Origin of the sequence: Acinetobacter sp. Q85-2, from assembly GCF_013420555.1 — a bacterium.
GTDB classification, from domain to species: domain Bacteria; phylum Pseudomonadota; class Gammaproteobacteria; order Pseudomonadales; family Moraxellaceae; genus Acinetobacter; species Acinetobacter indicus.
The window spans coordinates 1-54,910 of sequence record NZ_VOXW01000006.1 but is presented as its reverse complement, the minus strand read 5'-3'; the positions used below and the strand labels follow the sequence as shown (position 1 = coordinate 54,910).

Sequence of the window (54,910 nt, the reverse complement as noted above, 5' to 3'; positions counted from 1 at the left end):
GACGAGGTTCTGCGCTGCAAATTACGCGGATAACCCCATTACGACGGATAACTTTACAGCTACCACAAATTTTCTTTACAGAAGCTTGTACTTTCATGATGAAACCTCTAAGTGCGCTTATCCCTTAGGATGAGCAGTCGTTTTTCTCATTAACGTTTGATTATCGTACTGGTGCGAGGTGAGATGTGCTTGAAGCTGAGCCATAAAGTCCATCACGACTACCACAACGATCAATAATGAGGTACCACCCAAATAGAATGGAATACCAAACGAGCTCTGCAATACCATCGGCATCAAGCAGACCACTGTGATATAAATCGAACCAATAAAGGTCAAACGATTGAGAATATGATCTAAGTAACGAGCAGTTTGCTCACCTGGGCGAATACCAGGCACATAAGCTCCGCTGCGTTTCAAGTTCTCTGACACTTCTTTCGGACTAAAAACTAGCGCGGTATAGAAATAACAGAAAAAGATAATTAACGCACCAAAGAGCACCAAATACAATGGCTGTCCAGGCGACAATACGAGTGCCAGATCTTGCAAGCTACGCTTGATAATCCCTGCATCAGGATCCGCACTTCCTACCCATTGACCCAGACTGGCCGGGAACAACAGCAGAGAGCTGGCAAAAATTGCCGGAATCACACCTGCCATATTAATTTTTAATGGCAAATGGGTTTGCTGTGCAGTAAATACACGACGACCTTGCTGTTTTTGAGCATAGTTTACCGGAATACGACGTTGCGCTTTCTCGATAAACACAATGGCTGCCAGTACCGCCAGTGACAACAGACCAAAAATCACCAGACCAATCAGGCTGGTTTGACCATTATCGACTGAAGATAGCGATTGCAAAATCAGATTTGGCAATCCGGCAACGATACCGGCGAAGATGATCATGGAAATACCATTGCCCACCCCACGTTCGGTAATCTGTTCACCCAACCACATCAGGAACATTGTACCCGCCACCAGCGAGGTGACTGCCGGAACGTAAAACGCAAGACCTGACGTTAAGGTAATCCCTTGACTGATCAGACCTGCACACATCCCGATTGCCTGTACTAAGGCAAGGAACAAGGTACCTTGGCGCGTATATTGATTAATCTTACGCTTGCCCTGCTCGCCTTCTTTCTTTAAAGCTTCCAGCGAAGGAACCACGGTTGACATCAGCTGCACGATAATCGACGCAGAGATGTAGGGCATGATCCCGAGAGCAAGAATCGACATTCGCTCTAATGCACCACCCGAAAACATGTTAAACAAACCCAGGATAGTACCTGAGTTTGCATTAAAAAGATTTTCAAGTGCAGCATTATTAATGCCTGGTACTGGAATATGCGCTCCTAGTCGAAATACCAATAACGCACCAATGAGAAACATCATTCGGCGAATAATTTCACGATATTTCACGTGAAATGGTTGGCCTTTCATCATATGTACATGACCTGAAGAACTAGGAGACATAGACACTGGAGATTACTCCTCGACTTTACCGCCAGCAGCTTCAACAGCAGCTTTAGCGCCTTTAGTCAATGCAACACCTTGAACAGTGAAAGCACGAGTAATTTCACCAGAAAGTACGATACGCGCACGGATCATGTCTTTACGCACAACGTTCGCCGCTTTTAAAGTTTCTAGGCTAACGATGTCGCCTTCAACTTTAGCAAGCTCAGATAAACGTACTTCAGCAGTTTTTAAAGCGATTTGGCTAGTGAAACCGAATTTAGGTAAACGACGATATAACGCAGTTTGACCACCTTCGAAACCTGGACGTACGCCACCGCTCTTACGTGATTTTTGACCTTTGACACCACGGCCACCAGTCTTACCTACGCCAGAACCGATACCACGGCCCAGACGACGGTTTTCACGTTTAGCACCTTCTGCAGGTGCAAGTTCATTTAAACGCAGAGTCATGGCTTATTCCTCTACACTAACCATATAGTAGACTTGGTTGATCATACCACGGTTAGAAGGCGTATCTTGCACTTCTACAGTATGACCAATACGACGCAGACCTAAACCTTTCAGGCAAAGCTTGTGATTTTTCAAGCGGTGCGATGCAGATTTAGTCTGGGTAACTTTAATCGTTTTCATGATTGATTACCCTTGAATTTGTTCTACAGTCAGACCACGTTTCGCAGCGACTTTCTCAGGAGAAGTCATATCACGCAGACCGTTGAAAGTCGCGTTTACTACGTTCGCAGCATTTGTAGAGCCATAACATTTTGTTAATACGTTACGCACGCCAACAGCCTCTAGAACTGCACGCATAGCGCCACCAGCAATTACACCAGTACCTTCAGAAGCAGGTTGCATGTAAACGCGGCTTGCACCGTGACGAGCATGAATAGGATGCTGAACAGTACCGTCAACAAGGTCAACAGTAATCATGTTGCGACGAGCAGCTTCAAGTGCTTTAGAAATAGCAGCTGGAACTTCACGCGCTTTACCACGACCAAAACCTACGCGACCATTACCGTCACCCACAACAGTTAATGCTGTGAAAGAGAAGATACGACCACCCTTAACAACTTTGGCAACACGATCAACGGCTACCAGCTTTTCAACAAGACCTTCGTTTTGTTCAACTTTAGCCATGATTAGAACTCCAAGCCGTTTTCACGAGCAGCATCAGCCAAGGCTTTGATACGACCATGATATTTAAAACCAGAACGGTCAAATGCAACTTTAGTTACACCAGCTGCTTTCGCACGTTCTGCGATTAAAGCACCAACTTTCTTGGCAGCTTCAACGTTACCAGTTGTACCAGCACGTAAAGTAGCATCTAAAGTAGAAGCTTGCGCTAAAACTTTGCCACCATCTGCTGAGATAACTTGAGCATAGATGTGACGCGGAGTGCGGTTTACACACAAACGAGTCGCACCCAATGCACGGATGTGCAAGCGTGTGCTTTTCGCACGACGCAAACGGGATTGTTTCTTTTCGTTCATAAGAACCTCGCGCCTTATTTCTTCTTAGCTTCTTTACGAAGTACAACTTCGTCAGAATAACGAACACCTTTACCTTTATATGGCTCTGGTGGACGGTAACCACGGATCTCAGCTGCTACCTGACCTAATAATTGCTTGTTAGCAGATTTCAGGATGATTTCAGTTGCAGTAGGAGTTTCTGCAGTTACACCTTCAGGAAGGCTGTAATCGATTGGATGAGAGAAACCAAGGTTAAGGTTAACAACAGTACCTTTAACCGCAGCTTTATAACCAACACCGATCAGTTGTAACTTACGTTCGAAACCTTCGTTCACACCTTTTACAAGGTTGTTTAATACAGCGCGAGCAGTACCAGCTTGCATCCAAGCGTCTTTCGACTCTTTTACTGGAGCAACTTGAAGAGTACCATCTTCCTGTTTTAGCTCGACCAGCGCATGCAGGTTGAAAGACAATGTACCTTTGCTGCCTTTCACTTCGACCTGCCGGCCGTTCTGAGTAACTGTTACACCGTTAGGTACAGTTACTGGGGCTTTAGCCACACGAGACATGAGGAATCACCTATTAAGAAACAAAAGCAATAACTTCACCACCAACGCCCGCAGCACGTGCAGCGCGATCAGTCATGATGCCTTTGCTTGTAGAAACAATTGCAATACCTAAACCTTGCTTAACGCTTGGAAGTGCATCTTTACCGCGATACTGACGTAGACCAGGACGGCTTACGCGTTTCACAGTTTCGATAACTGGTTTGCCTTCGAAATACTTTAATGTCAAAGTAAGAGTTGCTTTGCCTTCAACGTCAGCAACTTCTACATTGGCAATGTAACCTTCTTGTTGAAGTACGTTTGCAATCGCAACTTTCAACTTAGAGTTAGGCATAGAAACAGTTTGTTTCTTCGCCATTTGTGCGTTACGAACACGAGTTAACATGTCGGCAACGGTATCTTGCATACTCATTCTAGTCGCTCCTTACCAGCTTGCCTTAACAACGCCAGGTACATCACCTTGCATTACTGTGTCACGTAATTTGTTACGGCTTAAACCGAACTTACGGAAGTAACCATGAGGACGACCAGTTAAACCACAACGGTTACGAAGACGCACTGGAGACGCATTACGTGGTAATGCTTGTAACTTCATCATCGCTTCGAAACGCTCTTCGTCGCTTGCATTTACGTTTGCAATAACAGCTTTTAATTCAGCACGTTTTGCAGCGTATTTAGCAACAGTAGCTTCGCGTTTCAATTCGCGATTAATCATACTTTTCTTAGCCATATCGACCTCTTATTTGAACGGGAAGCCGAATGCACGCATAAGCGCACGGCCTTCGTCATCGGTGCGAGCAGTCGTAGTGATGGTAATATCCATACCACGAATACGATCAATCTTATCGAAATCGATTTCAGGGAAAACGATTTGTTCTTTAAGACCCATAGAGTAGTTACCACGACCATCAAATGATTTCGCAGAGAAACCACGGAAGTCACGGATACGAGGGATCGCGATAGAGATCAAACGGTCTAAGAATTCGTACATGCGTTCGCCGCGTAAAGTAACTTTACAACCAATCGGCCAACCATCACGGATTTTAAAACCTGCGATAGATTTACGAGCTAACGTAAGAACTGGTTTTTGACCAGCGATAGCTTGCATATCAGAAAGAGCACCATCAAGGAGTTTCTTGTCAGCTGCAGCTGCACCAACACCCATGTTGATAGTGATTTTAGTGATGCGAGGGATCTCCATCACATTCTTAATACCCAATTGTTCTTGTAATTGAGCTTTAAGTTCGTCGTTGTAACGTGTTTTAAGTCTGGCCATTGCCTATTTCAACCTATTACTTCGCTACCGCCACTGATTCACCATTTGATTTGTAAACGCGAGTTTTCACGCCGTCAATCGTTTGGTAACCAACACGGTCAGCCTTTTGGGTTGTAGCATTAAAAATTGCCACGTTTGAAATATGAAGCGAAGCTTCCTGAGTTACGATGCCGCCTTCAGCGCCAGTAACACGGTTCGGCTTTTGATGCTTCTTAACCAGGTTAAGGCCTTCAACCTTAACGCGGTCATTAGAAACTGACAAAACAGTACCCTGTTTGCCTTTTTCTTTACCTGCGATCACGATTACTTGATCGCCTTTTTTAATCTTAGCCATGATTGCCTCTTATAGAACTTCAGGAGCCAATGAAATAATTTTCATGAACTGTTCAGTACGAAGTTCACGAGTCACTGGTCCGAAAATACGAGTAGCAATCGGCGCTTTGTTGTTGTTCAAAATAACGGCTGCGTTATCGTCGAAACGAATCACAGAACCATCTGGACGACGGATACCGAATTTTGTACGTACAACTACAGCATTCATCACGTCACCTTTTTTAACACGTGCGCGTGGAATTGCTTCTTTTACAGTAACTTTAATAATGTCGCCAACAGAAGCATAACGACGATGTGAACCACCAAGTACTTTAATACATTGTACGCGGCGAGCACCACTGTTGTCTGCTACGTCGAGCATCGTTTCGGTTTGAATCATTGCCCTACTCCAAAACCGAGCATCACCGGTCACAATTTCGAAAGGCTCAAAGAGTACTCGAAATTGACCGATGATGCAACAAGAACGTTAATTACTCAGCAGCTGCTTCAACAACTTCAACTAGAGTCCAAGACTTAGTTTTAGACATTGGGCGGCTTTCTTTAATGGTTACAACATCACCAGCTTTCGCTGTGTTGTTCTCATCATGAGCATGTAATTTTGTTGAACGGCGGATTAATTTGCCATACAACGGGTGTTGAACTTGGCGTTCAATAAGCACAACAATAGACTTGTCCATTTTGTCGCTTACAACTTTGCCAGTTAACGTGCGGACTGTTTTATCACTCATTGTCCGTTCCCCTGTTTTTCGGTAAGGAGGGTCTTAATACGAGCAATAGTTTTACGAGCGACTTGCACTTCGTGCGATTTGCCCAATTGACCAGTTGCTTTCGCCATACGAAGACGGAATTGGTTAAGCTGTTGCTCATCAAGCAAAGCTTTCAACTCTTCTACCGACTTTTCACGTAGATCTTTAGTTTTCATTACATTACCGTCCGAGTCACGATAGTGGTTTTAAACGGAAGTTTAGCAGCAGCAAGCTTGAATGCTTCAGTTGCTAATTCATCGTTCACACCTTCCATTTCGTACAGGATCTTACCTGGTTTGATTTCGCAAACCCAGTATTCCACGTTACCTTTACCGTTACCCATACGAACTTCTAATGGTTTTTCAGTAATTGGTTTGTCCGGGAATACACGGATAAAGATCTTACCACCACGTTTAACACGACGGCTGATTGTACGACGCGCAGCTTCGATCTGACGCGCAGTCATACGACCACGTTCAGTCGCTTTAAGTGCGATAGAACCGAAAGATACAGTGCTACCACGGTGCGCTAGACCAGTGTTACGGCCTTTTTGAACCTTACGGAACTTAGTACGTTTAGGTTGCAACATGGATTATTCTCCTTTTTCAGCAGAACGATCATTGCGACGACCACGACGCTCTTGACCTTCACCACGACCGCGACCGCGTTTAGCTGGACGTTCTTCAGCTGGAGCTGGGTTCATGACTTGTTTCATGCCGCCCAAGATCTCACCACGGAAGATCCAAACTTTAACACCAATCGTACCGTAAGTCGTTTCAGCACGCATAGTCGCGTAGTCGATGTCCGCACGAAGTGTATGTAGAGGTACACGACCTTCACGATACCATTCTGTACGAGCGATCTCAGCACCGCCTAAACGGCCAGAAACTTCAACTTTGATACCTTTAGCACCAGCACGCATAGTGTTTTGAACCGCACGCTTCATAGCACGACGGAACATTACACGCTTTTCTAATTGAGAAGCGATTGCTTCAGCAACCAGACGTGCGTCTAAGTCTGGACGATCGATTTCGTTGATGCTTACTTGCGCTGGAACACCCATAATGTTGGTAAGTTCGCGCTGTAATTTCTCAATGTCTTCGCCTTTTTTACCGATAACGATACCAGGACGAGCAGTGCTAATAGTTACTTTAGCAGCGCCTGTCGGACGTTCGATAAGAATATTGCTTACCATTGCGTTCTTAAGTTTTTTAGTTAAAAACTCACGAACTTGAAGGTCTTTAAGCAAGTATTCAGCGTATTGTTTCGGATTCGCATACCAGTTAGCGTTATGACGTTTCACAACACCTAGGCGGATACCGATTGGATGAACCTTCTGACCCATATCAAACCCCTACCTTAACGGTGATGTGACAAGTACGCTTAGTAATACGATCTGCACGGCCTTTAGCACGTGGCATAATACGTTTCAGGCTCATGCCTTCATCAACGTAGATCGTAGAAACTTTAAGGTCGTCTACATCTAAACTGTTATTGTGTTCAGCATTTGCAATTGCAGATTCCAACGCTTTTTTAACCAGTACAGCAGCTTTTTTGTTGCTGAAGTTCAGGATGTTAAGCGCATGCGCAACAGATTTGCCGCGAATAAGGTCTGCAACCAAACGTGCCTTTTGTGCCGAGATAGCGGCACCGCGTAATTTAGCAGTTACTTCCATCATAGCACCTATTAACGTTTAGACTTCTTGTCAACACCGTGACCACGATAGGTACGAGTTGGCGCGAATTCACCTAGTTTATGGCCAACCATGTGTTCAGTAACGATTACTGGAACGTGGTTACGACCATTGTGTACAGAAATTGTTAGACCAACAAAATCCGGAAGAATCATCGAACGACGCGACCAAGTTTTGATCGGCTTACGAGAGTTGCTCGCAACAGCCGCTTCAACCTTAGCGAACAAGTGCGCATCGACGAATGGGCCTTTTTTCAATGAACGAGGCATTAGTCAGATTCCTTTACTTGTTACTTAACGCGACGGTCGCGAATAATCATCTTAGTCGTACGCTTGTTGGTACGTGTCTTGTACCCTTTAGCTTTTTGACCCCATGGGCTTACAGGTTGAATACCTTTGTTACGCCCTTCACCACCACCGTGTGGGTGGTCAACCGGGTTCATCGCCATACCACGTACGGTAGGACGAACGCCACGCCAGCGTGAAGCACCTGCTTTACCAAGTGAACGCAAGTTGCTTTCTGAGTTAGAAACTTCACCCAATACAGCACGACATTCAACGTGTACTTTACGCATTTCACCAGAACGTAAACGAACGATAGCGTAAGAACCGTCACGACCCAACAACTGAACTGAAGTACCAGCTGAACGAGCTAACTGCGCGCCTTTACCGATTTTAAGTTCGATGTTATGAAGTGTAGAACCGATAGGCATGTTGCGAAGTGGCAAGCAGTTACCTGGACGAATTGGAGCATCGTTACCAGACTGTACTTTATCACCAGCACGTAAGCCTTTAGGCGCAATAATATAACGACGCTCACCGTCAGCATACTTCAGCAGTGCGATGTGTGCAGTACGGTTAGGATCGTATTCAATACGCTCAACTACAGCAGGAATGCCGTCTTTGTTACGTTTGAAGTCAACGATACGGTAGTGCTGTTTGTGGCCACCACCAACGTGACGAGTCGTAATGTGACCGTTGTTGTTACGACCACCAGTACGTTTTTTAGCTTCTACCAACGGAGCATATGGCGCGCCTTTGTGAAGGTGATCATGAACCACTTTCTCTACAAAGCGACGTCCTGGAGACGTTGGCTTACATTTTTGAATAGGCATAATTTTCGTCCTTATTCCGCTGCGGTTTCAGCGGTATCGCCCAAGTCAGCCATTTCAACATCTTGGCCAGCTTTCAGGGTGACGTATGCTTTTTTAACATCAGAACGACGTCCGATAGTTTTACCAAAGCGTTTAGTCTTACCTTTAGTGATAGTCGTGTTAACTTTAACAACTTCTACACCAAATAATTGTTCCACTGCTTTTTTGATTTCAAGCTTGTTTGCATTTAATGCAACCTTGAACACTTGAACACCAGCAGTTTCACCTAAAACTTGTGCTTTTTCTGAGAATACAGGTCCTTGTAGGACTTGATATAAACGTTCGTTGTTCATCCGAGTTCTACCTCAATTTTCTTAGCAGCAGCAACAGACATTACAACTTTATCGAACGCGATCAAGCTAACAGGATCGATTGCAGTAGCGTCAACCACATCAACGTGTGGAAGGTTGCGAGCTGCAAGGTATAGATTCTCATCTACAGCTTCAGTAACGATCAATGCGCGAGTTGCATTCAAGTCGTTCAGTTTTGCAAGCAATGCTTTAGTTTTAGGCGCTTCAACAGCAAACTCTTCAACTAATACAAGACGATCTTGGCGAACAAGTTCAGCTAAGATACATTGCATTGCACCGCGGTACATCTTACGGTTCACTTTTTGAGACCAGTCTTGTGGACGAGCAGCAAAAGTTTTACCACCGCCAACCCAGATTGGGCTACGAATAGAACCAGCACGAGCGCGGCCAGTACCTTTTTGACGGAATGGTTTTTTACCACCGCCAGAAACGTCTGCACGTGACTTCTGAGCTTTAGAACCTTGACGACCACCAGCTAAGTAAGCTGTAACAACTTGGTGTACAAGCGCTTCGTTAAATTCACGGCCGAAAGCTACTTCAGACAATTCAACAGCAGAGCCGGAAACAGTTTTTAAATTCACGTTATTTCCCCTCAGGCCTTGATCGTAGGACGAACAGTTACGTCGCCACCAGTAGCACCAGGAACCGCGCCTTTAACAACTAGAACTGAACGCTCTGTGTCGATTGCAACGATTTCAAGACCCTGTGTAGTTACGCGTTCAGCACCTAAATGGCCAGCCATTTTTTTGCCTTTGAATACGCGACCAGGAGTCTGGTTTTGACCTGTAGAACCTAGAACACGGTGAGAAACAGAGTTACCGTGAGTAGCGTCTTGAGTACGGAAGTTCCAACGCTTAACACCACCTTGGAAACCTTTACCTTTAGATGTGCCAGTTACGTCAACGATTTGACCAACTGTGAACAAATCTACAGTAAGCGTACCACCAACTTCACGACCTTCAAGCTCAGCTTCTGTAACGCGGAATTCTTGAACCAGACGACCAGCAGCAACACCCGCTTTCGCAAAGTGACCTTTCTGAGCGTTAGTTACGCGAGATTCGCGACGTTCACCAGTAGTGATTTGAATCGCTTGATAACCATCAGTTTCAAGCGTTTTGATTTGTGTGATGCGGTTAGGATCAACCTCAATCACTGTAACAGGTACAGAAACACCAGCATCTGTAAAGATACGGGTCATACCGCACTTGCGACCGACTAAACCAATAGCCATGTGCATAAACCTCTAAAAAAGCGGCTTAATTAACTTAGAGCGTTAATTAACCGAAAGCCTTAACCCAATGCGATCTGAACATCAACACCAGCTGCAAGATCTAATTTCATCAATGCATCTACAGTTTTATCTGTAGGTTGAACGATATCGATCAAACGTTTGTAAGTGCGGATCTCATATTGGTCACGCGCATCTTTGTAAACGTGCGGTGATGTAAGAACGTTGAAGCGTTCGATGCGAGTAGGCATCGGGATTGGACCACACACTTGTGCGCCAGTACGCTTAGCGGTTTCTACGATCTCTTGAGCAGATTGATCAATTAAACGGTGATCAAAAGACTTAAGACGGATACGAATTCTCTGGTTAGACATACCAGTTAACTCCAAGCCAAAATATATAAAGAATCACTCTTGACGCATCTCACCCCACTAATAAAGGCAAGTGTCAAGAGCAGTGAAATATCACTAAGGTCGTGATCGATGCCACGACTGTAACGATAGTTAACCACTTTCTTCGCGGTTAACCCCCTTAATATCAAAGGGTCGCCCATTATAACGATTGTTTAATGCATAAGCAAATCCTTTTGTGGCTTTTTACATCATTTTTCAAATATTTCGACAAATCAATTGTTTAATAATTATACAGACCGCCGCTGCGCTGCAGTTTGCTGTAACACATAATCTATCGCCTGATTTAATATCTGATTTCCTTGAATAAATTTATTTTTATTGGCGCGCTGCAGCTGCTCTACCGATTGCACATAAGGTCCCTGAAACAGGGCCAGCTCTTCTTCATCTTCCAGGAATAATTGCAGGCTTTCTGGCGTGGTTTCCGGGTGAAACTGAAAGCCCAGTACATTTTTGCCAATCTGATACATCTGATTGCGACAGGCATCATTTTCGGCCAGATGCACAGCCCCTTTGGGAATCTCGAAGCTTTCACTGTGCCACTGCATGACATTAAACTGCTCCGGCAACTGAAAATAGTCTGGTGGCACATGACTAACCTTGCGTACCTCGTGCCAGCCCAGCTCCTGTACAGGATTGCGACTGACGGCCGCGCCCAGCGCATTGGCGATCAGTTGCCCACCCAGACACAGACCAATGGCCGGTTTTCCCATGGCCAAATAACGCCTGAGCCAGCGTTTTTCCATTTTTAACCAGGGGAAATTGGCTTCATCATTAACGCTCATGGTGCCGCCCATGACAATTAACAAATCGACCTCCTCGATCTGCGGCAGCGCTTCAATATCCAGTGCTGAATCAACCGGCAAGGCAAAAAATTCTGTGGCACTGATCTCTGCATTTAACCGTTTTAAATGCGTATAACAACTTCCAAATCCTTCACCAGCAATATGCTGAAAATAATGTACTTTTAAATGCGACGCCATGCGCTGAAACCTGTTGTTGTAGCTATGCTTTTAGGTTTTGCAAAAATGAAGCCAACTTTAGCGCCGAGTGTTCAAAGTCAAATAAATACAGCCAGATATGGCACAACTGATCCTTTTCTCTTAAGCTAAATTCAATTGATTGTCCTGATTTGAGCGAAGTCGTGAAAAAAAATCCGCAAACCGAACTGATTCATGCACCACGAAAAGCCCCTCAACTGATTTCTACGGTTCAACCTCCCCTCTATCGTGCATCGACGATTATTTTTAACAACACCGATGCACTGTTTAATCGCCACTGGACCGATGCCTATGACTATAGTTATGGCACGCATGGCACGCCGACGACCTTTACGTTAGGTGATCACATCGCGCAGATCGAAGGCGGTCTGTATCACCTGCTGGCGCCGAGCGGCCTCTCTGCGATTAATCTGGTCAATTCCTGCTTGTTAAGTCAGGGCGATGAAGTCTGGGTTCCGGACAATATTTATGGTCCGAATATGGAGCATCTGCGTAATCTGCAGCAGCGTTATGGCATTGCCGTCAAGGTCTATAACCCGTTGGAGGTAGAAAGCTTTAACCCAAGTGATAAAGCCAAACTGTTATGGCTGGAAGCGGCTGGTTCGGTGACACTGGAGTTTCCGGACTTAAGCGGTCTGGTGAAAAAAGCCCAAGCTCATAGCATTCTGACTGCGCTGGACAATACCTGGGGCGCAGGACTGGCCTTTAATGCCTTTGATTTTGGCGAGGACCACTTAAGCGTAGATCTGACCGTACATGCGCTGACCAAATATCCAAGCGGGGGTGGCGATATTTTAATGGGCTCGGTGGTGACGCGTGACCAGAAGCTCCATCATCAATTATTCCGGATGCATGCCATTCAGGGGATTTGTGTCAGCGGAGATGATACGGCGCAAATCCAGCGCAGTCTGGCCTCCATGCAGCTGCGTTACCAGCAACAGTCACAATCAGCACTGACCTTGCTGAACTGGCTAAAACAGCAAAAAGAGCTGGTTCAGGTCCTGCATCCGGCTGATCCGGACAGTGCCGGTCATGCATATTGGAAGGACATCTGCAAAGACGGTCACAGCGCCGGACTGGTTAGTGTGATTTTTGATGCGCAATACAATTTAAACGATATTCGGGCATTCTGTGATGCATTAACCCTGTTCAAGCTGGGCTTTAGCTGGGGCGGGCCGGTCAGTCTGGTCATGCTGTATAACCTTAAAGAGATGCGTGTGCTTGAGCATAAACACCTAAAACAAGGTTTGCTGGTGCGTTTCTGTATAGGACTGGAACATCCAGATGATTTAATTCAAGATATAGCGCAAGCACTACAACATTTAAAGCAGCATAAAAACGAATAACAACCAGGATCAGTACAGTATGGGTACACCAATTACCATTGCCAAAAAAACCCGTGATACCACACAAGCGATAGTCTTACATTCCCAGTTTGCCAACCGGCATGGCCTGATTGCCGGTGCAACCGGTACCGGTAAAACCGTGACTTTAAAAGTCCTGGCAGAAAGTTTTTCCCGCATTGGTGTCCCAGTCTTTCTGGCCGATGCCAAAGGCGATGTTTCCAGTCTGGCGCAGGCTGGTTCCAGCAATCCCAAATTTGATGAACGGATTAAAAGCCTGGGTATTGACAGTATTCCCTTTGCTGCCGCGCCGGTGGTGTTCTGGGATTTATTTGGTGAACAGGGCCATCCAATTCGCACCACCATTTCTGAAATTGGCCCATTATTATTGGCGCAAATGCTGAACTTGAATGACACGCAAGAAGGTGTACTGTCGGCAGTGTTTCGGATTGCCGATGATCAGGGCCTCCTGCTGATTGACTTTAAAGACCTGAAAGCCATGCTCAGCTATGTCAGCGAACATGCGGCAGAGTTAAAGGCCGACTATGGCAATTTATCTCCAGCCAGTCTGGGCGCGATTCAGCGCAATTTACTGGCACTGGCCGATCAGGGCGGTGATCTGTTTTTTGGCGAGCCCAGCCTGAATATTCTGGATTTCATGCAGACCGATGCCCAGGGACACGGCAACATCAACCTGCTGGCTGCAGACAAGTTGATGCACACCCCGAAACTGTATGCGACCTTTTTATTGTGGATGCTATCAGAGCTGTTTGAACAGTTGCCGGAAGTTGGTGATATGGACAAACCCAAGCTGGTGTTCTTCTTTGATGAAGCGCATTTACTGTTTGACAATGCCAGCCCGGCCCTGCAGGAGAAAATTGAGCAGGTAGTCCGCCTGATTCGCTCCAAAGGCGTCGGAATTTATTTTGTCACCCAGAATCCGCTGGATTTGCCTGAAAGTGTACTGGGACAGCTCGGCAACCGGGTGCAACACGCCTTGCGCGCCTTTACCCCGAAAGATCAGAAAGCGGTCAAAACCGCTGCCGAGACCTTCCGTGCCAATCCGGAGTTTCAGGTAGAACAGGCCATTACCGAACTGGCGGTCGGTGAAGCCCTAATTAGCTGTCTGGATGAACAAGGCACGCCGCAGATTGTAGAGCGCGGCTGGGTGATGCCGCCCTACTCCTCGTTTAGCCCGATTAGCCCTGAACAGCGCAAGGCACTGATGAGCCAGAGTATTGTCGCCGGTGTATATGAGCAGAGTCTGGACCGGGACAGTGCCTATGAAATGCTGCAACAGAAAGTAGCGGAACGTCAGCAACAGGCTGAACAGGCCGCGCTCGAACAGCAACGCGCCAAGGAACAGGAAGCCCTAGCCAAGCAGCAAGCTAAAGAGCAGGCTGCTTTAGCCAAACAGCAAGCGCGTGAGCAGGAACGTCTGGCCCGCGAACAGCAAAAAGAAGCTGAACGCACTGCACGGCAGCGTGAAAAGCTGACTCAGGACATTGTCGGTACCTTTGCCAAGAGCGCGGCCCGCACCTTAGGCGGCAGCACCGGACAGAAAATTGTCCGCGGATTATTAGGCTCCCTGTTTGGCCGAAAATAATCAAAAAACCGATAGGAACAGCTTTCATTATGGGATATTTTTATATCCCATAATTTTTTTATGGTTTTTTAAAAACAGTGCTTGCACTGGCGTTTTATAAAATGTATTTTAAATACATCTTATAAATAACCAGCCATGAGAGATCAGCCATGACTCCACAGCAAATTGACCTTGTAAAAGCAACTGTTCCTGTTCTACGTGAAAATGGTGTGGCCCTGACCAGCTATTTCTATAACCGCATGTTGGGGAATAATCCGGACCTTAAAGAAACCTTTAACCTGGGTCATCAACGCAGTGGTGCGCAGGCGCAGGCACTGGCAGGTGCGGTACTGGCCTATGCAGAAAATATTGAAGATCCATCGGTACTGGCGCCAGTAATTGAACTGGTCGCACACAAGCATGTCAGTCTGAACATTCAGGCACCGGACTATAATATTGTCGGTGAAAACCTGCTGCACTCCATCAGCGAAGTGCTGAATATTTCCATGGATGATCCACTGATTGATGCCTGGGCCGCCGCGTATGGCCAGCTTGCAGAAGTATTCATTAATACCGAACGTGCCATTTACGAGCAGCATCAGCAAACTCAAGGCAGCTGGTTAGGCTGGCGTAATTTCAAAATCGCCAAGAAAGTGGTGGAAAGCGACGAAATTACCTCGTTCTACTTTGAACCGGTCGATGGTGGTGCCTTACCAAAATATGAAGCCGGCCAATACATTTCGGTACGTGTCTTTGTCCCTGAACTGGACCTGAAACAGCCGCGTCAATACACACTGTCAACCAGCCCGCAGCAAGACTACTTACGTATTTCGGTAAAACGCGAACCGGGTAATGGTGCCGACAAGATTGCAGGCTGGGTATCTAATGCGCTGCATCAGCTGCCAGAAGGTGCAGAACTTGAAATTTCAGCACCAACCGGAAACTTCTACCTGATCGACAGCAACAAACGTAATGTGTTCATTAGTGGCGGTGTTGGCTTAACCCCAATGATTGCGATGCTGAACCAGCTGGTGACTTTAGATGTGCCACAACCGGTGACCTTCATTCATGCTTGCCGCAGCAAACAGGTACATGCCATGAAACAGCATATTCAGGACATCAAGGCGAAGTATCCACGTATTCATACCTTTACAGCCTATGAATTCCCGAATACCGAAGATGTGTTAGGTCAGGATTATGATGTGGCCGGTCGTCTGGACCTGAGCACCATGGATGCTGCCTTATTACCGGAAAATGCCGATTACTACCTGTGTGGCCCAATGCCATTCATGGCCGAGCAGCAAAAAGCCTTACTGGCACGTGGTATTAAAGCCGAACAGATTCACAGTGAAGCGTTTGGTACGGGTGGTGTACGTCACTAAAACCCCACACGTGTAAAACATAGGAGGGCTAGTCTGCTTATGGTAGACTAGCCTTCTTGTATTTCAACTTTGAAAAATATTTGTGCGATCATGCAATTAAATAAATTCACCGACTATGCATTACGTATTCTGCTGTATATCTCCCCACCGCGAGATCTGCCGTATACGATTGCGGAAATTGCGCAGGATTTGCATGTTTCCCAAAACCATCTGGTTAAAATTGTGCATTTCATGGGCAAACAGGAATGGCTGATTACCACCCGTGGTAAAGGGGGCGGCCTGCGTTTAAATCCGGATGCACGGGACCTGAAGCTGGGCCAGATCGTGCGTATCTTGCAACGTGAAACCCAGATTGTGGAATGTAATACCCCGCCGTGCGTGCTGCGTAGCCGCTGTGGTTTAAAAGGCATTTTAGATCAGGCACTGGAACAGTTTTATCAGAGTCTGGACCAGTACACCCTGTCCGACGTGTTAGATACTCCTGCACCGGCACAGTGGAGCACACAATCGCCAATTCAGCTGATCAATCTCCAAGTCAGCTAACTTTTGCACACGGCTACAGCAAAGTTCGCGTGTCTGCGCGAGTTGATCTATAATACCGCTTTGTAAAAGCAGTGATGAAGTTAAGTTATGCACCATAGCAGAGGAAAATCGAAAAACACTAAGGCCGCTAATGCGCCGAAGCAAAAGATTAGCTATGAGAAAAAGGCCGATCCTGCGATTACCGAATATGCCGTTCGTGCCCTGAACTGGCTACGTAAAGCCGAATTCCTGATGAGTGCGCCAAAGCTGAATCTCTGTGTAGAAGATAGCGGCTATGAGGTGGCCTTTGCCGGACGTTCCAATGCTGGCAAATCCAGTGCGATTAATGCCCTCACCAACCAGAAACAGCTGGCACGTGCCTCGAAAAAACCGGGCCGTACCCAGATGATCAACTTCTTTAGTCTGGGCAATCCAGAGCAGCGTCTGGTCGATTTACCGGGTTATGGTTATGCCGCAGTACCTGAATCAATGAAAATTGTCTGGCAAAAAGAGCTGGAAAACTACCTGATTCATCGCAAGAGCTTACAGGGTCTGGTGTTGCTGATGGATATTCGCCATCCGCTGCAGCATTTTGATGTGATGATGCTGGAATGGGCTTATTCTCGTCATCTGTTTGTGCATGTTTTGCTGACCAAATCCGACAAGCTGAATCGTGGCCCGGCCAATAAAGTCCTGCTGGAAGTAAAACAGCAGCTGAAAAAGATGAAGCTGGATTTCTCGATTCAACTGTTCTCCTCACTCAATCGTCAGGGTCTGGAAGAACTGGCCAGTGTAATGGCCGGTCGTCTGAACTTTACCCTGGAACAATCGCAGCAGTTTGATCTGGCCAGCATTCCGGAAGCCACGGCAGATGAACTGGAAGCAGAAGAGCTACCAGATCCTGAAGCTGTTGAACAGCTGACTGAAACGGCCGCCAAAGAGCCATAAGCTTTGCAACAACTCAAAACTGTCTGACAATAATTTACATCTATTGATATTGGAATGTCCCCTATTGCTAGTTTCAATGGGGGATATTTTTTTCATACTCATGCTGAGCATAATTTGAACCGCATCACATTTTAGAGGTGCAATACAGCATGAAAAAACTCCTCGCACGTTTTCGCCGTGCTGCCCGTGGCTCATCCATTGGCTACTTTATTCAACCGCGTAAAGTCCGCTTTGAATGGCAGGACACCCCCATCGACTGGATTCCGCAGCAGCCTTTTGCCAGTTATTTTATTAACGAAATTAACATGATTCTGCCGGCCGGCGAGTTCTGGTTTTGCCGGCTGTACAACAAGGTTTTGCCGCAGATTCAGGATGAAAAACTAAAACAGGATGTGCAGGCCTTTATCCGCCAGGAAGCCATGCACGCCCAGGCGCATAACTCGGCCAACAAGGATTATTTAAGCGAACGCCAGATTGATATTCAGCGCAATATCAGCCTGATGAACGGACTGTTTAACCAGTTACTGGCCGATCGGCCTTTAGGTCTGCAATTGCCGCAATGGAGCGAACGGCACTGGGATCTGTTCCGTTTAGGCATTGTTGCCACGGTAGAACACATGACCTGCGTGCTGGGTAAATATGCGCTGTATAACCGCGAATGGCAGCGTCAGGGTGCCGACCCGGCCATGCTGGATCTGGTCAAATGGCACGGCGCAGAAGAAATCGAGCATCGCACCGTGGCCTTTGACCTGTATCGGCATTTGGGTGGCAGTTATCTGGCCCGTTATTATCTGAGCCTGCTGGTGATTGCTGGAGTAATTGGTCTCTGGGTCGATGGTGCGGCGCATATTATGCGTCAGGACCCGCGTTATGCATCAATCCGGCCAGCCCTGTATAAACCGTGGATCTGGCGGGAATGGTACCGCACTGCACAGGCCAATAACGGCTTATTGCCCTCACCATTCTGGCTGGTATCACAACAGTTAGGTTATTTAATGCCGTGGTATGACCCGCTGCATGAAGCCAAAACCGAAGATGCGCTGGCCTATCTGCAAGCCTCCCCGGCGGCACAGCGCGCCCAGCTTAAAGTCGCGTAAAGCGTCCACTTGGTGCAGAATTGCAGAGATACAATTGCCCGACACAGGCAGCACTGTGTCAAGCCAGATTTCCGCTAAGATAAAAATCAGACTTGAATGAAAAGGCAGGAACAATGCGCGCATCTTTGAGTGTGATCACGCTGGCTGTGCAGGATTTAGACGCAGCTTTGCGCTTTTATCAGCAAGGTTTGGGCTGGCAGAGTGAAGGGATCGTCGGGCAGGAATTTGAACAAGGCGCGGTGGCGTTTATCACGCTGGATTCAGGCCTGACACTGGCACTGTGGCCGCAGACTGCCTTGGCGCAGGATAGCGGCCTGCCCCTGAGCCGTTTTTGCCCGACCCAAATCAGTCTGGGGCATAATGTGCATAGTCCGCTGGACGTAGATCAGGTGATGCAGCAGGCCGAGCGTGCCGGTGCCACCATTGTCAAACCGGCACAGGCCACCTTTTATGGCGGTTATGCCGGTTATTTTCAGGACCCCGATGGCCATCTTTGGGAAGTGGTCTGGAATCCGTGCTGGGAAGATACTCAGGATTGAGTTGCGATCTCATCGTCGCGGGTATAACGGTCAACCACCACACTAATCATCATATCACCCTGGACATTGACTACGGTACGTACGGTATCCAGCAAACGGTCAATCGGCAGTAAAATGGCAATTGCTTCTGCCGGCAGACCGACCGATTGCAGCACCATAATCATGGTGACCATGCCGGCACTTGGAATTCCCGGCGCGCCCAAGGAGGCAATCATGGCGGTGGCACAGACCACCAACTGCTGGCCCAAGGTCAAATCCAGTCCCATTAAATTGGCAATAAACAGCGCCGCAGCGGCTTCATATAAGGCCGTGCCATCCATATTCAGCTGTGTCCCGAGCGGAATTACAAAGCCAGCTGTTTGCGGACGCACCTTCAGATTTTCCTGGGCGCATTTCATCGAAAGTGGCATGGTGGCCGAACTGGAACTGGTGGCAAATGCAGTAATTAAAGCAGCGCGGGTTCCTTTAAAGAAGGTCACCGGATTCATTTTTCCAAATAGCCATAGCAGTAGCGGCAGTACCACCAGACCATGAAAAATCGTGGTGCCGGTTACCACTACGGCAAACTCAGCCAGACGGCTGAGCACGGTCACATCTTCGGTAGCAATCAGCTTGGCCAATAGCGCAAAAATCCCCAGCGGTGCCAGTTTCATCACCCAGCCGATCATCAGCATCATGATGTCAAAAAACTGATGACTAAGCCGGCGCACAGTCCGGAACTGCTCACCGCCTTTGACCAGCGCCACCCCGACAAATAAGGCAAACACCACCACCGCCAGCACATTGCCCTCGGCAAAGGCCTTAAACGGATTAATCAGGGTGTTTTGAATAAAATTGGTGAAGAAAGACGACGGCGTTAAGGTATCTGGCGTCTGATGCTGGCTCATCGCGTCCTGGAATAAACGCACATCTACACCTTTGCCGACTTCAAACAGATGCGCACAGGCCAGACCTAAAATGAGTGCCAATGTGGTGGTGGTCACACAGCACAGCAAGGTAATTTTCCAGACCCGGCTCAGCTGGCCAGAAGCCTGCAGGTTGGATACCCCGACTACAATCGAACTGAAAATCAGGGGAATCAGCAGCATTTTCAGCAGGCCGATAAAAATACTGCTGGCAATACTCAGGCCATATAAGCTGCCGTCATAAAATGCGCTGCCCGGCAACAGGTTCAACAAAAACCCGAATAGAACCCCTAAAATTGCGGCCACCAGAATTTGTGTATTTAAGCTCATGGGTGCATATATTGTGATGTCATCTTGCTTGGCACTATGCCATGCGAGCTGCACTGAATCGAGCATTATTTTGTCAAAAGCAAATCCAGCTCAGGAAAAAAGCCCGGTGCCAGAAAAACTGGCATAAGATGTGCTTTATCAGTGCATTACCTTGTTTTTAAGACTAAAAGAGTAACCTCATGAAAAAACTCGCCCTTATTCTTGCACTAATTTGTAGCACCTCTCAGGTTTTTGCCCATTCTTCGGGCAACAGCAAGGCACAAGGCTGCCATAAACATGCACCAAGTGATCTGCCGCATTGCCATTGAAGGTGGGATAAAAAAGCCGAATCAGTTGATTCGGCTTTTTTATTGATATTGGTTTACTGAGTTTCAATTTCGCGTAGGCGAATTAAACCTTCCTGGGTGGTGCTACAGACCAGCTCACCGTTTTGCCACATACGGCCAAAGTTCAGGCCACGCGAACTGTTGCTGATGGTGGCTTCCATGTCATACAGCATCCAGTCATCGACCCGGAATGGCTTATGGAAATACATGGCATGGTCAATACTGGCACATTGCAGACTTGGCGACAGATAACTCAAGCCATGCGGACGTAGCGCGGTGGTCATCAGGGTAAAGTCTGAGTAAAAGGCAGCAATGGCCTGATGCAGGGCAATTTCATCCTGCTCCGCTGCAATCGGACTATGCGTACGGATATAGTGCGCATAAGACGGCGCTTCCGGCTGCGGCTGAAACGGATTGCTTGGATTCACCGGGCGGATTTCCACATGACGGTCACGGGTAAAGCTGGCGCGAACGTTTTCTGGAATAAACTCGACAATGCTCTGTACCAGTTCTGCTTCATTTTTTAACTGTTCCGGTGCCGGATATTCAGGCTCGGAAATCTGGTAATTCAGCCCTTCTTCTGGCGCAGCAAAAGACACCATACACATAAAGATGGTCCGGCCATGCTGGATGGCTCGCACCTGACGACTAACAAAGCTCTTGCCTTCACGAATCCGGTCCACTTCATAAATAATCGGTGCGTTGACATCGCCGCCAAACAGGAAGTAGGCATGTAAGGAATGCGCCGGACGGTCGGTGGTATACGAGGCTGCACGCAGTGCCTGGCCCAGCACCTGTCCACCGAACACGCGCTTACCGACCAGATTGCGGCTGATGCCTCGGTAGATATTTTCTTCAAGTTTTTCCAGGCTAAGCAGTTCAACCAGTTCCTGAGTCAGTGCATTCATGCGGGGAAACCTATGTCGGGATATTTAAAAATCAAAACAAGCAAAATAGAAACAGCTCAATCTTGCCTATTTTGCCATATTTGTCGACTAAAACACTAAAGTTTAACTGACTGCCCTGTCACGGCTCCCGTATAATGCGCTGCACTAAAAATACGATTTTTAACGATAAAATTGAGCACTAAAGATAGAATTTGTCAGAAAATGTCAGGCTATTTTTCGCTACAATTAGATTCATTATTTTTTCCTCAGATAATCTGCGGTACTGGTCATTGATTTAGGAGTTGGTATGTCCAAGAGTGGTTTTGGTCAAATTTATCGTCAGCTTTCAAGCAAATTGCTTGATCTGGTGGTAACCCCGCATGTACTGGGCGAGGTTCCTGCCGAAGCAGCAGCGACAGACCATTCAGAACAGCCGACCCAGAAAATTGTCTGCTATGTGCTACAGAACCATTCCCGCAGCAATGCCCTGGTCCTTGATGGTGAAACACGCCGCTTAAAGCTGCCGCCAGCATTAGACCCGATGCAGATTGGCCAGCACAAGGAAAAAGCTTCGATTCTGTTTTTACAGCACTATGATGAAAACAATCTGCTGAATCCGCCGCCGCACGCCTTTCCGCCGCGTTTACTACGCCTGATTGAACTGCTGGAACAGCACCCGGAACTGGATATTGAGCTGATTCCGGTAACCGTTCTCTGGGGCCGCGCACCAGATAAAGAAGATTCCTGGCTCAAACTGCTCCTGACCGATACCTGGGCTACGCCGGGTACCGTCAAGCAGCTGGTCAATATTGGCCTGCATGGTCGCCAGTCCTATCTGGAGTTTCATGAGGCACAGTCTTTAAGAGCGATGGTGCAGACCGCCAAGATTCAGGCCCCGAACCTGTCGCCAGCGACCTGTATTATTAATACCTTAAATAATTATTTAGACAGCCAGCGCGAAGTGGTATTAGGTCCCGATTTATCGGACCGCCGTAACGTCATGCATAGCCTGATTAAAGCGCCGGATGTACAAGAAGCCATTCGCCGCGAAAGCATCCGCAGTAAAATCAGCATGATTGAAGCCGAGCGCCGTGCCATTGGCTATTTAAATGAAATCGTGTCGGACTATTCCTATGCCGCCATCCGCTTTGCTGAAACGGCGCTAACCCGTTTATGGACCCAGCTCTATGATGGCGTCGAGGTGCATAATTTCAGCACCGTGCGTGAACTGGCCAAAGACTACGAAATTATTTATACCCCGTGCCATCGCAGTCATATCGACTATTTATTGCTGTCTTATGTGATTTATAAACGCGGCATGATGGTGCCGTATATTGCGGCTGGCGATAACCTGAACATGCCCTTTGTCGGTCAGTTATTACGCGGTGGCGGGGCCTTCTTTATTCGCCGGACTTTCCGTGGCAATGGCCTGTACACCACCGTATTTAAGGAATATCTGTACAGCATTCTGTCGCGTAACACGCCGCTGGAATACTTTATTGAAGGTGGCCGTTCGCGTACCGGCCGCTTGTTGCCGCCAAAAACCGGCATGCTGGCCATGACCGTACATGGACATTTACGTGGCCGCGCCAAACCAATTGCCTTTGTGCCAACCTATATTGGCTATGAACGCCTGATGGAAGGTTCGACCTATGTCGGTGAAATGCAGGGTAAACCGAAAGAAGCCGAATCCATTGTCGGTATTCTGAAAACCTTGAGAAAAATCGAGCGTATTTTTGGCAAAGTGCATGTGAATTTTGGCGAGCCAGTCTTTTTAGATGACATGCTAAAACAGCATGACGCCGAACAGATCAGTATCGAAAAAAATGACGATCCGATTCCGCAAGAAGTCTCCGATGCGGTAAACAGCTCGGCCTATGCGATTCTGGAAAACATTAACCGCGCTGTGGTGATTAATCCGGTATCACTGTTATCGCTGATTTTGCTGGCCACGCCAAAACACACCCTGGATGAAGCGATCTGTATCAAGCAGCTGGATACCTATCGTGACCTGCTTACTGCCCTGCCTTACGATGAGCGCACCCACATTACCCCGCTTTCAGGCAAGGAAATTATTGCCTACGGTCTGAAGCTGAAACTGATTAAACGTGTACAACACGTTCTGGGCGATATTATTGCCATTGAAGACAATCAGGCGGTGTTGCTAACCTATTTCCGTAACAATATTCTGCATGCCTTTGTCCTGCCATCTCTGGTGGCGGCACTGGTTGAGCACAATGGTTCAATCAAGCGTGGCGATTTAATTAATGTAATTCGCACGCTGTATCCGTTCCTGAAAGCCGAGCTGTTCCTGAAATGGAATGAAGCAGAACTGAAACAGCAGATCTGTGCCTATGCTGATGGGCTAATTCAGGCCAAGCTGATTAGTGAAGATGCTGAAGGGAATCTGCTTTCTCCGGCACCGAACAGTGAAGATCATAACCAGTTGGTAGTATTGGCTGCGCCGGTAATGCAAAGTCTGGAACGCTACTACATGACCCTGGCGCTGATTACCCAGCGTGGTTCGGGCAATATTTCCGCCCGTCAGGTTGAAGAACTGAGCCATCTGGTGGGTCAGCGTTTATCGGTGCTGTATGAGTTCAACTCACCGGAATTCTTCGATAAGGCCCTGTTCCAGAGCTTTATTAAAGTGCTGACCCAGCAAGGCTATATCAGCACCAACAGCGACAATGCCATTGTCTTTGATGAGAACTTTAGCAATGTGGCGCAGTATGCCAATCTGGTGCTGGATGATGTAACCCTGCAAATGCTGCAACACATCACCACCTTTAGCGATGAAGAACTGAAAGATGCACTAGATGCACTAGCCGCACAGCAAGCCAAACGTCGCTTAAAACGTAAAAAGAAATAAAAAACCGTCCATAACCCGTATCTTTGCCTTCGTGCAAAGGTTCGGGAAATATCAGCCATCCTCAATAAAATGAAAAACTCTTAGTTCACATCCGCTTGCTGTAACAGGGCCAGATAATCCTGAAAACAGTCGTCATGCTGTAACTTAAAACCACTGTCCTGCATCCGTTTCGGTAAAATCCGCTTGCCGGTTTCGTGCGGACTGGTCAGGGTTAATAACGGCCGATGTAGCTGCTGCTGAAACCATTGCACCACTTCATGCAGCAGTTGCGGCTGACCATTACTGACAATATAACTCTCCTGCAGATGTTCCACGTGAATCATCTGTGCCAGAAAACGCGCCAGATCATCAATATGAATCCGGTTAGACCAGTGCCGGTTTGGATATTCAGTGAACGTGTGCGCCAGCTTAACCATCCTTGCGATTGAGCTGCCATAAATACCGCTGGGCCGGATAATGGTGCAACGCTCCGGATAAGCGCTTAAATAGGCCTGCTCCATCTTGAGCAGAATGTCTGCCTGCGTATCTGGCGGCTGAAGCGGTGTGGTATCCTCAATCCATTCCCCGGCATTTTGTCCATACACCCGGGTCGATGACACCACCACCATGCGCCGCACCGGATGCGCTGCCAGCGCCGTTACAATTGGTTGCACCGAATCCAGATAGGTCTGCTGATAGGCCTCCGGCGTACTCTGCCCCGGACTGAGCAGCACATAGACCCAGTCAATGGGCGCCAGCTGGCTTAAATCCAGCTGCTGCACATCCTGAATCAGATGCGTTGCATGCACATCACTTTTCCGGCTGCGGCTAATTGTGGTAATTTGGTGGCCGGCTTGAAATAGTTGTTTAGCCACACGTGCAGATGTTTTACCATAACCGATAAATAAAATATGCATAACCCACTTGCTCATTACCATTGTTGAGGGGACATGGCCGCAGTCCATCAATTACAAGGCGTTGGCGCTGCTGCTGCCGCGTTACTGGAAAAACTGAATATTTTCACCACAGATGACCTACTGTTTCATCTGCCGCGTGATTATGAAGATCGTAGCACGATCATTCCGATGAACCAATTGAACGTCGGCCGCAGCTATTTACTGGAAGGCATTGTCAAAGGGGTCGATTTCCCACCCGGCAAACGCAAGTCGATGGCAATTCTGCTGGATGATGACAGCGCCAAAGTCACCTTACGTTTTTATCATATTTATAAAGGCCTAACCGACCGTGCCAAAGTCGGCAACCGCCTGCGCGTGTTTGGTGAAGTCCGGGTCGGCGCACGTGGTCTGGAAATGTATCATCCGGAAATCCAGCTGATCAGCGAGCATACTCCGCTGCCGAAAACCCAACTCACGGCGATTTACCCAAGCACCGAAGGGCTGACCCAGCCCAAACTGCGCGACTATGTCAAACAGGCGCTGAAACAGCACAGTGATGATCTGCCGGAACTGTTGCCGGAAAAATTTACCAACGGCTATGCACTGAAACAGGCGCTGGAATATATCCATGAGCCGCCAACCAGTGCCAATATGCTGCAGCTTGGTCAGGGTTCGCATCCAGCCCAGCAGCGGCTGATTTTTGAAGAACTGGTGGCACATCAGGTCAGTTTATTGACCCGCCGCGCTTATATCCAGCAGATTGAAGCGCCAGCTTTTGCGCCCAGCCAACGTCTGGCCAAGCAGTTACTGGCCGGTTTACCGTTTAGCATGACCGGCGCACAAAAACGGGTGTCCAAGGAAATTATCCAGGACCTGAAACAAAACAAGCCGATGCTGCGACTGGTACAAGGCGATGTCGGCGCCGGCAAAACGCTGGTGGCGGCGGTGGCGGCCTGTCATGCACTGGAAGAAGGCTGGCAGGTGGCGCTGATGGCACCGACTGAGATTCTGGCTGAACAACATTATTTAAACTTTAAACGCTGGTTTGAACCTTTGGGACTGACCGTATCCTGGCTCTCTGGCAAACAGAAAGGCAAGGCCCGCGCCAGCGCCGAACAGATTATTCAGGATGGCAGCGCCCAGCTGGTGGTCGGCACCCATGCGCTGTTTCAGGACAATGTCGAATTTGCCAAGCTGGGACTGGTGATTATTGATGAGCAGCACCGCTTTGGGGTCGATCAGCGGCTGGCCTTAAGAAACAAGGGTCTGAATCACATGACTCCGCATCAGCTGGTGATGACCGCCACCCCAATTCCACGTACGCTGGCGATGTCCGCCTATGGCGATCTGGACACTTCCATTATTGATGAGCTGCCGCCGGGCCGTACCCCGATTCAGACCGTGACCATTCCACTGGACCGGCGTGAACAGGTACTACAGCGTATTGCCAGCAACTGTGCCGAAGGCAAACAGGCCTATTGGGTCTGCACCCTGGTCGAACAGTCAGAAACGTTGGATGCGCAAGCTGCCGAAGCGACTTTTGCTGAAATCAAGGAACGCTTTCCGGAACTGAATATTGGTCTGGTGCATGGCAAAATGAAGGCTGATGACAAACAGGCGGTGATGCAGCAGTTTAAAGACAACCAGCTACAATTGCTGATTGCCACCACCGTGATTGAAGTCGGCGTCGATGTCCCGAATGCTTCAATTATGGTGATTGAAAATGCCGAGCGTTTAGGGCTGTCGCAATTGCATCAGCTGCGTGGCCGGGTCGGTCGGGGCGCCAAAGCCAGTTTCTGTGCCCTGCTGTATAAGCATCCGCTGTCGCAAAACGGCCAGGAACGGCTGCGGATTTTAAGAGAAAGCAATGATGGCTTTGTGATTGCCGAAAAAGATCTGGAACTGCGCGGCCCCGGGGAGTTGCTGGGCACCAAACAAACCGGAGATATGGGCTTTCGGGTGGCCAAGCTGGAACGCGATGATCATCTGCTGAATCAGGCACATTATGTGGCCCAGCAGATGCTGAAAGATTATCCCGAGCAGGCCGAGGCCCTGCTCAAACGCTGGCTGCCGGAAGCACCACGTTATGCCTATGTTTAAGCTGCTGGCGCATAGCCGTACGCTATTACAAAAATTACTGTCCTGCCAGCTCTGTGGCAGTGCGGCCCAGCAGCAGTACCGGGTTTGTGCAGACTGTTTGCAACAACTGCCTTGGTTAAAGGCCAGTGTCTGCCGGCAGGAAACCGAGATTCAGGTGGCCTGTCATTATCGTTATCCAGTCGACCGGATGATTCAGCAATTCAAATATGAGCAGCAATTGCATTATCAGCCTTTACTGGCGGGCAGCCTGTGTGAATTGGCCTATCCACGGGTACAGGCCATTGTCCCGATGCCGGTGGCAACCGAGCGACTGGCAGAGCGTGGTTATCATCATACCCTGCTGCTGGCTCAGGTGCTGGCACGCCATTTACAGCTACCAATCTGGCAACCGGTTGTACGGCGCCATCAACACAGTCAAAAAGGCTTAAGCCGGCTGGAACGACTGGAAAATCTGGACCAGCAATTCCAGCTACGGCCCGATACCGGCCGGCCCTATCGCCGGGTGTTAATTGTCGATGATGTGGTCACCACCGGCAGCTCAATTCGTGCGCTAAAACAGCAGCTGGAGCAACTTGGCTGTCACAAGGTCTATGCGGTGTGTATTGCCAGTGCCGACGGATAAATCATTTCAAAAACAGCCGGCCTTAAGCCGACTGTAACAGATGCTGTTTCACCCAGGGAATCACCACTTCTGTGGTTAACGGTGCCAGACGTGTCGTCTTATCCTCCAGTTCAATCCATTTCATTTCCGCAATTTCTGCCTGAACCTGCGGGTCCTGATCGAGCTGCACATAATAGACATAACTGACCAGACGATGATCCGGCTCATTGGCTGTAGCGGTTTCAAAACGGCCAACAAACTGTTTAATCTGAGCCTGACAGCCAATTTCCTCCGCAATTTCCCGGCAGATGGTCTGCTCCGGTGGCTCATTGCTTTCCAGCTTGCCACCAACCTGCATAAAGCATTCAGTGTGCTGTTTACGTACCAGCAGCAATTGCTGCTGCTCATTCAGAATAATGGCCGCAGCTACGGTAATGGTGTTCATATTTATTTCACCAAGGCTTGACGGTCAGCCATGCCCCATTTCGGTTCAGGCGCCTGAAAACGTTCAAACTGGCTTAAAATCTCATCCATAGAATCGGACACAATTAATGCCTCGGTAAAACGTGCATGGGTAAAGCCCTTGTCAGTGGTCATGCGAATAAAGCGCAGCAGATCATCATAAAAACCTTCAACATTTAAAAAGGCATTCGGTTTTAAATGAATTCCCAGCTGGGCCCAGGTCCACTGCTCAAAAATTTCTTCCAGCGTACCGGCACCGCCCGGCATGGCAATAAAGGCATCAGACAGTTCCGACATTTTGGTTTTACGCTCATGCATATTCTTCACCACATGCAGCTCGGTTAAACCGGGATGGGCCAGCTCGCGATCAACCAGTGGCTCCGGAATCACGCCAATTACGGCACCACCGGCCTGCAAGGCACTGTCTGCCACCACGCCCATTAATCCAGAGCGACCACCACCATAGACCAGGGTTTTGCCCTGTTTTGCAATCGTTTGCCCGACCAGCTGCGCCGTGTCCACAAAAACCGCATCGGAACCTAAAGCCGAGCCACAGAAGACTGCAATTGAATTTGTCATTTTTTCACCATGTTCAGCGGCTATGATGCCGCAAATATACCCTTGAGCTGGTTTTTTAAATAAATTAGCACTTCAAACAGTGTTTTTAATCAAATCCTTGTCTAAAATACACCCATCAATAAAACCCATACTGCGCAAGGGAGAAAAGACTAATGCTTGAAGCCTTTTACGCCACAGAGCGCGGTAGTCTGGAAGACGCTACCATCAACGGCGGCTTCGACCTGCATCCAGAACTGGTCTGGATTGACCTAATCGCCCCTTCACAAGAAGAACAACAGTGGGTCATGGACGCCTACCGGCAGGATTTACCCACCTTAAAGTCCCTGGAAGACATTTCCTCATCTGCCCGATTTTACCGTGATGATGATGGGGTTTTACACATCAGCACCTATTTTTTAACGAAAAATAAAAACTATCAGGTCGATGATGAATCGGAAGAAAATTCCAGTATTCTCGCCACGGTACAAACCGTTGCCTTTATTTTAAACCGGGACCGTCTGCTAACCCTGCGCGGTGAAAAACTGGTGGCCTTTCGTGCCTTTCGTGCCCGTGCACGGCGCAATGATTATGAAATTGATTATAAAGACCCGACCTGGGTGCTGCTCGGTCTGCTAGAAGCCAAGCTGGATGAACTTGCGGATATCTTGGAAGATATCCACAAGGACCTGGAAAAATACTCCACCGAAGTGCTGAATAACCGCCACCGGGAAATGATTTTAGACCTTGATGACATGATTACCCGGCTGGCACAACTGGAAGATATGCTTGGAAAAGCCCAGCTCTGTCTGATTGATTTACGCCGTGTGCTGACCTTTTTAGCGCGTCCACGTGCCTTGGGCAGTCATATTTATGATGCCGATATCCGTGAACTGAGTGAAGATGTACGCTCGCTGGTCGAACACGACGCCTTCCTGTTCCAGAAAGTACGCTTCCTGCTCGATACTACTTCGGGTTTCATTAACACCGAACAGAATGACACCATCCGTCGCTTCTCGATTTTACCAAGTATGCTGGCACCGCCAATGCTGGTGGCCAGTGTTTATGGCATGAACACCGACGTACTGCCTTTTGCCAAAGGCACCACCAGTTTTATTATTGTCAGTATTATCCTGATTGGCTTCTTTATCGGGCCGCTGATTTACTTCAGATGGAAGAAATGGATTTGATGCGACATGTCCTCTCTCCCTGAGGGAGAGAGTTAGAGAGAGGGCTGGTTTCACTAATCCTTCATCCCTCCTCACCTCCCTTAGGTAAAGAGAGAAACTTAATGCCATAAAAAAGCACCTCGGTTGAGGTGCTTTTTGTTTAAGCGCTGAGCTGTAAATCTTCCTGCAAATGACAGGATTGAATAATCTTCATCATTTTTTCCGGGACAGCTTTAAAGACCAGCCCTTGCGCATCCGGGGTCTGTCTTAACCAGCGTACCAGCACAGCCAAAGCCAGGGTACTGCCCTGCTCAAGTCCGGCCAGATTCACAACCACCGGGGCGGGCTGCTGTTGAATCAGCTGCAGCCCCTGCTGGTAATACTGCTCGGCATTGTTAAAGTCAATTTTCCCGGAAACCCGCAGTTCCTGATTTACATATTCAATCACAGCACGTCCTATTATTTTTTATCAACCGCAGCTTCTGCATCTGGTTTAAAGGTCGCAATCGCCTTATCAATATTGCCGCCATTACGTTTGACGTTGGCTGCAAACTGGTTACGGAACTGCAGGCCTAAATCAATCCCGGATACGTTGATGTTACGGATTTTCCACTGATTGCCTTTATCGACCAGCTGGAACGATACCGGAATTTTCTCGCCTTTGTTGTTAAAGTCGATGGTCACTACCGGGTTCTTGCTGTTGCTGGCTTTATACGGACGTAAGGTATAAGTCTGGTTGCTGAATTTCGCAAAGGCTGAACCGTAGTTTTCAATCAGGGTTTCACGGAAATTCTTTTCAAACTGGGCACGCTGGGCAGCCGAACTGTACTGATTGGTCGCATAGGTTCCCATCACAATACGGGTAAAGGCTTGCGAATCGATATACGGATCAAGGTTCTGGCGCACAATGGTTTTCACCAAGGCCGGATTATTTTGCAGTTTGGCATGATCGGCTTTTAAACGCGAAATCAGGCCATCCGCCACTTTCTTGATAAATGCGGGAGGAGTTTCGGTTGGTGCAGCAAATGCACTACCTGCCACCAGCGTGGCCAAAACACTTGCGGTCAAGGTTTGTTTGAACAATGTCTTCACTAAAATTTCTCCTCTCAATTACTCAACAAATGACACTTCTGCATCTGTTGTTTCAGCGGATGTCTCATCTGCCGGGTTATCGGATGATGACTTGTTGCCTGCGCCGCCGGTTACAAACTTGGTCACAAGGTCTTCAATTTCCATGGTGCTTTGGGTATTGCTGATTTGATCACCACGTTTTAAATAATTCAGACCACCACCCGGTACAATCTTCAGGTACTTCTCACCCAAAAGACCATTGGTTGCTACCATTATGTAAGCATCTTCATCGATATTGGTGATGGAGGTCATGTTATCCAACAGTTGCTTTTCCATTGCTTTTTGTTGCGCAGGATCGGCTTCGCTGTATTCGCTGCTGTAACGCAACTCTTCCAGGGCATATTGTTGCACCTGTTGTAACTGTTCCTGATTAAAGGTGGTCAGCTCACCATCCAGAATCATGGTCACAGTGGCCAGACGCGTCACCGGGTCTAAAGTAATGGATTCGACCTGCCCGACTTTAACCCCGCTTAAGGCCACTTTGGCACGCGGCTTGATCCCGTTAATATTGTCAAACGTTGCGGTCATGGAATAACTGTCCTGAATGGTGGTGCCCACCAGACCACTGACCCGCATCGCCAGGAAGAATAAAGCAATACCAAACAGAATGACAAAAACACCGACGGCCAGCTCACTAGTACGTGATTTCATTAAACACCTCCGAACATGACCGCAGTCAATACGAAATCAAAACCTAAAACACAAAGCGATGAATACACCACGGTACGCGTGGTAGATGTCGCGATACCTTCAGACGTAGGCTCGCAGGCATAGCCTTGGTAGACCGCAATCCAGGTACAAATTAATGCAAAAACAAAACTTTTAATAATGGTGCCGTTAAAGATATCTTTATAGAACTGTACGGTGCTTTCCATACCGCTCCAGTAAGAGCCTTCATCGGCGCCTAAAAAATCTACCCCAACGAATTTACCACCCATAATCCCGACTGCCGCAAAAATCACGGATAGCATCGGCAAGCTGAAAATACCGGCCCATAAACGCGGCGAGATGACCCGCTTTAAAGGATCGACCCCGATCATTTCCATACTGGACAACTGTTCGGTGGCTTTCATCAGGCCAATTTCAGCAGTCAAGGCAGAACCGGCACGGCCAGCAAATAACAGGGCCGCAACCACCGGGGCCAGTTCACGCAGCAAGGTTAGGGCCACAGCGGTGCCCAGCATGGCTTCACTGCCAAAGGTCACCAAAATGCTGTACATTTGCAGGCCCAGCACCGCACCAATAAATAAGCCCGACACCACAATAATCAGCAGTGACATCACCCCGACGCGGTACATCTGGTAAATAAACAGTTTCACGCCAATCCAGGTTGGCATTGAAAATAAAATCTGGAGCAGCATTAATGTGGCAACGCCTATACCACGTACCCGCTCAATCACACGGCGTCCTAATGCAGCAATCGCATTCATGCTGAATGCACCTCATGACTTAAATAGGGTTGATGGCTAAACTGATAGTCGACCGGGCCTTCAACTGAACCGGTTAAGAACTGACGTACAAAAGGCGAGGCATGCTGTTTTAATTGTTCTGGAGTGCCTTCACCCTGCACTTTCCCTTCCGCCACCACATAAATATAGTCGGCAATGGAGAGGGTTTCGGCCACATCATGCGACACAATAATGGTGGTTAAATCCAGCGCTTCACGCAATGAACGGATTAAACGGGTCAATACACCCATCACAATCGGGTCCTGACCGGCAAAAGGTTCATCGTACATAATCAGTTCCGGGTCCAGCGCAATGGCACGCGCCAAAGCGACACGACGGTTCATCCCGCCAGACAGTTCAGACGGCATGAGCTGCTCGGCACCACGCAAACCCACCGATTCCAGCTTTAAAGCCACCAGTTCAGCAATAAGATGTTCGGGTAAACGGGTATGTGCACGAATCGGGAAGGCCACGTTTTCATAAACCGTCATATCGGTAAACAAGGCACCGCTTTGAAACAGCATGCCCATTCGCGCCCGTGCTGCAAACAGCTCCTGACGTGACATTTTCCCAATATTCTTACCATCGAGCAGCACTTCACCCTGATCCGGAGTGAGCTGCCCGCCAATTAAACGCAGCAAGGTGGTTTTACCCGTGCCTGACGGTCCCATAATTGCAGTAATCTGCCCACGTCGAATTTTTAAGCTGACATTGTCGTAAATGACCCGCTCCCCTCGTTTAAAGCTCAGGTGATTGACTTCAATCAGTGCTGGCGCCTGTAGAGGTGTCTGATTATTCATAGCTGAGGATTTTCCTGCATTTTTTCAGCATGCATACTATAAAGGATTGGAGAACAAATTGTTATCTATGAAATTCTTTTAAACTGTGTACAAGTTGTACAATTTTATTATGGTCTAATTTGAGTGTAGAAACAAAGAGATGCAGCTTAGGCAAAAGTTCTGTAAATAAAAAAGATGAGGTTACAGAGCAGCAAAACCAAAAAAATATATGGCATAAGCACCTCTTTCATAGATGACACACCGGGCAGTTTGTGCGAATGATAATGAGACATCGCTTAATATATTCTTAAATAAACTTGAACCAGTATACATTTTCCTCATCAAAATTCAAATTTTATCGCATAAAAAACCGGTGCAAGCACCGGTTTTCTGAATTCGCTCAGTTCAACTTAGTCGTTGAATTTACGACGACGGTCACCACCTTCACGGCGTGGACGGTCGCTGTTGAACTCGCGACGTGGACGATCTTCACCGAATGAACGCGCTGGACGGTCGCCAAAATCACGCTTAGGACGGTCACCGAAAGCACCTTCACGACGTGGTTTGTAGTCTACGCGGTTGCCACGGTTGTCATCATTGCTGTCAAAACGTGGACGCTCGTTGAAACCACCTTCGCGACGCGGACGGTCACTGTTGAATTCACGGCGTGGACGATCATCGAAAGAACGTTGTGGACGGTCACCAAAGCCACCTTCACGACGTGGACGGTCGCTGTTGAATTCGCGACGTGGACGGTCATCGAAAGAACGCTGTGGACGGTCGCCAAAGCCACCTTCACGACGCGGACGATCGCTGTTGAATTCACGACGTGGACGGTCTTCACCGCCTTCACGACGTTTGAAGTTGCTTTCGCCTTCAAAACGACGGCCACCGCCGAAACCACCACGGCCACCGCGACCACCGTCACGTTTACCACCACGACCGCCGTCACGACGTGGACGTGCTGGAGGTGGAGATGGCTCTAAACCTTCAATTTCAGATACTTCTAAACGTGCATCTAAGTAATCTTCAAGCGCACGAATTTTACCGCGTTCACGGTAAGTCGCCAAAGTAATCGCTTTACCAGTACGACCGGCACGACCAGTACGGCCAATACGGTGTACATAGTCTTCGTTCTTCATTGGCAGACCGAAGTTAATCACGTGAGAAATAGTCGGTACGTCCAGACCACGCGCTGCAACGTCAGTTGCAACTAAAATCTTGGCACGACCTTCACGAATGCTGCGTAAACGGCGGTTACGAACGGTTTGTGGCATTGCACCATGCAGCGCAACAACTGAGTGACCTGCTTCAGCCAGTTCTTCAGCCAGCATATCGGTATCTTCTTGGGTAGAAGCGAATACAACGGCCTGATCAAGATCCTGTTCGCTCAACCAGTGCGTCAACAGTTTTTTCTTGTGCTCGAAGCCATCAGTCCAGTGTAAAGTCTGAGTAATGTCCGTATTGGTAGAGTGACCGGTTTCGATCGCAATACGTTCTGGCTCATTCATCATACGTTCAGCAAGCGTGATGATACGTGGTGCAAATGTCGCAGAGAACATTAAAGTCTGTTCGCGGTTTGCAGCCAAATCACTGATTGCTTCCAGATCTTCAGAGAAACCCAGGTCCAGCATACGGTCAGCTTCGTCAACGATTAACGCATTAACTTTGTCGAGTTTGATTTGACGACGGTTCACAAGGTCAAGTAGACGACCTGGCGTCGCTACAACCACTTGTGCACCTTTTAACTGTTGAATTTGTTTACCAAAAGGCATACCACCCATGATCGCAGCAATACGAACACCTTTCATGTGACGTACAAATGCAATCGCGTCCTGGCTCACCTGTTGAGCAAGTTCACGTGTTGGGCAAAGTACCAGAATAGATGGCTGAGTAATGGCTTTCATACGTTCTTTAAACGGAACGAATGTGTCCTGGTTTGCAAGTGCGTTCAGCGTTGGGAGAAGGAACGCTGCAGTTTTACCCGAACCGGTTTGGCTTGATACAAGAAGATCTTTACCTTCTAATGCCGCAGGAATTGACTGTTCCTGTACAGGCGTAGGCGCAGTAAAGCCAAGAGCGTCTAACGCTTGTTGTAAAGTTTCGTGTAGAGGAAAATCAGCAAAAGTTTTGCTCATAGAGTATTTCACCCGAGAATTGGGTGCTCCATAATAATAAAGTCAAATGGACATCGGCAAAAAGCGGCACAGCATTGAACGCTGAAAATTTAAGAATTCAGCGGCGATCCGAGTAACGACGATGTTGATATAACGCACGCATGATTACGGCTTAACCTGAAGGAATCGCTTTAGCGATTGGGGCGCGAGATATCGTCCTCTCTTTGGACCGCACGCGCATACACAATGATTAGAAGAGAAATGTTCAGGTAATGAACGGAAATTAAGTGCGTGGGCGGATTATAGCAGGATTATTTTAAAAGTCATCTAATTTAATCAACTTTTGCGTTAATTTCTGTACCAGTCGTTAAACTTGAATTAAATCAAGCACAAATAACAGGCAAAAAAAACAGCCCGACTGGGCGGGCTGTTTTTTAAGGCTTGGGAGCAAGCCTTGTCATTTCACTCAATGCGTCTATTATTTTGCCGCGTCGCCCCAGGCAGGTACTACTGCCTTCATTAAAGGCTTCAGCATTTTCATAGAACACGCAAGTACCTGACCATTGTCCATAGAATCGCTGCCACCACGTGCATCCACTACAGTACCACCAGCTTCTTTGACGATTAACTCGCCCGCTGCGATATCCCACGGTTTTAGGCCCAGCTCGAAATAGCCATCTAAACGGCCAGCTGCCACATAAGCCAGATCCAGCGCAGCAGAACCTGCACGGCGATATTGCGCACCAGCTTCAGTCACGTTCAATAATGATTCGAAATGGTTTTTGGCATACGACACCACTTCACCATTACGTTTGGCGCGGTAAGCATGACCCACAGCCAGGAACGTATTCTCCAGGCTGTCTTTAACATTCACGCGGATACGGCGCTGATTAAGCATGGCACCACGACCACGGCTGGCAGAGAACAATTCGTCTTTGACTGGATCATAGATCACGCCGTGCTGAGTCACGCCTTTGTGCTGAACAGCAATAGAGATACAGAAATGCGGAAAACCGTTGATGAAGTTAAGCGTACCGTCTAAAGGATCGATCACCCAGCACCAATCGGCGTCATGACCTTTACCTTCTTGCAGACCGAACTCTTCACCCAAGAAACTGTGATTTTTATAGCTTTTACGTAGGGTATCGATGGTCAACTGTTCCAGGTAACGGTCAACACGCGTTACTGGACCATCAATTCCTTTTTCTTCGACTTGTAGATCGAGTTTATGACGATTCTGATGCGCTTTTAAAAGCTCTTGACCAACTGTTTGAGCCGCACGCGCAGCCATCACCACCATAGGTTCCATTGAACACCCACTACAAATTTGAAGATACTGATAAAGAATAATGCATAAAAGCCCCAACATTTTAGCAAATATTGGGGCTTTTGGGGAATAAATGTTTCTAAAATTTATTGCTTCAGGATGAAACGCTCTCGGTCAGCTTGTTCCAGGCCTGGGTCATGGCCTGCTCGATACCGGCGGCATCAAGACCGGCCTGCTGCAACATCTGGCTATGTGTGGCCTGTTGCATAAAGCTGTCATCCAGGCCTAAGTGAATAATAGGCTTGACCAGCTGAGCCTTGGCCAGATATTCACTGACGGCACTGCCCGCGCCGCCCATCACTGCATGTTCTTCTACGGTTACAAACAGCTGGGTGTTTTCAGCCAGGCGTTCAATCATGGCTTCATCCAGCGGTTTCACAAAACGCATGTTCACCACTTGCACGGCAATGTCATGCCGGGCTGCAAATGCCTGTGCTGCTTCAATGGCCGGATAGACCCGGCTACCAAAGGCCAAAATGGCAATCTGCTCATCCGACTGTTCATTAAAACGCGCCACAATTTCTGCCTGACCAATCTCCATCAGGTTCAATTGCTGCTGAATTTCGACTCCAACGCCATTACCACGTGGATAACGCACCGCTGCCGGCCCCGGATAATGATAAGCCGTGTGTAGCATCTGGCGGCATTCATTTTCATCTTTCGGCGCCATGATCACCATATTCGGTACGGTGCGCATGTAGGCATAGTCATAGGCTCCGGCATGGGTTGGACCATCTTCACCGACCAGACCAGCCCGGTCGATGCCGAAGGTGACATCCAGATTTTGCAGCGCCACATCATGAATCAGCTGATCATAACCACGTTGCAGGAAGGTCGAATAAATTGCGACCACAGGTTTTAAACCTTCACAGGCCATTCCGGCGGCCAGGGTCACGGCATGCTGTTCGGCAATCGCCACGTCAAAGAAACGCTCCGGATATTGCTTGGCAAACTGCACCATGCCCGAACCTTCGCACATGGCTGGGGTAATCGCCAGCAGACGTGAATCTTGTGCAGCTTCATCGGACAGCCATTGGCCAAAAACATCGGAATATTTAGGCGCCGCTGCTGCAGACGCACTGCTGTTGATTTTACTAATGGCGTGATATTTAATCTGGTCCGCTTCTGCCGGGGCAAAGCCTTTACCTTTTTTGGTATAGATGTGGATTAAACGCGGGCCTTTACGCTTTTTCAGTGCCTGGAATACATTGACCAGTTGATCAACATCATGGCCATCAAAAGGACCAAAATAATCAAAACCAATCGCTTTAAATAAATTGTCGGCGGCATCGGTCGCAGCACAATGCAAACGTGAGGTGTAGCCCCACTCGGGATGCGGCTGGATATAGGCCTCACCAGAAGCATCAATATGCACGCTTTCGCCGCGCTGCCACAGCGCCGCCAGATGTTTGGCAAAACCGCCGGTGCTGCAGGAAATTGACATATCATTGTCGTTTAAAATGACCATTAAATCGGCCTGATGCGCCACCGCATCATTCATGGCTTCAAAGGCCATACCGGCGGTCATGGCGCCGTCACCAATAATTGCCACCACTTCGCGCTGTTGCTGCTGATAACGGCTGGCCAGCGCCATGCCCAAACCGGCAGAAATCGCGGTGGATGAATGGCCGACACCAAAGGTATCAAATTCAGATTCTTCACGGGCCGGAAACGCGGCCAGACCATCTTTGGCACGAATAGTGGTCAGCTGTTCACGGCGTCCGGTTAAGGCTTTATGTGGATAGGCCTGATGACCAACATCCCAGATCAGGCGGTCATGTGGCGTATTAAACGCATAATGCACGGCCACAGTCAGTTCGATGACCCCTAAATTGGCACCGAAATGCCCGCCACTTTGCCCTGCTGCATACAAAATGAATTGACGTAACTCATCCGCCACTTGTGCTAACTGGCTTTGCGCGAGTAAACGTAATTGTTGTGGATGATCTATGCTATCCAGCAACGGTGTTACAGGGCGTTGAGTCGGTATTTCTGTATACAACATATGTGGCAAAGCCTTCTAAAGCCTGGCAAAACCTAAGCTAGGTCAAGGGGGAGTTACTCGATCATATAGTCGAATTGTACCATCTTCAATCAGCCACATTTCTAGCGATGTAGTTTTGAGCAATGATTTCAGTCGGGCAGTGTTTAGGTGGCGTAGATTATCCTGAATAACCTCGCTATTTATCAACTATTATCGTTCGCTTTCTACAAAAAAGAAAATCTTCTGCAGAAATTCAGCAATCCTATTCTACTAATGTCTGAGCATTAGGCTATACTTTAACGCATTCATGAACAATTTAACGGGTAAAACTGTGCCTATAGAATTTGTCGCAACGTCAAGACTACCAACCGCTTTTGGTGAATTTAAAATTACTGTATTTCAAGATCCGAAAACTGGCGAAGAGCATGTTGCACTGTCTAAAGGTCTGGAACAGGCCCCGACCGAACCAGTACTGGTTCGTGTCCATTCCGAGTGCTTAACCGGGGATGCCTTTGCTTCATTAAAATGTGACTGCGGCCCGCAATTACAGGCCACCCAGCGTCTGATTAATGAAGCCGGACAAGGGGTGATTTTATATTTGCGTCAGGAAGGACGCGGCATTGGCCTGACCAACAAGATTCGCGCCTATGCCCTGCAAGATCAGGGACATGACACGGTAGATGCCAATTTAATGCTGAATCTGCCAGCCGATGCCCGTCAATATGATATGTGCAGCATTATGCTGGATCATCTGCAAGTCAAAGCGGTGCGGTTAATTACCAATAACCCGCTAAAGATTGAAGCGCTCCGTGAGCAAGGGATTAATGTGGTGGATCGCGTGCCGTTAACGGTGGGTTTAAACCCGTTTAATGAGCAGTATTTAAAGACCAAACATGAGCGTATGGCACATATGTACCAAAAAGATGACTTCTAAGTCATCTTTTTAGTTTTAAAACAATTCTTCTCAGATCTAAGGAATCCCATACCCGATATTGATTTAGATGACCGGCGACAGGGAGGTCGCCTTTCCGCTTATCTCGATTAAATGGCTTCTTTTTAAACTATTTCAAATTGGCAGACTACCTGTATCAATAACATTTCATTCTGCATGAAGGCTTTTTCTTTGTTACTTTGACGGGGCAAAGTAACCAAACCCCTTTATTTCACTGATATGGCATCCCTGCCATACAGTGAAATGGCGACCTCCCTGTCGCCGGGTCATGTGATTGAATGCTGAATTGGCTGAGATAAAAATTAAATCGTCATTGAGAAAATACGGGTACTCGGTACTTTACGTTTTAAACGCAAATCAAACGCCATACAGATATTACGTACAAACGGTTTGCCCTGCTCCGTAACCTGTAAATGATCCTCAAACAGCGTTAACAAGCCATCTTCCTGCATTTCTTCCAGCTGCTTGAGCACCTCAGGCAATTCCGGGAACTGCATCTCTGGCTCGGCCCATGAGGTCTGGAAGCTGCACATCAAATTCAGGATATGCCGGCGAATCATCAGGTCCTCAGCGGTCAATACATGCCCGCGAAATACCGGAATTTCATTCTGTTCCAGTCGCGCATAATAATCTTCCAGGGTCTTTTCATTTTGCGCAAAGCTGTACCAGCTATCACTGATGGAAGATAACCCAAGCCCAATCATCAGCTGGGTTTTGGAAGCGGTATAGCCCATAAAGTTACGGTGCAGACTGCCCTGCTGAAAAGCCTGATACATGGCATCGCTTTTCAGGGCAAAATGATCCATGCCAATTTCATGATAACCATGCGCCAGCAATTTCTTCTTGCCCTCTTCATACAGGGTACGTTTCAGTTCATCTTTTGGCACATCATCATCTTTAAAACCGCGCTGGCCATTGCCTTTAATCCACGGTACATGCGCATAACTATAAAAGGCCAGACGGTCCGGATTTAACTGGGTGGTCTGCTGAATGGTATGTAAAACATCCTCCAGATTCTGAAAAGGCAGACCAAAAACCAGATCATGCGAAATTGACGTGTAGCCAATATCACGCGCCCATTCGGTCACACGCTGCACATGTTCATAAGGCTGAATCCGGTGGATGGCTTTCTGGACCTTTTCATTATAGTCCTGCACGCCATAGCTGACCCGGCGAAAGCCCAGATCATACAGCGCTTGCAAATGTTTACGAGTGGTATTGTTCGGATGGCCTTCAAAACTGAATTCATGCTCGGGCGCGACTATGGCTTTGCCCAGAATGCCCTGAATCAGCTGCTGTAAATGGGCTACAGAAAAGAAAGTCGGCGTGCCGCCACCCAAATGGATTTCTTTAATCATCGGCCGGTCTGGCAGCAACTGGCAATATAAATCCCACTCTTTCAGCACCGCCTGAATATACGGTTGCTCCACTTCATGGCGTTTGGTCACGCGCTTATGGCAACCGCAAAAGGTACATAAACTTTCGCAGAAGGGCAGATGGATATACAGGCTGATGCCTTCGCTGGCATTGGATTCAGCAAACGCGCGTTGCAGACTTTGCTGCCAGGCCTCACTAGAAAAACTGGCCTCTTCCCAATACGGTACGGTCGGATAACTGGTATAGCGGGGTCCCGGAACATTGTATTTTTGTACGAGAGAACTGGCCGGTTTCAACATCTACATTGCTCCACTGCAATTGACCCTATGAGGTAGGCACAAGGCCCGTATTCACTATTGTGCGGAGCTTAAAACAGGAATTCAACCTAGCCTTTTGGTCGGGAATCGGGAAGCTCATGCTGTTGCCTCTTCACTTAGATCAGCCATGCGCAGCGCACAGCAGCCCTTCCCCTCTTAATTTTTTTACCAATCTGTGCTTTGATGTGCTTATTGTTTTTTATTCATGAGTGTCATCATGCAGCATCCTACCTCCGCTGATATTCAACGCGTACGTGAATTTCTCCTCGATTTACAGGCGCGCATCTGTGCCGCGTTAGAACAACAGGAACGGGCCGGCGGCGGTACGGCTGAATTTGTAATTGATGACTGGCAGCGCCCTGAAGGGGGCGGTGGCCGTTCCCGGGTCTTACAAAACGGCAGCGTGATTGAAAAAGGCGGGGTGATGTTCTCGCATATTAACATCTCCAAACTGCCTGCCTCGGCAACTGAACGTCATCCCGGTATTGCCGGTGCCAAAGCGCAGGCGATGGGTGTATCCCTGGTGATTCACCCGAAAAATCCAAATGTCCCGACCTCACATGCCAATGTGCGTTTATTTGTGGCCGAACCGGAAGGCCAGGACCCGATCTGGTGGTTTGGCGGCGGTTTTGACCTGACCCCGTTTTATCCGAATGATGAAGATGTCCTGTCCTGGCATCAGATTGCACATGATTTATGTGCACCCTTTGGCGAGCAAGTCTATGCCGAACACAAACAGTGGTGTGATGACTATTTCTATCTGAAACATCGCGATGAACAGCGCGGGGTCGGCGGTCTGTTCTTTGATGATTTAAACCAGTGGGATTTTGATACCTGCTTTGAGTATATTCAGGCGGTGGGCAATGGCTATCTGGAAGCGATTTTGCCGATTTTTAAACGCAATCAGGATAAACCTTATACCGAAGCGCAGCGTGAATTCCAGCTCTATCGTCGTGGCCGCTATGTGGAATATAATCTGGTTTATGACCGCGGTACCCTGTTTGGCCTGCAAACTGGCGGCCGAATTGAATCCATTCTGGTCAGCTTGCCCAACCTGGCCGGCTGGAGTTATCGCCCGGAATGGGATGCCGATTCCGCAGAGAAAAAACTCACCGACTATTATTTAAAGCCGCATGACTGGCTACGCGAACTACAATAAGTTTCTAAAAAGCTACCGCAAATAGCGGTAGCTTTTTTCTTGCAACATACGCTTGCAAGTCGCATACGTTTAAATATATTTGCATACACTTTTTCGCCAACTTTTCACAAGACTTTCATTTAAAGCGAGTAGACTCTATAGTCTTGGTTTAATGTGTCTGGCAAAAGATGGAATTGAGCCAGTATCGATTTAAGGAACGCTCCCATGCTGCAAAATTTCATTGCTCAACACAAAGGCCTGCTGTTCTGGCTGATTCTCAGTCTTCTAGTCTGCTCTCTCAGTATTACCTTTATTTTCGAACATCCTTTAAGTGACAGCCTGTCGATTGTGGCCAGTGTTTTTGCCCTGATTGCCCTGGTCTTTACTTCAGTCTTGCTGGTTTTAGATACCATCTTGGATATCTGTAATCCTTAAGCCGTCACAGGTTTACAGATCAGACTGCTTTATTGATCTTTTTATTTTTCTCTATTCGATTTTCTCTTCTTTTACCTTATCCCCCTCTTCCCTGCCCGACACCCGATTGTGTCGTTTTGCTTATTGGATTTATTCCAATTGTTCATCATTTGCAGGCTTTAGCCCCTGCCCGATTTGGCGTATATTGATGAGCATTTCAGCACATGGATCATGTGAAAATGCGCAAACAATTTGCCGTTGTGGGCAACCCGATTGAACAGTCCCGCTCTCCAGAACTGCATCATGCCTTTGCCGAAAAAACCGGGGTTGATCTGGTCTATCGCAAACGCCTGGCACCGCTGGATGGTTTTGAAGCCAATATTCGTGAATTCTTTGCCGAAGGTGGGGTGGGCATGAATGTCACCGTGCCGTTTAAAGAACAGGCCTTTGCCTTGTGTGATGTACTCAGCGAACGGGCCAAAACCGCCAAAGCTGTAAATACCTTGTGGATGCAAGATGGCCAGCTGCATGGGGACAATACCGATGGTCAAGGGCTGGTCGATGCCATTCGTGCGCTGAACTGGAATTTGGACAATACCGAAATTCTGATTATTGGTGCCGGCGGCGCCACCCGTGGCGTGATTTATCCGCTGGTTCAGGCCGGCGTCAAAAAAGTGGTGATTGCCAACCGTACTCTGGCGCGCGCCGAACAGCTGGTGGCTGATTTGCAGCAAGCCGTACCACAGGCCGAACTGTCCGCCATTGGTCTGGATGCACTAGCGGGCGAGTTTGACATTGTCATTAATGCGACATCGGCCAGCTTGAGTGGCGATGCTTTAATTCTGCCGGACGCGCTGCAATTTCAACATGCCTATGAAATGGCCTATGGCAAGCCCTCCAGTTTTCTGGAACAGGCCAAGGCCCGTCAGATTCCAACCTCGGAAGGCTTTGGCATGCTGGTCGGACAGGCAATTGAATCGTTTTCAATCTGGAATGGGGTCAAACCCGATTTAAAAGATTTTCTTTAAAATCTGCGATTTTGCCCAGAAAAAGAACCGATCTTGCACGGTTCTTTTTTTATGCCTAGCCTTTGGGCTGCACAATTAACCCGTATTATGATTGGATTTAATGACACAAATATGGCAACCGATTTGCCCAGATTTAAACGTCTTTGCCGCTATTAGGCTTTGGTCCTAGATCATGCTCAATTATGTTTTATTTTGTTATAATTTAAATAAATAGAATACAAAAAACAGTGGTGACAAGGGCAGGATTTTCTCCTAAATTAGAACTGATCCCACGTCTATAAGATTCTATTGATTCGCTTTTCTGACATTTTTAACTGAATTCAACATCAATGTATTTTGATGCGCAGTGTGAATAATCAAACTATCCGATCAGATAATCCAAAACTATTTTTAAATCAGGATTAATGTTATGCCAGCATATAAAGCGCCTTTACACGACATTCGTTTCTTAATGAATGAAGTGTTTGACTATCCAGCACATTATCAAACTTTGTCTAACGGTGAAGCAGCAGATCCAGAAACAGTCGACATGATTCTCGAAGGGGCGGCTGATTTTTGTGAAAATGTCCTCTCTCCTTTGAACCAGACCGGCGATCAGGAAGGCTGTCATTTTGAAAATGGCGAAGTGAAAACGCCAAAAGGCTTTAAAGAGGCTTATGACCAGTTTGTGCAAAGCGGCTGGCAAGGTCTATCTTATCCTGAACAGTACGGCGGTCAAAACCTGCCAATGTCGTTAAACCTGATTAAATCTGAAATGATGGGCACCGCCAACTGGTCATTTCAGATGTATCCGGGTTTAAGTGTGGGCTGTATCAACACCATTATCCAGTACGGTACAGACGAACAAAAAGATACCTATCTGCCGCATCTGGTGGCAGGCACCTGGTCAGGAACCATGTGTTTGACCGAGCCACAATGTGGTACTGACTTAGGTCAGGTGAAAACCAAAGCGGAACCGCAAGCCGATGGCACTTATGCCATTTCAGGCACCAAAATCTTTATTTCTGCCGGTGAACATGACCTGACCGAAAATATTGTCCATATTGTGCTGGCACGTTTACCGGATGCTCCAGCCGGCACCAAAGGCATTTCCCTGTTTATCGTACCGAAATTCCTGCCATCTGCAGATGGTGGCGTGGGTGAGCGTAACCCGGTGACCTGTGGTTCAATTGAACACAAAATGGGGATTCGCGCGTCAGCAACCGCAGTGCTGAACTTTGACAATGCGGTGGGTTATTTAATTGGCGAGCCGAACAAAGGCCTGCATGCCATGTTCACCTTTATGAATACTGCCCGTATTGGTACCGCGATTCAGGGGATCTGTCATGCGGAACAGGCCTTCCAGGGCGCTTTACCGTATGCCAAAGAGCGGATGTCAATGCGTGCTCTGTCCGGTAAAAAAGATCCGGAAAAAGTGGCCGATGCCATTATTCACCATGCCGATGTGCGCCGTATGCTGCTGACGCAAAAAGCTATTGCTGAAGGTGGTCGTGCCATGATTTATCATGCTGCACAAATTGCCGACAAAATGACCGATGCACTGGAGCGTGGCGATACTGCTGCCTTTGAACAACATGATGATCACCTCGGTTTCTATACTCCAATTCTAAAAGGCTTCCTGACTGAAATGGGCTATGAAGCAGCCAACCACGGCATGCAGGTTTATGGCGGTCATGGTTATATCAAAGAATGGGGCATGGAACAGATTGTACGTGACTCGCGTATCTCGACCCTGTATGAAGGCACCACCGGTGTACAGGCGCTTGACCTGATTGGCCGTAAAGTGCTGCTGACCTCAAAAGGTAAAGTGATTCGTGACTATACCGCAGAAATTCTGAAATTCTGTGGTCAGCATGCCCGCAATAAATACATGCGCCGTTTTGCCTGGGACTTAACCAAGCTATGCGCGCAGTGGAATGCCCTGACTGTACGGATCATGCTGGCAGCACGTAAAGACCGCGATATCGTCTCAAGTGCCTCTGTCGACTTCCTGATGTTCTCGGGTTATGTGATGATGGCTTACTTCTGGGCACAGCAGGCGGCCGTCGCATCGGCCAAACTGGCATCGAATGATGGCGCAGAAACCCCAGAGTTCTACAAAGCGAAAATCAAAGTGGCAGATTTCTACTTTGAACGCTTATTGCCACGTACTCAAGGTCATGCCGAAGCGATGGTCAATCCATCTAAAACCATGACGGCATTAGCACCGGAACATTTTAGCTTCGACTACTAAGTCAAAGCCAAAAAAGAAAAGACCGCGCAAGCGGTCTTTTTTATGAGTACTGTAAAGCAGTGAATATCCTAAGCGAAGGTTTTGGATTGTTATAAAAACTCTTCCAGCACCGAATTTAAAAACACATGCCCCTGTTCGGTACAGGCCAGCCGACTGGCATCTTCCACCAGCAACTTGCGCTGACGTAGTGAGGTTAATACCGGTGCCAAATCATCCAGACTTAAACCGGTACGTTCTACATAAAGTTTCGCATCGACTCCAGCATTCAGGCGCAGTGCATTCATCATAAACTCAAACGGCATCTCCTCAGCGGTAATCCGTTTGAACTGTCCATGCTCGGCCGGCACCTTAGCCAGATAATCTTTTGGCAGGCGGGTTTTCTGGAAACGGTATACCCCATCTGGTCGGGTGACTTTGCCATGCGCACCAGCGCCAATCGCCAGATAATCGCCAAATTGCCAGTAATTCAAATTATGTGCCGAAGGTCGCTCCTTCCGCCACGCCGATACTTCATAATTGATAAAACCATTGGCCTTTAAATAGGCCTCACCCTGTTCCTGAATCGCTTCCAGCACTTCATCGACCGGTAACACCGGCTGGGTGCGGAAAAACACGGTATTCGGTTCAATGGTCAGCTGATACCAGGAAATATGGGTTGCGCCCTGCTCGACCGCCAGTTTTAAATCATTTAAGGCCTGTTCCAAAGTCTGCTCCGGCAAACCATGCATCAAATCGACGTTAATGCGCTGAAAGCCGGCCTCACGCGCCAAGTGAATCGCTGAAAGCGCATCACTCTGACTATGAATCCGGCCCAGTTTTTGCAGATGATCGCTATTAAAACTTTGCACCCCAATTGACAGGCGGTTAATTCCCGCCGCCAGATAACCGGCAAAAGGATCATGTTCAATGGTGCCCGGATTGGCCTCTAAGGTAATTTCGCAATCGTCTTGAAACGGCAACAGCGCTTTAAGCTGTGCAAACAGCCATTGATAACCGGCTGCTGAAATCAGCGATGGCGTCCCACCGCCAATAAACACACTGTGAATTGCACGACCCTGGGCAAATTCCAGCTGCGTATTAAAATCGGCGACCAAGGCTTGTAAATAGTGCTGCTCCAAATCCAGTGACAGTTTGCCATCCGGGACGGCATGCGAGTTAAAGTCACAATACGGACACTTGCGCACGCACCACGGCATGTGAATATAGAGGGACAAGGGCACAGACGCAGGATTCAATTCAGCCAAGGAACAAGCTCAAAAACAGCAAAGGAAGATGCATATTTTAACATGACTGCATCATGACACCGATAAAATCTCACAGCGAATCCCGCTACACTAGAAAAAATTACAGAAGAATTAGCGTGTTAGAATGATGAAAATATCTTCGCAATTACTGCTTTTAATGCCGCTGGCCATGGGGATCGGGATTGCCATGACCCTGCAAACCGCCATCAATACCCAGCTACGCGAATATTTATATTCTCCTTTGCAGGCTGCCCTTTTCTCGTTTTTGGTTGGTACAATAGTGCTGGCTATTTTGGTGTTTTTTCAACAGGTTCCCAAACCCAATCTGCACGAGATCGTCCATTTGCCCTGGTATATGTGGCTGGGCGGCGTGTTAGGGGTCTATGCCATCAGTTTAAGTATTTATGCAGCACCGAAACTCGGCTATCTCACCCTGACCGGTTTAATCCTGTTTGGCCAGATTGCCATGTCGATGCTGGTCGATCATTTTGGTGTCCTGGGCACAGAAAAAGCACCCATCAACTGGCAACGTCTTCTGGGTGGCGTGGTGATTTTTATAGGTGTGCTTCTCACTTTACAACGCTAATCGCTCTGTTCTAAGCACATGATGAATATGGGTAATAACTGTGGCTACGCTTGGCAACACACGTTTTGAATTAAAACAACTGTTCCGTTTAATGATTCCGATTCTGGTGACGCAATTTGCCCAGGCCGGTCTGGGGCTAATTGATACCATTATGGCCGGTCAGTTTTCACCGACCGATTTAGCCGCAATTGCAGTTGGTGTGGGACTCTGGCTTCCGGTGATGCTGCTGTTTAGTGGCATCATGATTGCCACCACGCCGCTGGTGGCCGAGGCCAATGGTGCGCGTACACCGGAAAAAATTGCCACCATTGCCCGGCAATCGTTATGGGTGGCGTTTATTTTGGGCTGGATTGCCTGCCTAATTCTACAGCTGGCGCCGCTGTTATTGCCGCTGCTTGGAGTACCAGAAAGCCTGCAACCGAAAGCCGGACTGTTCCTGCATGCCATTGGGTTTGGTATGCCGGCAGTGACCATGTATGCTGCGCTACGTGGCTATTCCGAGGCGCTGGGTTATCCACGGCCGGTAACGGTCATCAGTCTGCTGGCGCTGGTGGTACTGGTGCCGTTGAACCTGATCTTTATGTATGGTTTAGGGCCACTGCCTGAACTGGGCAGTGCCGGCTGCGGCTTTGCCACGGCCATTTTACAGTGGCTGATGTTTATTACCCTGGCGCTGTATATTTCCAAAAGCAGCGCCTACCAAAGCACCCAGATTTTTACCCGCTGGGAACCCATCGACCGTTACTGGATGAAACGGATTTTAATGCTCGGCCTGCCGATTGGTTTGGCAATTTTCTTTGAAGTCAGTATTTTCAGTACCGCGGCCATTGTGATTAGCCCCTTAGGGGAAACACTGGTGGCGGCGCATCAGATTGCCATGTCGGTGACCTCACAGCTGTTTATGATTCCGATGTCTCTAGCCATTGCACTGACCATCCGCATTGGCACCTATTATGGTGAAAAAAACTGGGCTGCCATGCGCCGCGTGCAGTATTTGGGGCTGATTACCGCAACCCTGCTGGCCTTTATGACCATGAGTTTTATGTGGCTGTTCCGTCCGGAAATTATTTCGATTTATACCTCGGATGTCGATGTGGCACAGGTGGCGATGTATCTGCTGCTGTTTGCAATTGCCTATCAGTTGATGGATGCCTGGCAAATTAGTGCAGCCGGCTGTTTGCGCGGTATGCAGGACACCAAAGGCCCGATGTGGATTACCATGCTGGCCTACTGGGTCATTGCCTTTCCGGTCGGGGTGTATTTTTCCCGCTTTGGCAGCATGGGCGCGGCCGGGGTCTGGGTCGGCCTGATTGTCGGCTTGAGCGTGGCCTGTGTACTGTTGCTGATCCGGTTGTATATGAACAACCAGCGCCTGAGTCAAAGCAGCTAAGCGATTCGCCTCCCATCATCTCTAGCCGGCCATTACCGCCGGCTTTTTTATTTGTAGTATGCAGTGAAATTGCTTATTAACAATTTAAAGTAGGCTTTTCACCCAACTGCCGGTATGCTCAAGGCAGATAGTCAAGATGATCTTAAGGAACCTCGCATGGCAAAAACGGCTAGTACACCGGGTCGTCGCTTTATGAAACTGGCCAGTATGACCGCCAGTATCGCCACCAAAACCGTTTCCAATTCAATTAAAAACTTTTCTGCCGATGACGAGCAGAAGAATGCCGCACGCAGCAAACTGTTTCAGGATATTGGTATCCAGATTGCCGATACCTTGGGAGAAATGAAAGGTGCGGTCATGAAAGTGGGGCAAATTGCCTCGCAATATAAAGATATTTTCCCACCAGAAGTGGCGCGGGCCATCAGCAAATTACAACGTCAGGCACCGCCCATGCCTTTTGCCGAAATTCAGGCACAAATCGAAAAAGAACTGGGCAAGCCCCTCGCGCAGATTTTCCAGCATTTTGATGAAACCCCATTTGCCGCCGCGTCCATTGGCCAGGTACATAAGGCAATTTTGCCGACGGGTGAACAGGTGGTAGTGAAAATCCAGTATCCGGGTGTCGATAAAGCCTGTGAAAGTGACCTGAAACAGGTGCGCTTGGCCTTGCGTTTAATGGGTGTGTTAAAAATTGACCGTAAATTGCAGGACAAACTGTTCCAGGAAATTCAGGACAGTCTGGACAATGAACTGAACTACCAGATTGAAGCACAAAACCTGGAAGTGGCACGTACCTTCCATCAGGCGCTGGACAGTAAAATTATTATTCCGCAGGTCTTTAAGGACTATTCGACCCGGCATATTTTAACGTTAAGTCTGGAACAGGGTGACAGTATTGAAACCGCCAGCCAGTGGCCACTGGCGACCCGGAATGAACTGGGACGCCGGCTGTTTCGCGCTATTGGTCAGGAAATTTTCTATCTCAAGCGTTTCCACTGTGACCCGCATCCGGGTAACTTTGCCTTCCGTGAAGATGGCAGCGTGATTATTTATGATTACGGCGGTGTGAAGACCTTGTCCAATGACATTGTGCAGCATTTTAAAGCGCTGATTCAGGCCGGCCGTGCCCAGAATATTGCCTTAATGGAACAGGAACTGACTGCCCTGCACTCCCTGTCCGAGCAAGGCAAATTCCCGCCAGAACTGTATCAGGCCTGGCTGGAAGTGCTGATGCGCCCTTTGACCACCGATTATGATTTTGCCGAAAACTCGGCCCATCATGATGGTATGGAACTGATGAAACCCTCGTTAAAATATTGGGATGTATTCAAGCCATCACCCGATACCTTAATGGTCAACCGTACGGTATCGGGTCATTACTGGAACCTGATTCATTTAAAAGTGCATGACAATTTAAATGATCTGTTTGAAGAACTGGTTCCACCACACGCTTAAACCATATATTAAAAACCACACTGAGCCCGAATGACCCATTCGGGCTGACTTTACTTATTATTTGTTACGTTATAACATTACACAATTCAACAAACATGAGGAATTGTTATGCGTCCAGAGATCCATCCCGAATATCAGGAAGTGCTGTTTCACGACACCAATGCCGATGCCTATTTTATTATTGGCAGCACCCTGAAGCCGCAGCAGACCAAGGAATATCAGGGCAAAATCTATCCCTATATGACTTTAGATATTTCCAGTGCTTCGCATCCGTTTTATACCGGTGAGCAGCGTCAGGCCAGCAATGAAGGCCGTGTCGCCAGCTTCAATAAACGCTTTGCCCGTTTTAAACGCAGCAAGGACTAAGCCGCGCAGTAGAAAAAAATTGGCATACACATCCTTTATGAAGTCTAGACCTTTATCTCCAGCTAGGCTTCATTTTTTTATTTTATGCAGTTGATTTTCCTGTTTTTTATTTCGTATTTAATAGCACCTGAAACAGATAAAAACCCACCGCCAGACAGAGCACACCCAAAATCACACTTGAGATCACATACATTAACGCCACGCTGGTGTGTCCCTGTTTCAGCAATTGAAAGGTTTCCAGCCCAAAACTGGAAAAGGTGGTAAAGCCGCCTAAAATTCCGACCATCAAAAACAGTCGCAACTCCTGTTGTAACACCGGGAACTTTTGGCTGAAGGCAAAGAATATTCCGGCAGCAAAACAGCCGAGCAGATTCACCGACCAGGTCGGCCAGGGAAATAACACACTGGGCTTAAATAGCCACAAACTCAGGCCATAGCGCAGACTCGCCCCAATTGCTCCACCCAATGCCACCCAAAGCCAATTCATGTCGTGTTGATTCCCATGTGTATAACTGCCATTTTATCCACAAGTTGGGCCAAAGCGCAGATTTTTTCATCTGCCGGGTGCAAAAATTGAGGCCGAAATAGGCTAAACCCCTGCGAAAAAACATGCTATTGTCGCAGGGCTTTTACCAATTTTTTCTATGGATTGAGAACATGATGGCTCAAGATTTATTGGCCCAGCTGCATGCAGGCAAAGCGAACTTTGCCGATGTAATTGCCTATATTGATGCACGTTATACCCACACGCCAACTGCGTTTAGCAATGGCCAGCAACACAATGCGGCCACTGAAAACCAGGGCAGCGCCAAAGTGCTGAGTTTTGCCAAATTAAATGGCTTAGACCACGCGCAAACCTTAAGCCTGTTTGCTGAACACTATGCGGCGGTACTGGCCACGCCTGAAGCCACCGATCATCAGAATATCCGCCAGTTTATGCAGCAAGGTTGGGCTGGTGTACAGTTTGAAGACGAAGCGCTGACAGCCAAATAAGCCTTAAAAAACAAAAACCTCTAAAACAGAGGTTTTTTTATGCCTGATGTTCAGGGCTTAAGCCACGCGCACCCGGCATTTCCATTCTGCCAAGGGAAGCGGCTCTCCCGCCCTGGCCTGTTTTAAATGAATCAGTCCTTCACCCACCTGAACCGCACGAAAACGGAAGGTTTTTTCTCCAGCGGCATTTAACTGCGCGGAGTCATGCTGAGCATTTTCTGTATCCGCGTGTAGATACAAGGTTTCCAGCTTAAAGATGGACGGATGTTGCATCACCGACCAGTGATAGCCGGTGGCTGGATTTTCTGCCAGACGCAATTCCAGGGTTTCCCCGATCTTTAAGTTTAACAGTGCCGGACATTGCTGATCGGCATGATAAACATGAGTACCATCGACCGGGGTACTGACACTGCCACAACCGCTGAGGGTCAACAGCCCCAGCCAGCTACAGAGAATGAGCGTCTTGCTATGATTCATCCACCTATGATTCATCAACATTCCCCTGGCGCTACATTTTACCCATCAGGCCACATTAACTACGTTTTACTTTTTCAATCCACTGGATTGAACTGACCCGGAACACTTCACAGGCACCATCACCGGTATCGGTCGGGGTGAGTGACGACGTCCAGACCATATCTTTGTCTTTAACTTCCACCAGTTCCCCGCTTAAACGCACCAGATCACCACGTTTGACCTGTTTAATCTGTTTGGCAATGTTTGGATTGGCCGGAATGATGTGCATATTGGAAACCATCTGCATGGCCTGCTCTGCCGGCACCGGTAAACGATCCATTTTCCAGTTTAAATAGCGGTCGTACTGATTTACCGTAATATGCCGGGCAATTTCCGGCTCTGCAAACAGGCCCCAGCTCACGGCATAATCAATCGGAGAAAACTTGGCCTGTTCATCATCGGTATAGGTTTTTGAACCTAAAATCCGGAAATCACCACGAAAGGACTGCAAGACCGAAATCGACTGATCGGCAGATGCCGGCGCTAACCCTTTGGCAATATTATAGTCGACCGATGCCATGGCACTGGTCTGTAATAGGGCGGCCGTCATAAGCGAAATAAGTCCAAAGCGCAGCTTCATGAGATTCTCAGATCCTTCAGTCAGAACAGATATATCTTTGATGTTAATCGATGTTGATCAGCAGAAAATAAAGAAATGGTAAGAAAATAGTTACCTTTGGTCTCATTTTTGTCTTTGCCTGCGCGGCTCAGTTAAAATAAACATAGATTAAATAAAAATATGTGATTTCAATGCTTTATAAATTCTATCAACAGCATATTTTCCCACACCTGCTGAATCAGGTGATGCAGACGCCGAGCCTGATGGATTTACGCCGTGAATTGCTGCTGCCAATTGAGGGTGAGGTACTGGAGATTGGCTTTGGCACCGGGCTGAATTTACCCTTTTACCAAAATGTCGATGTAGTCTATGCGCTGGAGCCAAACCTGGAGATTTTCCAGCTGGCCGAAACACGGATTCGTGACAGTGCCATTCTGGTGGAGCATCTGGCTGGCAAAGCTGAGCAGCTGGATTTTGCCGATAATCGTCTGGAGCATGTAGTATCAACCTGGACCTTATGCAGCGTGCAACAGATTGAACAGTGTCTGGCCGAAATTTATCGGGTACTGAAACCGGGTGGTTGCCTGCATCTGGTCGAGCATGTGCTGCATCCTGAAAATTTATATATTCAACGCTTGCAGCATCTACTCACGCCGCTACAAAAACGGCTGGCGGATGGCTGTCATCTCAACCGCGATCTGGCGCTGCTGTTACAGCAGGCCGGTTTTGAACAAAACTAAGAGCGCATTCTCGCTCTTTTAAGGGCGAGTTAGCTCTTTTTTAATGACATGGACTTTTTAGCATTTTTTTCTGACGTTGGTATTCTTTGTTCTTCAATGTATTTTTTCACTACATCCAAACTTGCGCCACCACAGGATACAGCGCAGTAACTAGGCGACCAAAAGTGATTGCCCCATAGTTTTTCCTTAACTTCATCCCAAAATGAACGCCTTAAAACATAAGAACTTTTCCCTTTCAGTTTTCCAACTAGGTTGGAAACTGAGTGCTTTGGATGAACACTTACAAGCAGGTGGATGTGATCATCTTCACCATTAAACTCAATAAGCTCACAATCCATTTGCAAACAGGTTTCTTCCATAATCTCTTTTAGGGAGGAAAGCATGTCTTTTGTTAATACATCTCTTCTGTATTTCGTAACAAATATTAAATGAACAATGTTTTTATAAATGCATGATCTACCTGTTCTCCACTCGTACATCTTATCCTCATACTAGATTTACTTTAACCTTATTTTAAGCTAAAATAACCTCAATACCTAGAGGTTTTTCAATTGCTAACAGGCATCCAATTAAGAGCATACCCAACACAACATCAAAAGCTGATTTTAAGTCAGTGGATGGGTTGTGCTCGTTTCGTTTGGAATGCCAAATGCGATGAGGA

Annotated in this window: 67 protein-coding genes (1 of these 67 cut by a window edge); 24 read left to right on the top strand and 43 right to left on the bottom strand. The window is 47.9% G+C overall.

The features are described 5' to 3' along the window. The 24 genes from rpmJ to FTT68_RS04560 all read right to left on the bottom strand — a co-directional run. On the bottom strand, positions 1-97 hold the 5' portion of the coding sequence (rpmJ, locus tag FTT68_RS04675; RefSeq protein ID WP_000867907.1) for a 50S ribosomal protein L36. Its footprint begins 20 nt before the window's first position; only the first 97 of its 117 coding nucleotides appear in the window; the start codon lies at positions 95-97; its stop codon lies off the left edge, out of view. Between the two features lie 20 nt (positions 98-117). Next, positions 118-1,437, bottom strand: a complete 1,320-nt coding sequence (gene secY, locus FTT68_RS04670; RefSeq protein WP_171065119.1) for a preprotein translocase subunit SecY — start codon at positions 1,435-1,437, stop codon at positions 118-120. Positions 1,438-1,482: 45 nt separating this feature from the next. Further along, entirely contained in the window at positions 1,483-1,923 is a 441-nt protein-coding gene (gene rplO, locus FTT68_RS04665; RefSeq protein ID WP_005180254.1) for a 50S ribosomal protein L15, read from the bottom strand. Positions 1,924-1,926: 3 nt separating this feature from the next. After that, complete coding sequence (gene rpmD, locus FTT68_RS04660) at positions 1,927-2,103, bottom strand: 50S ribosomal protein L30 (RefSeq protein ID WP_005180256.1); 177 nt, start codon at positions 2,101-2,103, stop codon at positions 1,927-1,929. Between the two features lie 6 nt (positions 2,104-2,109). Beyond that, positions 2,110-2,607 carry a 30S ribosomal protein S5 gene (gene rpsE, locus FTT68_RS04655; protein WP_005180258.1) on the bottom strand — a complete coding sequence of 166 codons (498 nt, stop codon included), beginning with the start codon at positions 2,605-2,607 and terminating at the stop codon, positions 2,110-2,112. 2 nt (positions 2,608-2,609) lie between these two features. Then, positions 2,610-2,960 (bottom strand): 50S ribosomal protein L18, encoded by a 351-nt coding sequence (gene rplR / locus FTT68_RS04650; protein ID WP_005180260.1) that lies wholly within the window; start codon positions 2,958-2,960, stop codon positions 2,610-2,612. Positions 2,961-2,974: 14 nt separating this feature from the next. Next, complete coding sequence (gene rplF, locus FTT68_RS04645; RefSeq protein WP_005180261.1) at positions 2,975-3,508, bottom strand: 50S ribosomal protein L6; 534 nt, start codon at positions 3,506-3,508, stop codon at positions 2,975-2,977. Positions 3,509-3,521: 13 nt separating this feature from the next. Beyond that, entirely contained in the window at positions 3,522-3,917 is a 396-nt protein-coding gene (rpsH, locus tag FTT68_RS04640) for a 30S ribosomal protein S8 (RefSeq protein WP_005180264.1), read from the bottom strand. 12 nt (positions 3,918-3,929) lie between these two features. After that, positions 3,930-4,235, bottom strand: a complete 306-nt coding sequence (rpsN, locus tag FTT68_RS04635; RefSeq protein ID WP_005180266.1) for a 30S ribosomal protein S14 — start codon at positions 4,233-4,235, stop codon at positions 3,930-3,932. A gap of 9 nt (positions 4,236-4,244) precedes the next feature. Beyond that, a complete protein-coding gene (gene rplE / locus FTT68_RS04630; RefSeq protein WP_005180272.1) occupies positions 4,245-4,781 on the bottom strand; it encodes a 50S ribosomal protein L5 in 537 nt (178 codons plus the stop codon). Between the two features lie 16 nt (positions 4,782-4,797). After that, positions 4,798-5,115 carry a 50S ribosomal protein L24 gene (rplX, locus tag FTT68_RS04625; RefSeq protein WP_005180274.1) on the bottom strand — a complete coding sequence of 106 codons (318 nt, stop codon included), beginning with the start codon at positions 5,113-5,115 and terminating at the stop codon, positions 4,798-4,800. A 9-nt stretch (positions 5,116-5,124) separates the two neighbouring features. Further along, positions 5,125-5,493, bottom strand: a complete 369-nt coding sequence (gene rplN / locus FTT68_RS04620) for a 50S ribosomal protein L14 (protein WP_001982634.1) — start codon at positions 5,491-5,493, stop codon at positions 5,125-5,127. Positions 5,494-5,584: 91 nt separating this feature from the next. Further along, complete coding sequence (rpsQ, locus tag FTT68_RS04615) at positions 5,585-5,842, bottom strand: 30S ribosomal protein S17 (RefSeq protein WP_127799333.1); 258 nt, start codon at positions 5,840-5,842, stop codon at positions 5,585-5,587. Further along, on the bottom strand, positions 5,839-6,036 hold the full coding sequence (gene rpmC / locus FTT68_RS04610) for a 50S ribosomal protein L29 (RefSeq protein WP_000849928.1): 198 nt from the start codon (positions 6,034-6,036) through the stop codon (positions 5,839-5,841). Before rpmC ends, rpsQ begins: the two co-directional genes overlap by 4 nt. Then, positions 6,036-6,449, bottom strand: a complete 414-nt coding sequence (rplP, locus tag FTT68_RS04605; RefSeq protein WP_005180280.1) for a 50S ribosomal protein L16 — start codon at positions 6,447-6,449, stop codon at positions 6,036-6,038. The genes rpmC and rplP overlap by 1 nt, the downstream gene beginning before the upstream one ends. 3 nt (positions 6,450-6,452) lie before the next feature. After that, positions 6,453-7,205 carry a 30S ribosomal protein S3 gene (gene rpsC / locus FTT68_RS04600; protein ID WP_005180281.1) on the bottom strand — a complete coding sequence of 251 codons (753 nt, stop codon included), beginning with the start codon at positions 7,203-7,205 and terminating at the stop codon, positions 6,453-6,455. Between the two features lies 1 nt (position 7,206). After that, entirely contained in the window at positions 7,207-7,536 is a 330-nt protein-coding gene (rplV, locus tag FTT68_RS04595; RefSeq protein WP_001982638.1) for a 50S ribosomal protein L22, read from the bottom strand. An 11-nt stretch (positions 7,537-7,547) separates the two neighbouring features. Continuing rightward, entirely contained in the window at positions 7,548-7,823 is a 276-nt protein-coding gene (gene rpsS / locus FTT68_RS04590) for a 30S ribosomal protein S19 (protein ID WP_001138119.1), read from the bottom strand. Between the two features lie 20 nt (positions 7,824-7,843). Continuing rightward, on the bottom strand, positions 7,844-8,668 hold the full coding sequence (rplB, locus tag FTT68_RS04585) for a 50S ribosomal protein L2 (RefSeq protein WP_005180283.1): 825 nt from the start codon (positions 8,666-8,668) through the stop codon (positions 7,844-7,846). Positions 8,669-8,679: 11 nt separating this feature from the next. After that, positions 8,680-9,000, bottom strand: a complete 321-nt coding sequence (gene rplW / locus FTT68_RS04580; protein ID WP_005180285.1) for a 50S ribosomal protein L23 — start codon at positions 8,998-9,000, stop codon at positions 8,680-8,682. Next, positions 8,997-9,599: a 50S ribosomal protein L4 gene (gene rplD, locus FTT68_RS04575; RefSeq protein ID WP_005180287.1), complete on the bottom strand. Its 603-nt coding sequence runs from the start codon at positions 9,597-9,599 to the stop codon at positions 8,997-8,999. Before rplD ends, rplW begins: the two co-directional genes overlap by 4 nt. 11 nt (positions 9,600-9,610) lie before the next feature. Further along, positions 9,611-10,249: a 50S ribosomal protein L3 gene (gene rplC / locus FTT68_RS04570; protein ID WP_005180289.1), complete on the bottom strand. Its 639-nt coding sequence runs from the start codon at positions 10,247-10,249 to the stop codon at positions 9,611-9,613. 59 nt (positions 10,250-10,308) lie between these two features. After that, complete coding sequence (rpsJ, locus tag FTT68_RS04565) at positions 10,309-10,620, bottom strand: 30S ribosomal protein S10 (RefSeq protein ID WP_005180291.1); 312 nt, start codon at positions 10,618-10,620, stop codon at positions 10,309-10,311. Positions 10,621-10,886: 266 nt separating this feature from the next. Continuing rightward, on the bottom strand, positions 10,887-11,639 hold the full coding sequence (locus FTT68_RS04560) for a type 1 glutamine amidotransferase (RefSeq protein ID WP_180057083.1): 753 nt from the start codon (positions 11,637-11,639) through the stop codon (positions 10,887-10,889). A 161-nt stretch (positions 11,640-11,800) separates the two neighbouring features. Here FTT68_RS04560 and FTT68_RS04555 point away from each other — a divergent pair, with 161 nt between their 5' ends. From FTT68_RS04555 to FTT68_RS04525, 7 genes are all read left to right on the top strand, one after another. Next, on the top strand, positions 11,801-13,003 hold the full coding sequence (locus FTT68_RS04555; RefSeq protein WP_104489101.1) for a PLP-dependent transferase: 1,203 nt from the start codon (positions 11,801-11,803) through the stop codon (positions 13,001-13,003). 19 nt (positions 13,004-13,022) lie between these two features. Continuing rightward, a complete protein-coding gene (locus tag FTT68_RS04550; RefSeq protein WP_180175228.1) occupies positions 13,023-14,606 on the top strand; it encodes a helicase HerA-like domain-containing protein in 1,584 nt (527 codons plus the stop codon). A gap of 149 nt (positions 14,607-14,755) precedes the next feature. Further along, a complete protein-coding gene (gene hmpA / locus FTT68_RS04545) occupies positions 14,756-15,967 on the top strand; it encodes an NO-inducible flavohemoprotein (protein ID WP_005180299.1) in 1,212 nt (403 codons plus the stop codon). A gap of 90 nt (positions 15,968-16,057) precedes the next feature. Beyond that, positions 16,058-16,510, top strand: a complete 453-nt coding sequence (locus FTT68_RS04540) for an Rrf2 family transcriptional regulator (protein WP_016658529.1) — start codon at positions 16,058-16,060, stop codon at positions 16,508-16,510. Between the two features lie 87 nt (positions 16,511-16,597). Then, positions 16,598-17,437 carry a ribosome biogenesis GTP-binding protein YihA/YsxC gene (gene yihA, locus FTT68_RS04535; protein WP_075167396.1) on the top strand — a complete coding sequence of 280 codons (840 nt, stop codon included), beginning with the start codon at positions 16,598-16,600 and terminating at the stop codon, positions 17,435-17,437. 149 nt (positions 17,438-17,586) lie between these two features. After that, positions 17,587-18,534 (top strand): metal-dependent hydrolase, encoded by a 948-nt coding sequence (locus tag FTT68_RS04530; RefSeq protein WP_127801050.1) that lies wholly within the window; start codon positions 17,587-17,589, stop codon positions 18,532-18,534. Positions 18,535-18,647: 113 nt separating this feature from the next. Further along, positions 18,648-19,073, top strand: coding sequence for a VOC family protein (locus FTT68_RS04525; RefSeq protein WP_127801051.1), 426 nt, complete (start codon positions 18,648-18,650; stop codon positions 19,071-19,073). On the opposite strand, the gene FTT68_RS04520 is transcribed toward FTT68_RS04525, so the two are convergent. Continuing rightward, positions 19,064-20,308, bottom strand: a complete 1,245-nt coding sequence (locus FTT68_RS04520; RefSeq protein WP_034597932.1) for a dicarboxylate/amino acid:cation symporter — start codon at positions 20,306-20,308, stop codon at positions 19,064-19,066. The two genes, FTT68_RS04525 and FTT68_RS04520, sit on opposite strands and share 10 nt — an antisense overlap. A gap of 179 nt (positions 20,309-20,487) precedes the next feature. Between FTT68_RS04520 and FTT68_RS14055 the strand changes: the two genes are divergently transcribed. Then, positions 20,488-20,616, top strand: a complete 129-nt coding sequence (locus FTT68_RS14055) for a YHYH domain-containing protein (RefSeq protein ID WP_194088134.1) — start codon at positions 20,488-20,490, stop codon at positions 20,614-20,616. A gap of 53 nt (positions 20,617-20,669) precedes the next feature. Here FTT68_RS14055 and FTT68_RS04515 read toward each other — a convergent pair whose 3' ends face one another. Next, entirely contained in the window at positions 20,670-21,542 is an 873-nt protein-coding gene (locus tag FTT68_RS04515; protein WP_075167392.1) for an acyl-CoA thioesterase II, read from the bottom strand. Between the two features lie 286 nt (positions 21,543-21,828). Here FTT68_RS04515 and plsB point away from each other — a divergent pair, with 286 nt between their 5' ends. Further along, the gene (gene plsB / locus FTT68_RS04510; RefSeq protein WP_168406091.1) at positions 21,829-24,393 is read left to right on the top strand and encodes a glycerol-3-phosphate 1-O-acyltransferase PlsB; all 2,565 of its coding nucleotides are present in this window, start codon (positions 21,829-21,831) and stop codon (positions 24,391-24,393) included. 80 nt (positions 24,394-24,473) lie between these two features. Here the strand turns inward: plsB and FTT68_RS04505 are convergent, their stop codons facing one another. After that, positions 24,474-25,289 (bottom strand): NAD(P)H-binding protein, encoded by an 816-nt coding sequence (locus FTT68_RS04505; protein ID WP_180057076.1) that lies wholly within the window; start codon positions 25,287-25,289, stop codon positions 24,474-24,476. Positions 25,290-25,322: 33 nt separating this feature from the next. On the opposite strand from FTT68_RS04505, the gene recG reads away from it, so the two are divergent. Next, on the top strand, positions 25,323-27,368 hold the full coding sequence (recG, locus tag FTT68_RS04500; RefSeq protein ID WP_016658521.1) for an ATP-dependent DNA helicase RecG: 2,046 nt from the start codon (positions 25,323-25,325) through the stop codon (positions 27,366-27,368). Continuing rightward, positions 27,355-27,990 carry a ComF family protein gene (locus FTT68_RS04495; RefSeq protein ID WP_180087780.1) on the top strand — a complete coding sequence of 212 codons (636 nt, stop codon included), beginning with the start codon at positions 27,355-27,357 and terminating at the stop codon, positions 27,988-27,990. The genes recG and FTT68_RS04495 overlap by 14 nt, the downstream gene beginning before the upstream one ends. A gap of 22 nt (positions 27,991-28,012) precedes the next feature. Here the strand turns inward: FTT68_RS04495 and FTT68_RS04490 are convergent, their stop codons facing one another. Continuing rightward, the gene (locus FTT68_RS04490; RefSeq protein ID WP_104494666.1) at positions 28,013-28,414 is read right to left on the bottom strand and encodes an NUDIX domain-containing protein; all 402 of its coding nucleotides are present in this window, start codon (positions 28,412-28,414) and stop codon (positions 28,013-28,015) included. A 2-nt stretch (positions 28,415-28,416) separates the two neighbouring features. After that, positions 28,417-29,010, bottom strand: a complete 594-nt coding sequence (locus FTT68_RS04485) for a TIGR00730 family Rossman fold protein (RefSeq protein WP_005180318.1) — start codon at positions 29,008-29,010, stop codon at positions 28,417-28,419. 152 nt (positions 29,011-29,162) lie between these two features. On the opposite strand from FTT68_RS04485, the gene FTT68_RS04480 reads away from it, so the two are divergent. Next, positions 29,163-30,176: a CorA family divalent cation transporter gene (locus tag FTT68_RS04480; RefSeq protein ID WP_005180320.1), complete on the top strand. Its 1,014-nt coding sequence runs from the start codon at positions 29,163-29,165 to the stop codon at positions 30,174-30,176. 139 nt (positions 30,177-30,315) lie between these two features. Here the strand turns inward: FTT68_RS04480 and FTT68_RS04475 are convergent, their stop codons facing one another. The 8 genes from FTT68_RS04475 to dxs all read right to left on the bottom strand — a co-directional run bounded on the left by FTT68_RS04475 (position 30,316) and on the right by dxs (position 38,962). Continuing rightward, positions 30,316-30,603 (bottom strand): STAS domain-containing protein, encoded by a 288-nt coding sequence (locus tag FTT68_RS04475; protein WP_168414314.1) that lies wholly within the window; start codon positions 30,601-30,603, stop codon positions 30,316-30,318. A gap of 11 nt (positions 30,604-30,614) precedes the next feature. Further along, positions 30,615-31,247, bottom strand: coding sequence for a phospholipid-binding protein MlaC (locus tag FTT68_RS04470; protein WP_005180322.1), 633 nt, complete (start codon positions 31,245-31,247; stop codon positions 30,615-30,617). A gap of 18 nt (positions 31,248-31,265) precedes the next feature. Further along, positions 31,266-31,937: an outer membrane lipid asymmetry maintenance protein MlaD gene (locus tag FTT68_RS04465; RefSeq protein WP_075168244.1), complete on the bottom strand. Its 672-nt coding sequence runs from the start codon at positions 31,935-31,937 to the stop codon at positions 31,266-31,268. Continuing rightward, entirely contained in the window at positions 31,937-32,716 is a 780-nt protein-coding gene (gene mlaE / locus FTT68_RS04460) for a lipid asymmetry maintenance ABC transporter permease subunit MlaE (protein WP_005180328.1), read from the bottom strand. The genes FTT68_RS04465 and mlaE overlap by 1 nt, the downstream gene beginning before the upstream one ends. Then, positions 32,713-33,534: an ABC transporter ATP-binding protein gene (locus tag FTT68_RS04455; RefSeq protein WP_005180329.1), complete on the bottom strand. Its 822-nt coding sequence runs from the start codon at positions 33,532-33,534 to the stop codon at positions 32,713-32,715. The genes mlaE and FTT68_RS04455 overlap by 4 nt, the downstream gene beginning before the upstream one ends. 389 nt (positions 33,535-33,923) lie before the next feature. Then, positions 33,924-35,651: a DEAD/DEAH box helicase gene (locus FTT68_RS04450; protein ID WP_180175227.1), complete on the bottom strand. Its 1,728-nt coding sequence runs from the start codon at positions 35,649-35,651 to the stop codon at positions 33,924-33,926. Positions 35,652-36,108: 457 nt separating this feature from the next. Then, the gene (locus tag FTT68_RS04445) at positions 36,109-36,939 is read right to left on the bottom strand and encodes an inositol monophosphatase family protein (protein WP_034597976.1); all 831 of its coding nucleotides are present in this window, start codon (positions 36,937-36,939) and stop codon (positions 36,109-36,111) included. A gap of 112 nt (positions 36,940-37,051) precedes the next feature. Next, positions 37,052-38,962 (bottom strand): 1-deoxy-D-xylulose-5-phosphate synthase, encoded by a 1,911-nt coding sequence (gene dxs, locus FTT68_RS04440; RefSeq protein ID WP_104471546.1) that lies wholly within the window; start codon positions 38,960-38,962, stop codon positions 37,052-37,054. Positions 38,963-39,272: 310 nt separating this feature from the next. On the opposite strand from dxs, the gene ribA reads away from it, so the two are divergent. Further along, positions 39,273-39,875 carry a GTP cyclohydrolase II gene (gene ribA / locus FTT68_RS04435; RefSeq protein ID WP_034598236.1) on the top strand — a complete coding sequence of 201 codons (603 nt, stop codon included), beginning with the start codon at positions 39,273-39,275 and terminating at the stop codon, positions 39,873-39,875. A gap of 320 nt (positions 39,876-40,195) precedes the next feature. Here the strand turns inward: ribA and hemN are convergent, their stop codons facing one another. Next, positions 40,196-41,569: an oxygen-independent coproporphyrinogen III oxidase gene (gene hemN, locus FTT68_RS04430; RefSeq protein WP_180175226.1), complete on the bottom strand. Its 1,374-nt coding sequence runs from the start codon at positions 41,567-41,569 to the stop codon at positions 40,196-40,198. 235 nt (positions 41,570-41,804) lie between these two features. Between hemN and hemF the strand changes: the two genes are divergently transcribed. The 4 genes from hemF to FTT68_RS04410 all read left to right on the top strand — a co-directional run bounded on the left by hemF (position 41,805) and on the right by FTT68_RS04410 (position 46,400). Beyond that, positions 41,805-42,746 (top strand): oxygen-dependent coproporphyrinogen oxidase, encoded by a 942-nt coding sequence (hemF, locus tag FTT68_RS04425; RefSeq protein WP_005180340.1) that lies wholly within the window; start codon positions 41,805-41,807, stop codon positions 42,744-42,746. A gap of 204 nt (positions 42,747-42,950) precedes the next feature. Continuing rightward, positions 42,951-43,160, top strand: coding sequence for a hypothetical protein (locus FTT68_RS04420; RefSeq protein ID WP_016658513.1), 210 nt, complete (start codon positions 42,951-42,953; stop codon positions 43,158-43,160). 218 nt (positions 43,161-43,378) lie between these two features. Next, complete coding sequence (aroE, locus tag FTT68_RS04415; RefSeq protein WP_075168246.1) at positions 43,379-44,167, top strand: shikimate dehydrogenase; 789 nt, start codon at positions 43,379-43,381, stop codon at positions 44,165-44,167. A gap of 409 nt (positions 44,168-44,576) precedes the next feature. Beyond that, entirely contained in the window at positions 44,577-46,400 is a 1,824-nt protein-coding gene (locus tag FTT68_RS04410; protein WP_005180348.1) for an acyl-CoA dehydrogenase C-terminal domain-containing protein, read from the top strand. Between the two features lie 89 nt (positions 46,401-46,489). Here FTT68_RS04410 and hemW read toward each other — a convergent pair whose 3' ends face one another. Then, a complete protein-coding gene (gene hemW, locus FTT68_RS04405) occupies positions 46,490-47,644 on the bottom strand; it encodes a radical SAM family heme chaperone HemW (protein WP_180175225.1) in 1,155 nt (384 codons plus the stop codon). Between the two features lie 127 nt (positions 47,645-47,771). Here hemW and FTT68_RS04400 point away from each other — a divergent pair, with 127 nt between their 5' ends. From FTT68_RS04400 to FTT68_RS04385, 4 genes are all read left to right on the top strand, one after another. Then, positions 47,772-48,230: a DMT family transporter gene (locus FTT68_RS04400; RefSeq protein ID WP_016658510.1), complete on the top strand. Its 459-nt coding sequence runs from the start codon at positions 47,772-47,774 to the stop codon at positions 48,228-48,230. Between the two features lie 91 nt (positions 48,231-48,321). Next, a complete protein-coding gene (locus tag FTT68_RS04395; RefSeq protein WP_075168245.1) occupies positions 48,322-49,620 on the top strand; it encodes an MATE family efflux transporter in 1,299 nt (432 codons plus the stop codon). Positions 49,621-49,776: 156 nt separating this feature from the next. After that, a complete protein-coding gene (locus FTT68_RS04390; protein ID WP_180175223.1) occupies positions 49,777-51,075 on the top strand; it encodes an AarF/ABC1/UbiB kinase family protein in 1,299 nt (432 codons plus the stop codon). A gap of 108 nt (positions 51,076-51,183) precedes the next feature. Continuing rightward, on the top strand, positions 51,184-51,441 hold the full coding sequence (locus FTT68_RS04385) for a type B 50S ribosomal protein L31 (RefSeq protein ID WP_016658507.1): 258 nt from the start codon (positions 51,184-51,186) through the stop codon (positions 51,439-51,441). 106 nt (positions 51,442-51,547) lie between these two features. Here FTT68_RS04385 and crcB read toward each other — a convergent pair whose 3' ends face one another. Further along, positions 51,548-51,928: a fluoride efflux transporter CrcB gene (gene crcB, locus FTT68_RS04380; protein WP_127799299.1), complete on the bottom strand. Its 381-nt coding sequence runs from the start codon at positions 51,926-51,928 to the stop codon at positions 51,548-51,550. A 173-nt stretch (positions 51,929-52,101) separates the two neighbouring features. Between crcB and FTT68_RS04375 the strand changes: the two genes are divergently transcribed. After that, positions 52,102-52,434: a HopJ type III effector protein gene (locus tag FTT68_RS04375; RefSeq protein WP_180175232.1), complete on the top strand. Its 333-nt coding sequence runs from the start codon at positions 52,102-52,104 to the stop codon at positions 52,432-52,434. Between the two features lie 57 nt (positions 52,435-52,491). Here the strand turns inward: FTT68_RS04375 and FTT68_RS04370 are convergent, their stop codons facing one another. Beyond that, complete coding sequence (locus FTT68_RS04370) at positions 52,492-52,911, bottom strand: protease inhibitor I42 family protein (RefSeq protein WP_225876381.1); 420 nt, start codon at positions 52,909-52,911, stop codon at positions 52,492-52,494. A gap of 55 nt (positions 52,912-52,966) precedes the next feature. After that, entirely contained in the window at positions 52,967-53,500 is a 534-nt protein-coding gene (locus FTT68_RS04365) for a hypothetical protein (RefSeq protein ID WP_370459245.1), read from the bottom strand. A 200-nt stretch (positions 53,501-53,700) separates the two neighbouring features. Between FTT68_RS04365 and FTT68_RS04360 the strand changes: the two genes are divergently transcribed. Beyond that, entirely contained in the window at positions 53,701-54,249 is a 549-nt protein-coding gene (locus FTT68_RS04360) for a class I SAM-dependent methyltransferase (protein WP_104488148.1), read from the top strand. 29 nt (positions 54,250-54,278) lie between these two features. On the opposite strand, the gene tnpA is transcribed toward FTT68_RS04360, so the two are convergent. Beyond that, positions 54,279-54,728: an IS200/IS605 family transposase gene (gene tnpA / locus FTT68_RS04355; RefSeq protein WP_163146281.1), complete on the bottom strand. Its 450-nt coding sequence runs from the start codon at positions 54,726-54,728 to the stop codon at positions 54,279-54,281. A gap of 72 nt (positions 54,729-54,800) precedes the next feature. Between tnpA and FTT68_RS04350 the strand changes: the two genes are divergently transcribed. Beyond that, a partial coding sequence (locus FTT68_RS04350; RefSeq protein WP_180175222.1) for a helix-turn-helix domain-containing protein occupies positions 54,801-54,910 on the top strand: 110 nt, incomplete at its 3' end.

What these genes read in the sequence shown, in the direction of transcription:
- secY (WP_171065119.1), bottom strand. Translation starts at nt 1,437, where the DNA reads ATGAAAGGCCAACCATTTCACGTGAAATATCGTGAAATTATTCGCCGA.
- rplO (WP_005180254.1), bottom strand. Translation starts at nt 1,923, where the DNA reads ATGACTCTGCGTTTAAATGAACTTGCACCTGCAGAAGGTGCTAAACGT.
- rpmD (WP_005180256.1), bottom strand. Translation starts at nt 2,103, where the DNA reads ATGAAAACGATTAAAGTTACCCAGACTAAATCTGCATCGCACCGCTTG.
- rpsE (WP_005180258.1), bottom strand. Translation starts at nt 2,607, where the DNA reads ATGGCTAAAGTTGAACAAAACGAAGGTCTTGTTGAAAAGCTGGTAGCC.
- rplR (WP_005180260.1), bottom strand. Translation starts at nt 2,960, where the DNA reads ATGAACGAAAAGAAACAATCCCGTTTGCGTCGTGCGAAAAGCACACGC.
- rplF (WP_005180261.1), bottom strand. Translation starts at nt 3,508, where the DNA reads ATGTCTCGTGTGGCTAAAGCCCCAGTAACTGTACCTAACGGTGTAACA.
- rpsH (WP_005180264.1), bottom strand. Translation starts at nt 3,917, where the DNA reads ATGAGTATGCAAGATACCGTTGCCGACATGTTAACTCGTGTTCGTAAC.
- rpsN (WP_005180266.1), bottom strand. Translation starts at nt 4,235, where the DNA reads ATGGCTAAGAAAAGTATGATTAATCGCGAATTGAAACGCGAAGCTACT.
- rplE (WP_005180272.1), bottom strand. Translation starts at nt 4,781, where the DNA reads ATGGCCAGACTTAAAACACGTTACAACGACGAACTTAAAGCTCAATTA.
- rplX (WP_005180274.1), bottom strand. Translation starts at nt 5,115, where the DNA reads ATGGCTAAGATTAAAAAAGGCGATCAAGTAATCGTGATCGCAGGTAAA.
- rplN (WP_001982634.1), bottom strand. Translation starts at nt 5,493, where the DNA reads ATGATTCAAACCGAAACGATGCTCGACGTAGCAGACAACAGTGGTGCT.
- rpsQ (WP_127799333.1), bottom strand. Translation starts at nt 5,842, where the DNA reads ATGAGTGATAAAACAGTCCGCACGTTAACTGGCAAAGTTGTAAGCGAC.
- rpmC (WP_000849928.1), bottom strand. Translation starts at nt 6,036, where the DNA reads ATGAAAACTAAAGATCTACGTGAAAAGTCGGTAGAAGAGTTGAAAGCT.
- rplP (WP_005180280.1), bottom strand. Translation starts at nt 6,449, where the DNA reads ATGTTGCAACCTAAACGTACTAAGTTCCGTAAGGTTCAAAAAGGCCGT.
- rpsC (WP_005180281.1), bottom strand. Translation starts at nt 7,205, where the DNA reads ATGGGTCAGAAGGTTCATCCAATCGGTATCCGCCTAGGTGTTGTGAAA.
- rplV (WP_001982638.1), bottom strand. Translation starts at nt 7,536, where the DNA reads ATGGAAGTAACTGCTAAATTACGCGGTGCCGCTATCTCGGCACAAAAG.
- rpsS (WP_001138119.1), bottom strand. Translation starts at nt 7,823, where the DNA reads ATGCCTCGTTCATTGAAAAAAGGCCCATTCGTCGATGCGCACTTGTTC.
- rplB (WP_005180283.1), bottom strand. Translation starts at nt 8,668, where the DNA reads ATGCCTATTCAAAAATGTAAGCCAACGTCTCCAGGACGTCGCTTTGTA.
- rplW (WP_005180285.1), bottom strand. Translation starts at nt 9,000, where the DNA reads ATGAACAACGAACGTTTATATCAAGTCCTACAAGGACCTGTATTCTCA.
- rplC (WP_005180289.1), bottom strand. Translation starts at nt 10,249, where the DNA reads ATGGCTATTGGTTTAGTCGGTCGCAAGTGCGGTATGACCCGTATCTTT.
- rpsJ (WP_005180291.1), bottom strand. Translation starts at nt 10,620, where the DNA reads ATGTCTAACCAGAGAATTCGTATCCGTCTTAAGTCTTTTGATCACCGT.
- FTT68_RS04560 (WP_180057083.1), bottom strand. Translation starts at nt 11,639, where the DNA reads ATGGCGTCGCATTTAAAAGTACATTATTTTCAGCATATTGCTGGTGAA.
- FTT68_RS04550 (WP_180175228.1), top strand. Translation starts at nt 13,023, where the DNA reads ATGGGTACACCAATTACCATTGCCAAAAAAACCCGTGATACCACACAA.
- hmpA (WP_005180299.1), top strand. Translation starts at nt 14,756, where the DNA reads ATGACTCCACAGCAAATTGACCTTGTAAAAGCAACTGTTCCTGTTCTA.
- FTT68_RS04540 (WP_016658529.1), top strand. Translation starts at nt 16,058, where the DNA reads ATGCAATTAAATAAATTCACCGACTATGCATTACGTATTCTGCTGTAT.
- yihA (WP_075167396.1), top strand. Translation starts at nt 16,598, where the DNA reads ATGCACCATAGCAGAGGAAAATCGAAAAACACTAAGGCCGCTAATGCG.
- FTT68_RS04530 (WP_127801050.1), top strand. Translation starts at nt 17,587, where the DNA reads ATGAAAAAACTCCTCGCACGTTTTCGCCGTGCTGCCCGTGGCTCATCC.
- FTT68_RS04525 (WP_127801051.1), top strand. Translation starts at nt 18,648, where the DNA reads ATGCGCGCATCTTTGAGTGTGATCACGCTGGCTGTGCAGGATTTAGAC.
- FTT68_RS04520 (WP_034597932.1), bottom strand. Translation starts at nt 20,308, where the DNA reads ATGAGCTTAAATACACAAATTCTGGTGGCCGCAATTTTAGGGGTTCTA.
- FTT68_RS14055 (WP_194088134.1), top strand. Translation starts at nt 20,488, where the DNA reads ATGAAAAAACTCGCCCTTATTCTTGCACTAATTTGTAGCACCTCTCAG.
- FTT68_RS04515 (WP_075167392.1), bottom strand. Translation starts at nt 21,542, where the DNA reads ATGAATGCACTGACTCAGGAACTGGTTGAACTGCTTAGCCTGGAAAAA.
- plsB (WP_168406091.1), top strand. Translation starts at nt 21,829, where the DNA reads ATGTCCAAGAGTGGTTTTGGTCAAATTTATCGTCAGCTTTCAAGCAAA.
- FTT68_RS04505 (WP_180057076.1), bottom strand. Translation starts at nt 25,289, where the DNA reads ATGCATATTTTATTTATCGGTTATGGTAAAACATCTGCACGTGTGGCT.
- recG (WP_016658521.1), top strand. Translation starts at nt 25,323, where the DNA reads ATGGCCGCAGTCCATCAATTACAAGGCGTTGGCGCTGCTGCTGCCGCG.
- FTT68_RS04495 (WP_180087780.1), top strand. Translation starts at nt 27,355, where the DNA reads ATGCCTATGTTTAAGCTGCTGGCGCATAGCCGTACGCTATTACAAAAA.
- FTT68_RS04490 (WP_104494666.1), bottom strand. Translation starts at nt 28,414, where the DNA reads ATGAACACCATTACCGTAGCTGCGGCCATTATTCTGAATGAGCAGCAG.
- FTT68_RS04485 (WP_005180318.1), bottom strand. Translation starts at nt 29,010, where the DNA reads ATGACAAATTCAATTGCAGTCTTCTGTGGCTCGGCTTTAGGTTCCGAT.
- FTT68_RS04480 (WP_005180320.1), top strand. Translation starts at nt 29,163, where the DNA reads ATGCTTGAAGCCTTTTACGCCACAGAGCGCGGTAGTCTGGAAGACGCT.
- FTT68_RS04465 (WP_075168244.1), bottom strand. Translation starts at nt 31,937, where the DNA reads ATGAAATCACGTACTAGTGAGCTGGCCGTCGGTGTTTTTGTCATTCTG.
- mlaE (WP_005180328.1), bottom strand. Translation starts at nt 32,716, where the DNA reads ATGAATGCGATTGCTGCATTAGGACGCCGTGTGATTGAGCGGGTACGT.
- FTT68_RS04455 (WP_005180329.1), bottom strand. Translation starts at nt 33,534, where the DNA reads ATGAATAATCAGACACCTCTACAGGCGCCAGCACTGATTGAAGTCAAT.
- FTT68_RS04450 (WP_180175227.1), bottom strand. Translation starts at nt 35,651, where the DNA reads ATGAGCAAAACTTTTGCTGATTTTCCTCTACACGAAACTTTACAACAA.
- FTT68_RS04445 (WP_034597976.1), bottom strand. Translation starts at nt 36,939, where the DNA reads ATGGAACCTATGGTGGTGATGGCTGCGCGTGCGGCTCAAACAGTTGGT.
- dxs (WP_104471546.1), bottom strand. Translation starts at nt 38,962, where the DNA reads ATGTTGTATACAGAAATACCGACTCAACGCCCTGTAACACCGTTGCTG.
- hemN (WP_180175226.1), bottom strand. Translation starts at nt 41,569, where the DNA reads ATGTTGAAACCGGCCAGTTCTCTCGTACAAAAATACAATGTTCCGGGA.
- hemF (WP_005180340.1), top strand. Translation starts at nt 41,805, where the DNA reads ATGCAGCATCCTACCTCCGCTGATATTCAACGCGTACGTGAATTTCTC.
- FTT68_RS04420 (WP_016658513.1), top strand. Translation starts at nt 42,951, where the DNA reads ATGCTGCAAAATTTCATTGCTCAACACAAAGGCCTGCTGTTCTGGCTG.
- aroE (WP_075168246.1), top strand. Translation starts at nt 43,379, where the DNA reads ATGCGCAAACAATTTGCCGTTGTGGGCAACCCGATTGAACAGTCCCGC.
- FTT68_RS04410 (WP_005180348.1), top strand. Translation starts at nt 44,577, where the DNA reads ATGCCAGCATATAAAGCGCCTTTACACGACATTCGTTTCTTAATGAAT.
- FTT68_RS04400 (WP_016658510.1), top strand. Translation starts at nt 47,772, where the DNA reads ATGAAAATATCTTCGCAATTACTGCTTTTAATGCCGCTGGCCATGGGG.
- FTT68_RS04395 (WP_075168245.1), top strand. Translation starts at nt 48,322, where the DNA reads ATGATTCCGATTCTGGTGACGCAATTTGCCCAGGCCGGTCTGGGGCTA.
- FTT68_RS04390 (WP_180175223.1), top strand. Translation starts at nt 49,777, where the DNA reads ATGGCAAAAACGGCTAGTACACCGGGTCGTCGCTTTATGAAACTGGCC.
- FTT68_RS04385 (WP_016658507.1), top strand. Translation starts at nt 51,184, where the DNA reads ATGCGTCCAGAGATCCATCCCGAATATCAGGAAGTGCTGTTTCACGAC.
- crcB (WP_127799299.1), bottom strand. Translation starts at nt 51,928, where the DNA reads ATGAATTGGCTTTGGGTGGCATTGGGTGGAGCAATTGGGGCGAGTCTG.
- FTT68_RS04375 (WP_180175232.1), top strand. Translation starts at nt 52,102, where the DNA reads ATGGCTCAAGATTTATTGGCCCAGCTGCATGCAGGCAAAGCGAACTTT.
- FTT68_RS04370 (WP_225876381.1), bottom strand. Translation starts at nt 52,911, where the DNA reads ATGAATCATAGCAAGACGCTCATTCTCTGTAGCTGGCTGGGGCTGTTG.
- FTT68_RS04365 (WP_370459245.1), bottom strand. Translation starts at nt 53,500, where the DNA reads ATGACGGCCGCCCTATTACAGACCAGTGCCATGGCATCGGTCGACTAT.
- FTT68_RS04360 (WP_104488148.1), top strand. Translation starts at nt 53,701, where the DNA reads ATGCTTTATAAATTCTATCAACAGCATATTTTCCCACACCTGCTGAAT.
- tnpA (WP_163146281.1), bottom strand. Translation starts at nt 54,728, where the DNA reads ATGTACGAGTGGAGAACAGGTAGATCATGCATTTATAAAAACATTGTT.